The organism is Arenibacter latericius DSM 15913 (assembly GCF_000424985.1).
GTDB classification, from domain to species: Bacteria; Bacteroidota; Bacteroidia; order Flavobacteriales; family Flavobacteriaceae; genus Arenibacter; species Arenibacter latericius.
The window spans coordinates 13,089-70,759 of record NZ_KE384289.1; the positions used below are offsets into that span (position 1 = coordinate 13,089).

Here is a 57,671-nt window from a genome sequence, read left to right on the forward strand (position 1 = left end):
ATTCAATTACAAAACTAACAACATAATGCATACCCAATATATGTTTAGTTAAATGATAGATTGAAATACTTTAATTACATAATACTCTAGACATAAAAAAAGTCCTGTTGGCACATGTCAGCAGGACTTTATGGTTATAGATCAGATTTATGGATATAAAATGGGGTCGCGCTTTTCTTAAAATAAAATTTTTGGGCGTTCCCCTATAGGGACGCTCTTTACGCTATACCTGCCTCACAACCGGCAGGTCTTTTTTGGCTATCGGCCTATATCGGTAATTTTGCTTTATTGAGGCATTATTCAAAATACCCCAAGGTTTACAAAACCTTGCAGGATTAGGAGCTACAAACCCATAATTCCAAAAAAGTATGCCGCTACAATAGCTAACACAAATTAATCTGACGATTTAGTAATGTGCTAATTTGAAAATGAAATAATAACCCCCAAAAAAACATGGAGCGGCTAAATGTGAAATCGGTTTAAATACTGAACTATTTTTCGTTTAGGTACCTGATATAATAGGTTGTCCACTTGAACTTTTAACTTTGCTTACAAAAATAGGCCTGTTGGAATTCCAACAGGCCTATTTGATTATATATAATTAATATTACCCCTTATTATATATGCAATGCACGATCTTCGGTCGCCGCCAAGGCAGCTTCCTTCACTGCTTCTGCATAGGTTGGGTGAGCATGACTCATTCTTGAGATATCTTCCGCAGATGCTCTAAATTCCATTGCTGTAACGGCTTCTGCAATCAAATCTGCCACACGAGCTCCAATCATATGGACGCCTAAAACTTCATCGGTCTCCTTATCAGCTAAAATCTTAACAAATCCGTCTAGATCCATACTAGCACGAGAACGTCCTAAAGCTCTCATTGGAAACTGACCAGTCTTATAATCTACTCCTTCTTCTTTTAACTGCTCTTCGGTTTTTCCTACTGCAGCAACTTCTGGCCATGTATAAACCACACCAGGAATAAGGTTGTAATCGATATGTGGCTTTTGTCCTGCCAAAATCTCAGCTACCAAGCTACCTTCTTCCTCGGCCTTATGAGCCAACATAGCACCCCTTACTACATCTCCAATAGCGTATATATTGGAAACATTAGTCTGTAAATGATCATTAACCGCAACAGTACCGTTTTTTTCCATCTTTACCCCAGCAGCTTCTAAATTTAAGCCATCAGTATATGGCCTTCTTCCTACAGCTACCAAACAGTAATCTCCTTTAAGCTCAACTTCGGCGCCTTTCTTATCATCAGCTTTAATAATTACTTCATTACCTTTGGTCTCAACAGATTTTACTTTATGAGACAGAAGGAACTTAACTTTCTGTTTCTTTAATACTTTGGTTAATTCTTTGGATAGACCAGCATCCATACCTGGGATAATACGATCCATGAATTCTACCACTGTTACCTCTGCCCCCAGACGCTTATAAACCTGACCCAATTCCAAACCGATAACACCACCTCCGATGATGATCATATGTTTTGGAATCTCTTTAAGCTTTAAAGCTTCGGTAGAGGTAATTACTCGCTTCTTATCTAGTTTAATAAATGGAAGTGTTGATGGTTTAGAACCTGTAGCGATAATTACATTCTTCGCTTCAATAGTTTCTGTTTCCCCATCTGCTTTAGCAATATTGATATGAGTGGCATCCTTAAAGCTCCCCACCCCTTCATAGACAGTAATCTTATTCTTGTCCATCAAGAATTTAACCCCAGCACAAGTTTGGTCTACTACAGCCTGTTTACGGAAAATCATTTTTTCCAAGTTTACCTTTATTTCTCCTGGAACTTCAATACCATGCGTTTCAAAATGCTTCACTGCGTCCTCATAATGGTGTGAAGAATCTAACAAGGCTTTAGAAGGTATACACCCAACATTAAGGCAGGTTCCCCCTAAGGTGGAATACTTTTCTATAATTGCGGTTTTCATTCCTAATTGGGCACATCTAATTGCAGCGATATATCCTCCAGGACCTGAGCCAATAATGGCTACATCGTATTGGGTCATATTAATATTGTATTGAAAAGATTAGATTTAACTTAATTAAAACAAAAATACAAATGTTTTTGGTTGTACAACAAGGCAACTTTATGAAAATAATAGTTCTTGTGTTTTTAGCGAACCCTAAAGAGAAATCTCCGTACTATTCTTCACTTCTTCAATAACAAAGGCGCTTTGGGTGCTTCCAATATGGTTAAGAGCGGTGAGCTTAGTCACCATAAAGTCGCGATATTCTTCCATATTCCCCACATAGATTTTTAGAATATAATCGTAATCACCACTTATATGCAGACATTCTACCACTTCCTTTAATTTTAAAACTTCCCGTTCAAACTGTGCTATATGCTCCTTGGTATGCTGTGTTAATTTCACATGACACAGCACTACAAAAGATTTATTAACCTTTTTCTTATCTACCAAAGCAACGTACCTGGTAATAACCCCCGTTTTTTCCAATCGCTTGATTCGTTCATAGGCGGCGGTTACCGATAATCCTAAAATAAGAGCATATTCTTTGGTAGTGCGCTTGCTATCTTCTTGAAGCAATCCTAATAATTTAAAATCGGTATCATCTAATTTCATTCTGATAAATTTTCGGTATTACGAGCCAGATGGATTATTTTGGGAAATAAAATCTATTAATTTTAAGATATGTAGTTTTATATTCCAAATATACTCTTAGTTATTGATTTTACATCTATTTATATATAGATTTATAGTAAAATAAATAAAATTATCATGAAATATAAAGGCGCTGATCAACTACAGGATTTACAATACTTTGGAGAATTTGGAGGAGTAAACCCCTCTATCTCAGATTCCTCTACCTATACTTTTTTATCTGCCAAGACCATGTTTGATACTTTTGAAGGGAACACCGAGGGCTGCTATTTGTACAGCAGACACTCTTCCCCCTCTAATTTGTATTTAGGAGAAGCTTTGGCAGCACTAGAAGGTACCGAAACTGCTAATGTAACTGGTAGTGGTATGGGCGCCATCACTTCCGTAATCTTACAATTATGTGATGCTGGCGACCATATTGTAAGCAGTAGAACCATCTATGGCGGCACCTATGCCTTTATGAAGAATTTTCTGAAAAAATTTGATATTAGAATCTCATTTGTAGACACTACCAATATAGAGTCCGTTACTGAGGCTATAACCTCTAAAACAAAATTGCTCTACTGCGAGTCGGTTAGCAATCCTCTTTTAGAGGTAACAGACATTGCACAAATGTCAGACATTGCTAAAATGAACGGCATCCCATTAGTGGTAGATAACACCTTTTCTCCTTTATCTATTAGTCCTGCTAAATTAGGCGCCGATATAGTAATCCATAGTCTTACCAAGTTTATTAATGGCACTAGTGATTGTGTAGCGGGAGCCATTTGTGGCACCACGGAATTCTGTCTCAGCCTAAAGGATGTTAATTCTGGTGCAGGGATGCTATTAGGGAGTACGCTAGATAGTTTACGAGCAGCATCTATATTAAAAAATATGCGGACACTGCACATTAGAATGCAGAAACACAGTGAAAACGCACTGTTTTTAGCACAAAACTTTGAGAAGGACGGATTAAAAGTTGTGTATCCAGGATTAAGCTCACACAAAGACCATAGCATAATGACAAAGCAATTTAATCCGGAGTATGGCTATGGTGGGTTGTTAACTATTGATGTAGGCTCTATTGATAAAGCAAATGCCCTTATGGAACTAATGCAAGAAAAAAATCTTGGATATTTGGCAGTGAGCTTGGGCTTCTACAAAACCTTATTTAGTGCACCTGGTTCTTCCACTTCTTCTGAAATTCCTATTGAAGAACAATTAGAAATGGGACTATCGAATGGGTTAATCCGTTTCTCAATAGGTTTAGACAGTAATATTGAACTCACCTATAACACTATGAAAAGCTGTCTCCAAGAATTAAGAATAATGTAAAGGCCTTTAAGACCAGCTATAAATAGAAGCTTTAAATCACTTAACAACTCAAGTAATATAACATCGGCATTCACCACATCCACTAATTAAAAAGGAAGCTTCCAAAAATTACAAGCTAAGCTAAAATCGTTACTATTTTATTTAGGTTTGCAGAACAAGGGGCAAAATCGTAATATTACGAGGTAACAAAGACTTTTTTAAATGCAAAACAATAGCACCAGCCCTAGCGGGCCTGATAATGAACATATTGTAGAAAATAAAGAGTTAAACCTTTGGGAAGCATTAATTCCCGTAATTGCATTGATAGGAATGTTGGCCTACAATGTTTTTGTTTTTGGAGACGATGCCCTTAGTGGCTCCAATCAGTTCATTCTCCTTATGGGTGGTGCTGTTGCTGCAGTGGTAGGCATTTTTAATAAGGTCTCTTATGAGAAAATGTTTTCTGAGGTAGCCGAAAACGTGAAGTCGACTACTGGCGCCCTATTGATTCTACTAATGGTAGGAGCGCTTTCTGGAACTTGGCTAATCAGTGGAATTATCCCTACCATGATATATTATGGTTTACTGATACTAAATCCCACTATTTTTCTAGCGGCTTGCGTTATCATCTGTGCAGTAATCTCCGTGGCTACAGGAAGCTCTTGGACCACATCTGCAACAGTAGGTATTGCCCTAATTGGAATAGGAACCACCCTAGGAATTCCCTTGGGAATGACAGGGGGAGCCATCTTATCTGGCGCCTATTTTGGAGATAAAATGTCTCCTTTAAGCGACACCACCAACTTAGCTCCTGCCATGGCCGGGACCGATCTCTTTAGTCACATTAGGTATATGACCCTAACCACCGTCCCTACCATTAGCGTAACTATATTGGTTTTTATAATTTTAGGCTTAACTATAGATACTAGTGGTATAGCAGATACTCAGGGAATAATGAATTCAATAGAAAAATCCTTCAACATTAATGGTTGGTTGTTTTTGGTACCTATTGTTGTAATAGCCCTTATCTTAAAAAAAGCGCCTCCTCTTTTGGCCCTACTAATTGGAACCTTGTTAGGCGCAGTCTTTGCATTAATTTTTCAACCTGAAATTGTAATGGGACTTAGCGGAGCATCTACCCTAACATTAGAATCTGGTTATAAGGGAGTAATGAATGCGATAACAGTACAGACCAATATTGCCTCTGAAAACGCTATCCTTAGTGATCTCTTCTCCTCCAAAGGAATGGCAGGAATGTTGGGAACTATTTGGTTAATACTATGTGCTATGGTGTTCGGGGGAATCATGGATGGAATTGGAGCCTTATCTAGAATCAGTAGTGCCTTGTTGAGTATTGCGAAATCTACCTTTAGTCTCTTTGCTAGTACTGTTGCCAGTTGCTTAGCATTAAATCTTACCGCTTCTGACCAGTACTTGGCAATAGTGGTACCTGGTAAAATGTTTTCTAAAGCATATAAAGACAAGGGACTAGCTCCAGAAAACTTGAGTAGAACTTTAGAAGACTCTGGAACCGTGACTTCGGTACTTATTCCTTGGAATACTTGTGGCGCTTATCACTCAGGGGTCTTAGGTGTAGGAGTGGCCGACTATTTTGTATACGCTATTTTCAATTGGCTTAGCCCGTTCATGACCTTGATCTTTGCCGCTTTTAATATCAAGATAAAGCAACTCGCTACAAACGTTGTTGGAGCAGGCAAAAACTAATTAAGTCTACAATCCATTAGGTAGACTACTTCTGTCTACCTACCTAAACGGAAGGCAAGCCTACCTAAACGGAAGGCAGGCCTACCTAAACGGAGGGCAGTTTCGCCTTATCAGAAGTTGTAAGCTTTTAATTTCGATTGGCAAGTAAACTTACCAATATGCACATTTTACACTTTTTAAGCATCCCGCAATAAAACTCAGCCTAAAAGAGCAATACTCCTTAAATTACAGAAACCTCAATTTTAAAGGGGAATTATAAGGATTCAATAAATTATTAGTATCAAAATCAACAAATATTCATCACCCCCTTCCTACTACAGTCTGTCATCTATTAAAGCTATAACCTTATAAATTTTTTAAATTACAATCCCTTCGTATCACCTGATATAAGCTGTAATTTTACATCAGAAATCAATAATAAAAATAATAAATATGACTTTTGTAGGTAAAAAATTTCCAAATCTTAGCGTAAACGCAATGAATGAAATGGGCGATACTTTTAAGATTAACGTTTTAGAGGAAGCGCAAAAAAACAATAAAAAAGTAATCTTGTTTTGGTACCCAAAGGATTTCACCTTTGTATGTCCAACTGAATTACTAGCTTTCCAATCAGCTTTAGGCGAGTTCGATAAAAGAAACACTATAGTAATTGGTGCTTCTTGTGACACTGCTGAAGTTCATTTTGCTTGGTTAAACACTTCTAAGGACAATGGTGGTATTGAAGGAGTTACTTACCCAATTCTTGCAGACAGCAACAGAAACCTTGCATCTACTTTAGGTATCTTAGATATTACTAATGAGCAGTACAACGACGAAACTGGAGTTGTAACTGTAGAAGGTGATAATGTTACTTACCGTGCCACTTACTTAATTGATGAAGAAGGTACTGTATTCCATGAAGGTATTAACCACATGCCACTAGGAAGAAACGTAAATGAGTACCTACGTTTAATTGACGCCTATACTCACGTTCAGGAAAAAGGAGAAGTTTGTCCTGCAAACTGGGAAGAAGGTAAAGATGCTATGACTGCCGATAGAAAAGGAGTAGCAAGCTACCTTGCTAACCACGCCAACTAAGAACAAGCAATAAATTTTGTGGAGTCCATTCTTAGTAATGGACTCCTATTCTTTAGTATGAATTTAAAAATTTAGAGTTATGATATTAGAATTGGAAAATGATAATCTTCAAGAGATTATAAAAGATAATAAAAAGGTTGTTGTACAGTACTCTGCCACGTGGTGTGGTAACTGTAGAATTATGAAACCTAAGTTTAAGAAAGAAGCTTCCGAGAACGAGGATATTACCTTTGTACTAGCGGATGCAGAAAAGTTTCCTGAGTCTAGAAAATTAGCAAAGGTAGATAACTTACCTACTTTCGCAATCTTTGAAAATGGAGAGATTAAAAATCAGGTGCAGACCAATAAGTATGACGTTTTAAAAGAATTGATCAGTGAAATTACCAGTAATTAAGCACCTTACACAGTTTATCGCCGATAACGACGAAGACTATGTATTGGAAACCATAGAAACTTTAGAATCTATTACGGAAGTCTCTTCCTTAAAAGAGGAGGAAATGGATGTTATTGGTGAAATACTATCAAATTTATATGGAGCGTTGGAAGTCAACAAGTCCATTAAAGAAGGGAAATCCCAAAAAGACGCCCTTAATGAATTTATGCAAAGGGTAATGGGATCTATAGATAATTAAAAGGTACTAAGGCAATTTTTGTCTGTAAACTTTATAAAAGCCGTCTGTAAAAGAAAAAATTCTTTTACAGACGGCTTTTTACTTAAAACAGAGGACATTTACTACCTAAGTCACTTACTGCAACTTTTTCTCTCTTATTACTTACATATCCGCTATATATTTTTTATTTTCACAGCAAATTAAAAATATAAACCATGGCTACTGTAACACTTAAGGGAAACCCTATAAATACAATTGGATCACTACCTTCCGTAGGGAGTGACGCACCTTCATTTTCATTAACTAAAGGAGATCTTTCCTCCGCCAATTTATCGGACTACAAAGGAAAAAAGGTAGTATTAAATATATTTCCTAGTATAGACACAGGTACTTGCGCACAATCTGTACGTCAATTTAATAAGGAAGCTGCTGAATTAGAGAATACTGTTGTTTTATGTATTTCCAAGGATCTTCCTTTTGCACAAGCTCGTTTTTGTGGTGCTGAAGGAATAGAAAATGTTGAGATGCTATCTGATTTTAAAGATGGAAATTTTGGCAAAGCGTACAAAGTTGCTTTTACCGATGGTCCACTTGCTCCCCTATTATCTAGATCTGTAGTAGTTTTAGACGAGGCAGGAAAGGTAGTCTATAATGAGCAAGTGAAAGAAACTGTAGATGAGCCTAATTACAAGGCAGCCCTAGAAGCCTTAATGAATGCCTAAAGAAAGTTTTATCATTAATCGCATCCGTAGCGTAGGTTTTGCTGCTAAGGGTGCAATCTTACTTATAAAGACCGAAGCCAGTATAAAGGTTCAGGTCTTTATAAGTTTGATAATGACCTTTGCCGGTTTTTATTTTGAAATCTCTAACACAGAATGGTGCCTGCAAATATTAGCTATTGCACTAGTTCTAGGAATGGAAGGGATGAATACAGCAATTGAAAAAGTAGCCGATTTTATACAACCCAATTTTGATCCTAAAATTGGTCTAATTAAAGATGTCTCTGCCGGGGCTGTTATGTTTGTATCCGTTGCCGCCTGTATAATAGGTGTTATAATCTACGGACCAAAAATATTTTAATTTCATTTTTTTTACGATTCCAATAATATATTCAAGCTAACGGAGTTGTTTGGTATACAGCATAAAACGTGTTTAACCAAAGAAAGATATCTTCCGGAAAAACTGGAATGTTAAAAAGTTGGAATGTGTATATCAGTAAATTTGTAATTTAGCCCCCAGAATAATAGATTTAATGGCAAAGAAGTCAAATAAAACAAGGTCTAAGACCCCTACAAAAAAACGTTTAACAATAAAGTTATCTAAACAGAATAAAGTAATTCTGGGCGGGTTATTAATGTTGTTGGGTATAGCCCTGTTTTTCTCTTTCCTCTCTTTCTACTTCACATGGCAAGATGACCAAAGCGTATTGAGCGAATTTGCCAATAGGAATGAACAAGCTAAAAATTTATTAAATAAGTTTGGCGCCAATGTAGGGCACCTTTTTATTTATAAAGGATTTGGAGTAGCCTCCGTCATTTTCACCTACTTAATTTTTCTTTCTGGATTACACTTATTTTTCAGTATCACCAAGAAAGACCTATTTAGAAAATGGATCTGGGGATTAGTCTTTATTATATGGTTTTCCATTGCATTTGGCTTTTTTGCAAATACCAAGCCACTTTTAGGCGGAATGGTAGGTTATGAGATGAACGACTTCCTTCAAGATTATGGAGGAAAGGTTGGAGTTTTCTTAATGCTACTTTTTGGGTTGATAGTTATTTTAGTGAGACTCTTTCAGTTTTCTCCAGAAACCGCCGTTAGTTACCTTAACAAGAAAGGAAAATCTTTAGCTTCCGAGTTAAAAACAGATCCTAACACCAAAAAACAAGCTTCTACCACCCCCGAAATCACAGAGGATGAGGAAGAAACTATTACTTCTATAGAAGAAGAGACCCCTGTTATAGTAGATGCATACACCCATAAAAAGGATATCCCACCATTACCAAAAGAAGATGAGGACGATTCTTTCCAGGTCAATGTGGGTACTGAAGAAGAGACCATATCCATGGAAGTGGAGGAAATAAATGAAGAAACCGAAGAGATAGATAATATTGCCAATAAATTGGTGGATGATTTTGGAGAGTTTGATCCAACTCTTGAACTAGGGAATTACAAATTTCCATCTCTAGACCTTTTAGATCCCCATGGTGTTTCAGGCGGAATTACCATCAACCAAGAGGAATTAGAGGAGAACAAGAATAAGATTGTAGAGACCTTAAAAAACTATAAGATAGGCATTGCCCAGATTAAAGCTACTATAGGACCTACAGTAACCCTTTACGAAATTGTACCAGACGCGGGAGTACGTATATCAAAAATTAAAAACTTAGAAGACGATATTGCGCTTTCTCTTGCAGCTTTGGGAATACGTATTATTGCCCCTATACCAGGGAAGGGAACCATTGGGATTGAGGTACCCAATAAAAATGCTACTATTGTTTCTATGCGCTCCGTTATTGCCTCTAGCAAGTTTCAGAAGGCAGAAATGCAGCTTCCTATTGCCTTTGGTAAAACCATTAGCAACGAAACTTTTGTAGTAGACCTAGCTAAAATGCCCCACCTTTTAATGGCAGGAGCAACAGGACAGGGTAAATCGGTTGGACTTAACGCAGTACTTACCTCACTACTTTATAAGAAGCACCCTGCCGAAGTAAAGTTTGTACTTATAGATCCTAAAAAGGTAGAACTTACTTTATTTAATAAAATAGAACGTCATTATCTAGCCAAGCTACCAGATTCTGATGAAGCTATTATAACAGACAATGCCAAGGTAATTAACACCTTAAATTCGCTTTGTATAGAAATGGACAATAGGTATGAGCTATTAAAAGTAGCTATGGTCCGAAATATTAAGGAGTACAATGTGAAATTTAAAGCCCGTAAACTGAACCCCAACGACGGGCATATGTTTTTACCTTATATAGTTTTGGTTATAGATGAGTTTGCAGATTTAATCATGACAGCCGGCAAGGAAGTAGAAACTCCAATTGCCAGATTGGCACAATTGGCAAGGGCAGTCGGGATTCACCTTATTATTGCTACTCAAAGGCCATCTGTTAACGTTATTACCGGGATAATAAAAGCAAACTTCCCCGCTAGGATAGCTTTTAGAGTTACCTCTAAAATAGATTCTAGAACCATCTTGGATGCCCAAGGTGCAGATCAATTAATTGGTCGTGGAGATATGTTATTCACCCAAGGAAATGAGGTGACTAGAATTCAGTGTGCTTTTGTTGATACTCCTGAGGTAGCTAAGATTACCGACTTCATTGGGGCTCAAAGAGCATATCCTGATGCACATTTGTTACCAGAATATGTAGGAAACGATGAGTCTGGCACAAGTATTGATTATAACGTATCCGAAAGAGATTCTAAGTTTAGAGAAGCAGCAGAAGTTATTGTAATTGCACAACAAGGTTCCGCTTCTTTAATACAGCGAAAGCTAAAATTGGGATATAACCGTGCAGGTAGAATAATAGATCAATTAGAAGCAGCTGGAATCGTTGGACAATTTGAAGGTAGTAAAGCCAGACAAGTACTTGTACCAGATATAGCTGCCTTAGATCAACTTTTGGCTAATGAAGCTCAATAAAGAGCATTAACAGATAATAAAATAAAATATAGAAGAAAATGAAAAGAATACTTTTCTTAGCACTAGTAACATTAACCACTACCATGGCTATGGGCCAAGACTCTAATAAGGCCAAAAACTTGTTAGACGAAGTCTATAATAAGGTTAAGAGTTATGATAATATTTTTGTAGATTTTAAATATTCATTAAAGAACGAAGAAGCTAATATAAATACGGATACTCGTGGCGATGTAACTATGCAAGGTGACAAATACGTATTCAACTATATGGGAGCTAAGCAATTATACGACGGAAAAAAGGTATACACCGTAGTTCCAGAGAATGAAGAAGTTACCATAGAGGAAAAGATAGACGATGATAATACCATCACCCCTTCTAAAATGCTTACCTTTTATAAGCAAGGACACACCTATGATTGGGATATATTACAGAATATTCAGGGAAGAAAAATTCAGTATGTTAAATTAACCCCCATAAATAGTGACTCCGAAACTAAATCGATCCTTCTAGGTATTGATGTAGAGACAAAACACATATACAAGTTGATTGAAACCGGGAAAAATGGTACAAAAACTACTATAACTGTTAATTCTTTTAAAATAGACCAACCGCTTTCCAAAACCTTATTTACTTTTGATGAAAAGAAGTACAAGGAAGATGGGTACTACATTATAAGAAATTAAGCCCTTGAGAATACTAGACCGATATATATTATCGAGATTCCTCTTTAATTTTTTTAGTTCGTTTGTAATATTGATGTTCATCTTTATTTTTCAAACGATATGGTTATTTATTGACGATTTTGCCGGTAAAGGATTAGACATCTTTATTATCGGCAAATTTTTGTTTTACCTAATGCCCAACCTTATGGAACGGGTAATCCCATTAACGGTATTACTATCGTCTATTCTAACCTTTGGGACTTTTGCTGAGAACTATGAGTTTGCCGCAATGAAAGCCTCAGGGATTTCCCTACAGCGATCTATGCGAAGTTTAATAATATTTGTTATTTTCTTAGGTGGCGTAACCTTCTACTTTGCCAACAACATCATCCCTATTTCGGAACAAAAGATTTATAACCTAAGAAGAAATATTGCTAAGGTTAAACCAGCAGCGATAATTACTGAAGGAATTTTTAGTGACCTTGAAGGCACGGATATGAACATGAAGGTAGATCGGAAATATGGAGAAAAAGACCGATTTTTAGATAATGTTGTCATTCATGAAAAATCTAAGTCGGGCGTAAACACTACGGTTATTAAAGCAGAGTCTGGGGAACTTATAAGCAGTGAGGAATCAGACATTCTACAGTTAGTTCTTAAAGACGGACATTATTACCAGGAAATGGCTACTAGAAACAGTAATCAGAAGTTGAAAAGTCCGTTCGCAAAGGCCGATTTTAAAAAATATACAATCAATAAAGATCTATCCGAATTAGATGATGTAGACCTTAATGAAGAAAGAGATGTTAGTACGGATAAAATGAAGAACATCTCCCGTTTATCAAAGGATATAGATTCTTTAAGAGAAGACAACCTAATGGTGGTTACAGCTTTCTCCAAGAACATTGTTAACAGAATGGGCGCCTTTATAACGCTTAACAAACCAGACTCACTAAGCGCCTTAAGTATCGCTAACAAAAGAAGAGAACGAGACTCCCTTGGCACCGTAGTCTCTACAGACACCATACTCTCTCTTTATCCGGAGTATCAAAAAATGCAAGTGTTATCCACTGCAAAGACTGCTACCGCTAATATTATAACCACTATACAGGGAAAGAAAAAAGAATTACAGATTAAATACAAGATCTACCGCCTTCATATCTTGTCTTTACATAAAAAGTATGCTTTGGCACTTTCTTGTATTATTCTCTTTTTTGTGGGTGCACCCCTAGGCGCTATTATTCGAAAAGGCGGACTAGGTCTCCCCATGGTAATCGCCATTATATTATTCCTTACCTATTACTTTATTGGTGTATTTGCAGGAAATTACGCCAAAGAAGGAAACATCCACCCTATTATTGGGGCATGGTTATCTACCTTTATAATGTTACCTTTAGGTGTTTTTTTAACCAGAAGGGCAACTGCCGATAAAGGCTTAGTTTCCATAGGAAGTATAAAAGATTATTTTAAGGAATTAATTAAAAAAAATAGTAAAACTGCTACACATGACAACTAAAATGGAAGATACCATTACGTTAAATACCATAGAGGAGGCCATTGAGGATATTAGGCAAGGGAAGGTAATTATTGTTGTGGACGATGAGAACAGGGAGAATGAGGGCGATTTTATAGCAGCTGCTGAACTAGCCACTCCAGAGATGATTAATTTTATGGCTACTCATGGGAAAGGGCTTATTTGCGCACCCTTAACAGAGAAACGATGTAAGGAGTTAGGATTACATATGATGGTCTCTAACAATACAGACCCAATGGAAACTGCATTTACTGTTTCGGTAGATTTGCGGGGTAGCGGAGTTACCACAGGTATTTCGGCCTCAGACCGCGCCAAAACGGTACTTGCTATGACCAACGAGAATTTAAAGCCTCACGATTTGGCTAGACCAGGTCATATTTTCCCATTGGTCGCCAAAGATGGCGGGGTTTTAAGAAGAACAGGACATACAGAAGCAGCAATAGATTTCGCACGCTTAGCCGGATTACAGCCAGCGGGAGTGATTGTGGAGATTATGAACGATGATGGCACCATGGCTCGCTTACCACAGTTGTGCAAAGTAGCTAAGAAGTTTGATCTAAAGATAGTTTCTATTGAAGATCTTATAGCTTACCGCATGGAACACGATAGTTTGATCCAAAAAAAGGAGGATTTTGACATTGTGACTAGATTTGGAAAATTTAGGTTAAGAGCCTATCAACAAACAACTAATAACCAAATACATATAGCATTAACAAAGGGCACCTGGAAAAAGGATGAAAAAGTACTTACCCGCATCAACTCTACCTTAATAAACAATGATATTCTTGGAACTTTAACCAATAATCCGGACAAGAAGTTAGAGGATATGTTCAATGCCATCAATAACGAAGGCCGAGGAGCTATTGTTTTTATAAATCAAGAGTCCGAATCCCTAAATTTATTGGGCAGGTTAGGGGAATTAAAAGAACTACAGAAAAAAGGCGTTTTTAAAGCCCCTAAGGTAGATATGGATGCCAAGGACTTTGGCGTAGGAGCACAAATCCTTCATGATATTGATATTGCTAAGATTAGACTTTTAACCAATTCTACGCAAATAAAGCGTGTAGGTATCGTTGGCTATGGTCTTGAGATTGTAGATTATGTAACCTATTAAAAATGCTCACTTTTATAATAGGAACACCAATTAGCCAATAGGTTTAAGAGTGACACTTTAAAGGGAATTTTGAATAGCGTTCTACTTCTACCACTGTAAACCATATACTATTCAACTTATTAAATAAAAAAACCACTATTAGATCAAAAGCATTTAATAGTGGTTTTTACTTTTTATAAGAAAGAACTATACTTTTTACTTAGGCACTAGGTACTAAAAGCTTTTAACTTTTTTCTAGGCTAGAGCACTTTTTATGGCCGTTATCATTTTTTCTGCACGTTCATTTACCTCTTCCTCTGTCCAACTTAATTTTATCAGGCAAGAAATGGTTCGCCCCACCCATTGGTCCGACTTAGAGAAGTCCGAGTTCCTATAATCAGGCATTCCATTTCTAATTTGGTCAGATAACGGGCTAAGGCTCTTTAAATCCTTTAAATGATCCCATTTTCTATAGTAATGCCAATTATTATCATACCAATAAAAACTAGCATCCACACCATTTTTAGATAGTGCTGCAATAGCTTTTCGCGCTAATTTTTCTGTAGGCAAAAAGAAATTAAGAAAGGAATAGTTTTCCACCCCTCCCTCGGGAACTCTTCTAAAAGTTACCTCTGGTAGCGTTTCTAGGGCAGAGCGCAAGATGGTATAATTCTTTTTCTGAGTTTCCAGAAAGCTATCTAACCGGTTTATCTGTGCCAGTCCCACTGCGGCGTGCAATTCTGAAATTCTATAATTATAACCTAGAAATGGATGACTTTCCGCTCCCCTATCGTTCCCTATATGATCATGACCATGATCTGAAAACTGATGCGCCGTTTCATAAAACGTCTTATTATTTGTAATGAGTGCTCCTCCTTCGCCACAGGTAATGGTTTTTACATAATCAAAGGAAAAACATCCTAAGTCTCCGTAACTCCCCAAGGGCTTACCCTCATAGCTGCCCCCTATTGCCTGGCAAGCATCCTCTAGCATAATAAGCTCATGTTGATCACAAATCGCCTTTAAAGCGCCTAAATCTGCCATAGAACCGCACATATGAACAGGCATCACCACTTTAGTTCTTTTAGTAATTGCTTTTTTTACTGCTTTAGGGTCTAAGGTAAGGGTATCGTCTACATCTACTAAAATTGGAGTAGCGCCCACGGACAAAACCGCTTCAAAACTGGCCACAAAAGTAAATGTAGGTAGAATTACTTCATCCCCTGCTCCTACCTTAGCACAAGCCAGCGCGACGGTTAGAGCTGCGGTACCGCTACTTACCAGATGAGCATGATTCACCTGCATTCTATCCTCCAGTGCTTTTTCGAGTTCTTTAGCCTTCCAATGTCCGTTCCTCATCCCATCAAAACCGTATCGCATCAGTACTCCTGAATCTAACACCTCATTAACTTGTGCTCTTTCCTTTTCACCAAAAAGTTCAAAACCTGGCATAGCTATATTTTTTAAAAAATTACATTAAAGTTTAATAAATAAAAGTAATTAGGATATATGGATAATACTATCCTTTAGATTTTTACGAACCTTTTTAAAGGTAGCGAACATATCATCCTTAGCCCTATACCCTACGGGAAGAATTAAAACTGAAGTCAATTTATCTTTTTCAAGACCCAATAACTTGTCATAAGCCGAGGGATCAAAACCCTCCATAGGACAAGAATCAATACCTTCCATGGCACAGACGGTTAGCAAAGTCCCTAAGGCAAGATAAGCCTGATTCGTCGCCCAAACTCGAACTTCCTCTCTCTCTTTTTTAGAAAATTCATCTACCAGGGCTCCCTGAAAGGGTTCTAGGATTTCATCTGCAGTATTGCGTATTTGTTTTACCCTATTAAAATAATTGTGAATAAATTCTTTATCGATCTTTTTCTCGATACAAATGATGAAAAGATGCGAAGCCTGCCCTACCTGTTGTTGACCATAGCTGTGATCTACCAATTTATTTTGTAATTCCTTATTCTGAATAATTACAAGCTTAATAGGCTGAAGTCCAAAAGAAGTTGCCGTAAGGTTAAAAGCATTCTCTAGGATTTCCACTTTTTCTGCGCTCAACAACTGATTGGAATCAAACTTTTTTACCGCATATCGCCATTCTAATTTCTTAATAGTATCCAAATCGCTTTTCTTTAAATTCTAACAATACATTTTATAGATATAAGATATTGCCAAAAGTATATCCTGCCTATAATATTTTGTTCATTCTTAAACTGCCACTTAATAAGTTGTTTTCCTAGATTTAGTAGGAATGTCAAAGTTAAGTTTATTTCCCAATTCAACTAAGCAATAGGCTTGAAATGTAATGGTAGTATACGACATCTCATTTCACTTAACCCCTCTATTTCAACTAAATAGAAAATAATTGAAAAATATTTTAAATAAAATTGCAAAAAACTTTCCATAAATTGAAAAAGGTTTTTATATTTGCACCCGCTAAGGAGAAATGGCAGAGTGGTCGAATGCGGCGGTCTTGAAAACCGTTGAGGGTCACACCTCCGGGGGTTCGAATCCCTCTTTCTCCGCTGACAAGCCCCGTAAACCCAATGTTTACGGGGCTTTGTTTTTATGGGTGTTGAATTAGGTGTTGTTTATAGCTTATTTAAAATCGAGAATCCATAGGATCATGACCAATTGTTGTGTTTATGCAAACAATGGATCAAGTCCTAAATCTGGGTTTTTACCATTTTAGGAATATAATTTAATCAAGCGATATAAGAAGTATTCCGTATTCCTGACTCCCCTAAATTGTGATCTAAAAGCCTTTACTTTGGCATTAAAGGATTCTGCTGAAGCATTTGTACTTCTGTTTAAAAAATAGTTGAGTACAGAGCGGTAATTTAAAGTAATGCTATTGGCTACCGTTTGGAAGCTCTTTCATAAAAAAAGTTATTAAGGTTATCCAACGGGAATGCAACGATGGGGATATAACCATATGGAGATTTTAAAAATTGTGGTGCGTAGGGATATCCCATTTTTTAAAATACTACAAAGGCCGCTTGATCAAATTGCGGCATAAGCATAAAAAATGATTTTTTTTTGGTTAGCACTGCTTGCCCTACATTGGAATTTGATGTTCTAAGACCCAGTTTTACATTGTGGTTCTTACAAAAATAGTCCCTGAAAGAGAACATCTTCCAGGGACTAAAATTAAGATAAGCCCATTTTGTTGATTATACCCGGTCCTTCTTAATACACATTGACTTCTTCGGTATATACGGAAGCTCCATCCCCTACCGTTATAATATAACTACCGCTAAAGGCTTTTTCGAAATTAAAGGATTTTGAGACATCTAGGGTATTGTCCATCGTTTCTGAGAATAGCAAACGATCCATTGCGTCGTGCACCTCAATACTAACAGGATTTAGGTCCAAATTCAAGAGATTTAAATAGATCCTACCATCCTTCTTCCGGAATGCCGGTTTAAATTTAGTATAGTTGGAAACCAAGGAAAGCTTGGTTTTTTCAATGGCAATCACAAACTCTTCAACCCGCAGGTGGTTTTCAACCGTCAAGACATATATACCGAAGGCCAATTTATTGAGATCCAGTCTTTTGTCACGTATCTCATTTTTTTTGACCCATTTGGAGTATATGACATGGTTATCCATATCAATCAACCGTACCTGATAATCCGTCTTTGGGTTATCTAGTTCAATGGCTATCTTTTTCCTTGCCTCTTCCATTGTAATCTTTGGCTCCGCGCCCATAGCACCATTAGTGGAGAACAAGAGGGCGAGGATTGCTGAAAATTTGAATGCTCTTTTCATAATTTTTCATTTTAAGATTAGTAAATAATTATGATACAAACATAGACCCGAAGAGAAGGGTACACTACTACACATTTTTCCTATTTATGTTTCTAATTAACCTTAAAGGAAATCAAATAGGCTTATTATTGTTAATTTAGCATAGATATGGGGTAAATTGGTAGTGATTTACCAGAGTAGGTCTTTTTAATTTTATAACAACAATAAATGTGGTCATGATTATACATAAGCCTAAATTGGAATCAATATCCCCTAATTTTGGGAATTCGTTTACCTATCAAAAATTCGTCGAGAAACATAGGACCAGAAATGTCGTTTGGCACTACCACCCTGAAATAGAACTGGTATACGTAAACGGGGGGACCGGCAAACGCCAAGTAGGCAGCAACTTGTCATGTTATACCTGGGGAACCTTGATCCTAGTAGGCAGTAACCTGCCCCATTGCTCTTTTACGGATCAACTAACCGGCAACAAGTGCGAGACGGTTATACATATGAAAGCCGATTTTTTGGGAAGTGAATTTTTTGATATTCCAGAAACGGCCAAAATAAAAAAGCTACTTCAGGTTGCCCAACTCGGCATCGTGTTTTCAGGGGATACCAAGACCTCGGTAGGTGCCCTAATGGAAGAAATGGAACATCAGACCGATTTTGAGCGGTTAGTATCTATACTAATTGTTTTAAATGAATTGGGGAATACTGATGAATTCAGGATTCTTAATGCCGATGGATTTGCCCTTTTATCCGATGTAAAGGACAACGATAGGATCAATCTGGTCTTCAATCACGTAAAGACCAATTTTAAGGAGGAAATTCCTTTGAAGGAGGTCGCCCATCTGGCTAGCATGACAATCCCATCATTTTGCCGCTATTTTAAAAAGATTACCAACAAAACCTTCACTCAATTCGTCAATGAGTATCGGTTGGTGCATGCCTCAAAATTGCTTGCCGAACAACCCATCAGTATCACGGAGGTTTGTTTTGAAAGTGGATTCAACAATTTTTCCCATTTCAATAAACAGTTCAAAGCATTCACGGGGAAGAATCCGTCAGATTATCGAAAACAACTCAAAACTGTTCTGGAGTAATATTGTTTGAGACCTAAATAAATATAGGTTTTAAAAATAAACTTGCAAAACAATGACCAGGTACCATAAAACGGCCTATGAATGAAACATTAAAACAAAACATAGTTCCAATAATTAATTTTTAGAGAAACAATGTAACAATTCTCCAAAGTATCTAGATCCAAGTTCCATTTAGAATTTAAAAAAAAGCTCCACGTCGGTTATTTCCTGGGGCGTTTAAAAATATATTTAAGTTACGAGAGCTGGCTTTATTACTGAACAAAATCTATCATGACAAATAGTTCACTTAAGAATCTGTTTAATTACCTGCGGTGATATTTTAAGTGCCGTTAAAAACCATACACATTTACGATTACAAATACTTTTTAAATTTATTATTTAGTGTTGGTAAACTTTTAAATATTAATCGTAATATTGCAATTAAACAATTATGTAAAATAATCAATAGATATAAAATATGTACACAGACCGGCAAAAAGAGATCGCTTTATTCGCAAAAGTCTTTGGGCATCCAGCACGAGTGGCCATTCTACAACAGCTCTTTGAAATAGACGCTTGTTATTGCGGGGACCTATCGGAAGAAATTGGTCTTGCCCAACCTACCATTTCCCAACACTTAAAGGAATTAAAAACATTGGGACTAATTAAAGGAACTGTAGAAGGAACAAAAGTCTGCTATTGTATAGACAGTGAAAACTGGGCAAAAATGAAAAAAGTGATGCACCAATTTTTAAATCAAGACATTCCTAAAGCGGATTGTTGCTAATTTTTTTCACTCAATACATCGTTAAATCGCAATAAACAAATATATAAAATGACGTTATTAGAAATTAAAAACAAATTGAACCAATTGGATAAAATAGCGTTCCAATTGCCAAATGGAAAATTAGTGCCCAACTACTTTCACGTAACAGAAGTTGGAAAAATTAATAAGCATTTCATTGATTGTGGCGGCACAGTAAGAAATGAAGAAGTGGTCAATTTCCAACTTTGGAATGCAAACGACTACGACCACAGGTTACATCCAGAAAAATTATTGAATATCATAGAGCTTTCCGAACGGGTTTTAGAGATTGATGATCTGAAAATCGAAGTGGAATATCAAGGTGATACTATTAGGAAATTCGGACTTGATTTTGACGGTAATCACTTCTTGTTGACCAATAAACAGACCGATTGTTTAGCGAAAGATAATTGCGGCATTCCCGTAGAGAAACCAAAAACAACATTATCGGAAATAAATAGTGGTTCTTCTTGCACACCAGGAGGTGGCTGCTGCTAATATTATAAATTAAGAAAATGAAAACAACAGAACCAACTCTATTTTTGGAAATAGAACAAGCTATTAAGAAATTAAATCCTCAGACCATTTCCGAGGAACGCAAAGCAGTATTACAACCCCTTATCAATTTTATTCAGTCAAAAGTTTCAAACCAACAAGAAATCAGAATCAACTTTATCTGTACGCACAATTCCCGAAGAAGTCATTTATCACAGGTTTGGGCACAAACTTTAGCCTATCATTTCAATATCAAAAATGTATTCTGTTATTCAGGTGGTACAGAAAGTACCGCACTTTTTCCAATGGTTGTAGAAACTTTGCAAAATTCAGGTTTTCAGGTAGCAACTATTTCAAACAACGAGAACCCAATTTACAGCATTAAATTTTCAGGCAACGAACATCCAATAATAGGATTTTCAAAAAAGTTGGATGACGACTTCAATCCAACATCTGGATTTGCAGCCATTATGACTTGCGATTCAGCAAATGAAGCATGTCCATTTGTTCCTGGTGCAGAGAAACGCATTCCTATAACTTTTGAAGACCCAAAAGCATTTGACAACACACCGCATCAAGCAGAAAAATACAAGGAGCGAAGTCTGCAAATTGCAACCGAAATATTCTATGTTTTCTCTCAAATAAATTCATGAAAATGGCAACAAAAAAATTAAGTTTTCTCAATAGTTATTTAACCCTTTGGATATTTATTGCTATGCTCTTGGGCGTAGGTATTGGCTATTTATCCCCATCTTTTCCCAATCTTATCAACTCGTTTAGTAGCGGAACTACGAACATACCTATAGCGATAGGATTGATATTAATGATGTATCCACCTTTGGCCAAAGTGGATTATTCCTTGCTGCCTAAGGTTTTTAGCAACACAAGGATCCTTAGCATCTCACTTATCTTAAATTGGATTATAGGTCCCGTTTTAATGTTTGCATTGGCAATTACATTTTTACGTGATTATCCAGAATATATGGTAGGCGTTATTTTAATCGGTTTGGCCAGATGTATCGCAATGGTTCTGGTCTGGAACGACCTAGCGGAGGGAGATAGCGAATATGGTGCTGGTTTGGTAGCCTTAAACAGTGTCTTTCAAGTTTTTGCATATAGTTTCTATGCTTGGATCTTTATTACCGTGCTACCGCCTTATTTTGGATTTGAGGGGGCAATTGTGGACATCTCTATTGGAACGGTCGCAGAAAGCGTAGCAATCTATCTAGGGTTGCCCTTTTTAATGGGAATCTTAAGTCGGGTAATTTTGGTAAGGATAAAAGGAGAGGAATGGTACAAACAAATATTTATTCCTGCCATTTCCCCAATGACCTTAATTGCACTTTTATTTACGATTGTGATTATGTTTTCCTTAAAAGGGGAATTAATTGTTGAAATTCCAATGGATGTATTTATCGTTGCCGTTCCCCTTATTATTTATTTTAGTCTAATGTTCATCATTAGTTTTTTCGTTACCAAGGCTTTGGGGGCTTCATATGAAGAAAACGCAGCTGTTTCATTTACAGCGGCAGGTAATAACTTTGAATTGGCAATTGCAGTTGCCATAGCGGTTTTCGGACTTAATTCGGGGCAGGCCTTTGCAGGGGTTATTGGACCATTGGTTGAAGTACCCGTTTTAATCTTTTTAGTTAGGGTTTCTTTTTGGTTGAAGAAAAAATATTACCGAAAGGCCATCGTTTAGCCCATACACACCTATTTAGTGTGACATTTTTGAATTCTATTCATTCCATAGTCGATGCAAGGGCAATATTGGCTACCGATATTTCACGCGCAACCAAAACTAGGCACAATACAGTCAAAAGGCTCTAAAACAAGGCTCTATGAAACTGGCATTAAATTTTTATTACTCACTGATTGAAAGTCACTAATAACAAGTTGAAATTAAGAATCGAAAACAAAAATAATGTAGCATAAAAAACAGCACCAAATTTATTTGGAAATACAAGTTTTCAGTTAAGTCGATGTCTATTAGTTTGTAATTAAAACAAAATGGAAGTCCAGTTTAAATTCTGTAATATTGTAACTGAATTAATTATTGATTAAACCTTTTTAGGATAGTAAGGTCAAACCAGTAAGTCGGCAATTCTAGAGTTACCATCCATATGAAAATGCTTATAAATTATATTTCTTTTTTTAAAAAGGAACATTCATTGTCGAAAAAAGAGCGTTTAAAAAACCTTAAGATCCTTATTAATTCTGCAGAAAATCAACATTTAGCATTCCTTTCAGCTACACCTTTGAATTTGAAACAACCTATAGCCGCTGCAGCCACTGAAAAGGAATTTCTTAAATCTGTTGCTAGTTTTATGAATTCAGAAGGAGGAAATCTGCTATTAGGCGTTAATAAAGACAGTACTATTTTAGGGTTGGAAAATGATGGGGTGCCTTTTAAAAAAAAGGATAGGAAAAGATTTTCTGAATATATTAGTCAACTAATCTCTGACAAACTCGGCCCTCAATTCTGTACTTTAACCAGATATCATTTTTATAAAATAGACAAGAAATTCATTTGTCAAATAGAAATAGGTAAGAGTTATATTCCCGTCTATGTTCCTATCAACAACACCTACCATATGTACATATGGGAGAAAGATAAAATCCGTAACCTAAACCTTCATGAAATGTTGGAATATGTTGAGTCCAGATATTAATATAATGGTCTAACTGAAAATTAATCAATGCCATTAAAGGCTAGATAGTTATCCCTAATCAATTCTTAACTGATATGTAAAAAAAGGTCAGAATTTAATTAACAGTCCAACCCCTTTTGTTATTAACTTACACAATTTGAGGGTATTATTCACTTAAGAGCTATCTAATTTATTCACATAATATCGTATAAATTATAACTATAAACGAGAAGATACATTTTACGATGCAGGATAATAGGTTTTTCCTGAAAATATGGTTTTCTCAAAATAAAGGTTATAGAATTTATGTAATTATCTTATTATCTAGCCCCAGGTTTTAACTCACTGGGTAAATACCCCATAGTTTTTTTAAATGCTTTTGTAAAGTGCTGTGGATTAGAGTACCCCACTTCATATGACGCTTGGGCAATAGAAAAATGTTTCTTCAGTATTAAAGTTTTTGCAGTTTCCATTCTCAACTTAGTGATATATTTAAAAATAGTTGTTTTATGGACTGTTCTAAAATTACTTTTTAGCTTAGTGGTATTATACCCCACCACTTCAGAAAGCTCCTTTATGGTTAATCGTTTATTTAAATTTTGCTCAATATATTCAACTACTTTCTGAATACTCCTATAATCAGATTTAGGTATTTCTAAACTATTACTCTCTGAGTTTTTATGTTTGGTACTCATTAGCATATCTATCAACAACCATCTTGTCTTACACTCTAAATAACTGATTTTCACGCTATCTTCATAGGGACAATTGATAATTCCCGCAAGAGATTTTTTTAATTTATCAGAAATAAATCTATTAGCTTCATTAGGGTTATTTATCCTATTATCAGAGATGTGCGCAAAAAAGTCACTTCTCGGAATGTAACCTTTACCTAGTAAACTTTCCAGAAAGTCCTTAGTAAAAAGTACTTCTAAAGCACAGAAACTTGATCCACATATTTTTTGTTTACCAGTATTAGAAACCCATTCGAAGGGAAGATAGGTCCCCGAAGTTAACCTAAACACTGTATTGTCATTAGGATCCTGATACTCAAGAGCACCTTCTAAAAGAAAATATAAACCGAAACAATGTTTACAATTTTCTACTTCCAGAATAAGGTCATTGGATAAAGTAAGTCTTCTAATAATAACTGTTAGTCCCTCTAGCTCAATCCCCTCTTGTATCACTTCTGCATTCCCGATGGTACCAGAAGATTCAAAATATGTCACATTACCATGAACAGCTTCTAATTCACTCTTATTACTAATAGGATAACATATTGATTTTGAAAAACCTACACTCATGACTTCCTTTTACGTTGTTTAAACTTCCCTTTTCGGTACTACTTTCTATAAAGCTAACTTAGATTTGCAAATCTATCTATTTAGAATTAATCTCAATAAGAATAATAAGTTTATAATGAAAAAATTACTCTCAGCCTCTTTATTGAGCATTGTCTTCTCTACGCAAGGTCAAGAAACACAAGGAACAATATGGGGCGTAGTAAGTGATGAAGTCGGGAGCCCCTTACCTTATGCTAATGTTTTAGTACACGACGAAAAGTTAGGTGTACTTACAGACGATAATGGTGAATATCTAATTAGTAATCTACCAGAAGGAAAGCACGTTATTGAGGTTTCATATATAGGATATACTAAAAGCTCACAGTCCATTGAAGTTAAGGGAAATCAAAACAATATTAACGTCAATTTCAATTTAAAGCCACAAGTAGAGCAACTGAATGAAGTAACAGTTAGTGGTATGACTAAGGAGACCGAAATTGAAACTAAAGGCTTTGCCGTTAATGCTATAAAAACAAAGGAAGCTGGTCTAAGGAACATCCAAACAAACGAATTGTTAAATACGACTGTAGGCGTTAAAATTCGACAAAATGGAGGTTTAGGTTCGGAGGTAAAATATAGTTTAAATGGATTATCTGGAAATTCTGTGCGAATATTTATAGACGGTATTCCTATCTCTACTTATGGAAATTCTTTTAATCTAAATAGCATTCCACCTTCAATGATTAAGAATATTGAAGTTTATAAAGGAGTAGTACCTGGTCATTTAGCAGACGATGCTTTAGGTGGCGCTATTAATATTACACTTCTTGATAATGCTAAGTCGAATATCAATGGTTCGGTTTCTTATGGGTCCTTTAATACTTTTCAGACTAGTGTTAATGGTCTGTATCGTTTTGATAAATCTGGTTTTACCGTAAAGGCATCTTTATTCCATAATTATTCTGATAATGATTATAAAATATCAGGAAGAAGTGTTGTAGTTACCGGCTTAGGAGGAGTGCAAACACCAATAACGGCAAGAAGATTCAACGATGCTTACAGGTCTACTGGAGGAATGGCTCAAATTGGCTATACCGATGTAAAATGGGCAGATCGATTTTTTGTTGGGGTTACTGGTTCAAATGATTATAAAGAAGTTCAACATGGCGCATTTGTAACGATAACACCATACAAGGATAGGTTCTTAGAATCAGACGCGCTGTTAGCAAGCTTAAACTATAAAAAGAAAGATCTTTTTATAAAAGGGCTAGATGTTAATGTAAATGGTTTGCTTGGCAAAAGAAACCGCTCCGTCAATGATACCGTTCCTTGGGCATATAATTGGAACGGAGAACGGGCAATAGATTTTAGAGGAAATATATATCAATATACCTGGCGTTCACAACAAGAAGGAGGCCCAACTCTAGCTAAAATTAAAAGAAAAGTTGCTTCCATTAGAACTGGGGTTTCGTATGATTTTAATGGCAATCATAAGGTATTATTAAACCATGTATATAGTGGCATAGATAGAGAAGATAGTGATTCTTTAAGGTCGGTTCTAGAAAATAAATTCTTAGGAACTAGAGATCTGCACAAGAACATATTTTCTTTGACCTATGAATTAACAGGTTTTGGAGATAAATTAAAAGCCAGTTTGTTTGGAAAACATTACCAACAAAAAACGATTAGTATAGACCCTGCTATTGCCACAGACAACAATGGAAACAAGCAGGTCATTGATGAAGTTGTAAGCAGTAATAAAAATTATGATGGCTTTGGATTGGCTGCATCCTATTCTCTCAGTTCAAATTTCACCTTGCTTACTTCAGCAGAAAAAGCAATTAGATTACCAAACGAAACAGAAGTGTTTGGTAATGACGGAGACAATGTTGTTGCCAATGCAAGTATTAACCCAGAAAGCAGTAACAATTATAATTTTGGGTTCAGATTAGGTGCAATTAGAATTAAAAAGCATGACTTTACCATTTCTTCTAATGTTTTCACCAGAAACATCAAAGATAGAATTGGATTGCCTATTGAAACCTCATTAAATATTGACGATGAATTAATCGTTTATGTTAATCAAGGAAGTGGTACATCCAAGGGAATTGACGCACAATTAAATTATTCGTACAACAACAACTTTAGCCTCAATTTTAATGTATCACGGTTCGATTTAAAAATCGTGAATAAAGGTATCGAAGTAGATGTTCCGAATACCCCATTTTTCACCATGAACGGAGGTTTACGGTATTCCTTTAAAGATTTATTTCAAAAGAAATCTCACCTAAATCTCTTTTACAATATCTATTTCACAGATGAATTTTCATTCTTAACATCACAGGGAACAAATACTGTTGGCAACGATTTTTTTGAAGTTCCTCAACAATTGGCACAAGATATTGGGCTTAGTTACACCTTTCCTAATAACAATTTGGTGGTGAGCTTTGATATAAAAAATGTGTTTGATGAATCCGTATATGATAATCTTTCTGTTCAAAAACCAGGAAGGGCTTTTTACTTAAAACTTAATTACGCAATAAATAAATTTTAATCTTTTAAACTAAATATTACTGAAAATGAAACGAACATTTCTAAACATTAAAACCTTTAGTGCAGTATTGCTTACCGCTAGTCTAATGACTGCATGTAGCAGCGATGATACGGATATTACTCCAAATCCGGATACAGAGAAACCGGATACAGAAGAAGCAAGATGGATCACAATTGCTGGAGCTAAGATGGGAGATAATCCAGGAGACGGTAACGGAGGTACTTTAATTTATGCTGTACGTAGTGATGAAGCTAAAGACCCAACAGTTTCTATAGCACCATTTCAGAATGGTTTTATAGTTCCATCTAATAGAACAGCAAGATTACAGTCGTCTGAAGATGGAAACACTATTTTTAATATAAGTTACGCAGGAGATACTGGCGGCAACTATACAAAGTATACCGTAGAAGGCGGACAAACCTTTACTCCAACAGGATCTGAGGTAAGTATTGCGCCTTATGTAGGTACTGCTCCAAGATGGATAAAATTGTTTGATGGTGACCAAACGGGGGCCGCTGTTTATGTAAATACAGAAAATCAATTTGATGAAAATGATAATTATACCCGCACTGAAGCTACAATTGGTATAGTAACTTTAGACTTAGTGAATTCTTCTATTAAAGAGTTCCAAGAACACAGTGTTGCATTAAGCCCTGAGGAAGAAGCTAACGGTTACTATATATCTAGAATAGATATGCCCACTTTAAATGCTGCTGGAGATAAATTATACATTGGTGCACGTTTAAGTAAGGTAGATCCTGCAACCGCTGAAAGTGATAGTGACTATGAAATTTTAGGTTCTAAAACTATCGTATTGGATTACCCATCATTATTAAATCCAACTGTAATCACTTCTACTGTAGGCCACGGAAATACAAACGGATATAGAAGTATAAATGCTTTCCTGTATGAAGGAAGTGTTTATCAAGCCAACCAAAATGACCCTGAAGGATCCCACATTTTAAAGATTGATGCTGATAATGAATATGATGATTCTTACGTGTTCAATCTAGATGACGCTTTAGGAGTAGAGGGAGCATATATTTTAGCTTGGAGACCTGCAGCAAACGGTAAAGCGGTATTAGCTTATCGTCATGATGGATCTGAACAAGGTATAGCAGGGGCTCAAGGATTTTTTGCATTAGTAGATTTAAACGCAAAAACAGCTACAAAGATTAACAACATTCCTTATGACCCAGATTTTTATTTGTTTCAGTACCAAGGATTTGTAGTAGACGGAACCGAGATATACCTTACTCAAGGACCTGTAGGCAAAAACGGGAATATATATGTTGTAGAAACTGAAACTGGTGAAGTAACTAAAGGCGCCCAATTAGTTAACGTAGACGGAAGTCACTTTATAGGCGCATTTTAGTCTAATTAAATATCTAAAAAATATAATTCTTCTATAGCGGGAACCTATCATTTTCAATCTAAAAATAGATTTATCAAAATGGAGGTTCCACTATAGAAGTTAAACTGTCAAAATGAATACACGAACAATACAATCCATCATAATTGGTATTTTTGTCTTACTAGCAACTTCGACTACCAAAGCACAAAGAAATTCGGAACAATCCAAAAACCCTTTCTTAAATCGGGATTATTGGGAAACAAAACCAAGTATTTCTGAAATTGAATCAACCATAAAAAAAGGTCACTCCATTACTGAAGCAAATAGTGGTGGTTTTGATGCTACTACTTTTGCCATTTTTGCAAATAATCCTGTGAGTACAATAGCGTATTTAGTTGCAAATGGCAACGATGTAAATAAACGTACACACGATTCAAGAACCTATGTTTTTTGGGCAGCATCTAGTGGCAATTTAGATATAATTAAATTTTTAATCAATATAGGTGCAAGACTAGATATAGTAGATTCCCATGGTTATGGTCCAATTTCATTCACTGCAGCAACAGGGCAACAAAATACTGATATCTATGACTACTTTATAGCTAATGGTGCAGATTTAAAGAACGAAAAAGACCATCAAGGTAAGAATGTTCTATTAGTTGCCATTGGAAGAGCTAAAGATTTTAAAATAGTTGATTACCTTATTAAAAAAGGTTTATCTATCAATAGTGTAGATAATTTTGGGAATGGAATTTTCCACTATGCTGCTCAAGGTGGCAACATTAACATTCTTAAACAACTTAAAGAGCGGGGAGTTTCAATTGAAAAAAACAATATCACTGATGAAAATGCTATCTTCTTTGCCAGCAAAGGCCGCGAAGCGTCAATAAATCTTTTCAAGTATTTAGAAAGTTTAGGGATTAATGCCAATGTAACTACCACAAAGGGAGAAAACCCACTTCATAATTTAGCCAAGACTACAGCCGATTTAAATGTTTATGAATATTTTGTAGAAAAGGGCGTAAACCCGAACGCAATTGACGAGGAAGGAAAAACACCTCTTTTAAATTCAGCGGAGCGAAACAAGCTTGAAGCTGTCCGGTATTTTGCTGAAAAATCAAACGATATTGATCATAAAGATAAAGAAGGACAAACGGCATTGGCAGTTGCCATCCAAAACAACAGTGCTGATGTGGTGGATTACCTCATTTCTAAAGGAGCAGACATCAATACAACAAGTGAAAACGGGAATAATTTAGCGTATTACCTCTTTAGTAACCGTGGAAAACCTCGTGATTTTGAAGCTAAATTAAGTGCCCTAGTCAAGAACGGCTTTGATTTTAAAACAGTTCAAGGCGATGGTAGTACAATTTGGCATTTGGCTGTTGCTAAAAACAATCTTGATCTTTTAAAAAAAATAAGTGTTTTTGGTGCTGACATTAACACAAAGGATAACAGTGGAAATACACCCTTGCACTATGCTGCTATGAAAACTGAAGATGCATCTATCTTAAAATTTTTACTGGCTAAGGGAGCTGATAGCAATTCTACTACAGAATTCGGTGAAACTGCTTATGATCTTGCCAGTGAAAACGAACTTTTGGTCAAAAACAAAATAAATATCGAATTTTTAAACTAGGGTAAAATGTATAAAAATAGTTTTAGAACAATAAGTATGTTGTTAATAGCATTCATATTTATAGGTATGTCCTCTTTTGATAAAGAATCAGAGTTAATTTATAAATGCATGATTCAAATGACAAACTATACTGGTGAAAAGGCTTATGTAGCGGTATCACTAATAAATCCAGAAGGCAATTATGAAAAAACCATGTATATACAGGGGGATGATAAAGAATGGTTTCCTGACTTAAAAAATTGGTGGAGATTTACCAACAGTAGCAATGAAAATTTAGATGCAATTTCCGGGGCTACTATTGGGAATGGGGAGAGAAACATTATTTCCTTAAGTTTTAAGCCCTCACAAATTGATACCGGTTATAAAGTGCGCTTTGAGTCTGCTGTAGAAAATCAAGAATATTATTCAATAGATGCTGAGGTAGATTTAAATACCGCTACGTTAAGGAACAAGGTAGAGGGAAAAGGGTATATACGGTATATAAGAATGGTGCCTAACAAATAATTATTATGATCATATCGGTTTGGAGGTATAGCCATTTGCTTTTTGCCATTGTATCCTCAGTATTTCTTTTGGTAGCATCGGTTACTGGAATTGTTTTAGCAGTAGAGCCAATTTCAAAAAAAATGCATTCCTATCATGTTTCCGAGGCCGATACGCTTTCATTGGCCAAAACCTTACAGAATCTGAATGCAAAACACAAAGAAATACTAGGTATTAGTCGAGACCGCAACGGTTTTGTAAGTGTTAGCGTAATTGATGAAGGGATAAAAAATGAGTTTTATATTGACCCAACAACTGGTGATAAATTAGGAAATATAATTGAAAAACATCCTGTTTTTCAATTTGCTACAAATTTACACCGTTCTCTTTTTCTTAAATCAACTGGCCGATTTCTAATCGGACTCGCCTCGTTTTTACTTATCCTTATTTCAATTTCTGGCATAGTACTTATTGCCAAGAGACAAGGCGGATACAAACAATTTTTCGCACCAGTGGTACGTGAGAATTTTTCGCAGTTTCATCATGTTGTCTATGCCAGATTCACACTAATCCCACTGTTAGTTTTATCCATTACAGGGGTTTATCTTTCACTACTCCGTTTTGATATATTACCTGAGCCCCAAACTTCATTGGTGGTAGATTTTGATGCTATTCAAGAAGATCCCATTAAAGAATACACCGCGTTTGCATTCTTTCAAAACACACCCTTAAAAGATCTTCGCGAATTGGAATATCCATTTTCTGAATTTGTGGAAGATTATTATATCATTCGCCTTAAAAACAAAGAGTTGTACCTGAATCAAGTAACAGGAGAAGTACTTGCGGAAGAGAATATCCACCCTATCCAAATTATTTCATCTTGGGCAACTGTCATGCACACTGGAGAAGGAAGTATCTTATGGTCAATAGTGCTTGGCCTAGGTAGCTTGGCAATTCCCTTTCTAACTATCACAGGGTTTATTGTATACTTTAAACGACCCAAAACGAAAATTAGAAATAAACTTTCGAAAAATGAAAGTAATTATGTAATTCTTGTTGGGACTGAAGGAGGTACAACCCTGCAATATGCGAAAGAACTGCATGATAAATTATTAGCTAATGGATTGAAAAGCCATTTAGCGCTAATGAATGAATATTCTTATTATAAAAAGATGGAGCATCTAATTATAATAACAGCAACTTATGGGCAAGGTGAAGCGCCAGCAACAGCAAATAAGTTTATAGAACTGCTTCAAAAAAAACAACAAAAACAAGCTTTTAACTTTAGTGTGGTTGGTTTCGGGTCTACCGCTTATCCAAACTATTGTCATTTTGCTTACGAGTCGCATAAAGCTTTACTTGCAATGAATAATAGTACCACAAGGCAAGACGTGTTTACCGTTAATGACCAATCTTTTGAAGCTTTCAATGATTGGTGTCATAAATGGTCGGAATCCATTGGGATTAGAATTAAAGTTGAAAAACCAAAGTTGAATACGAATACTATTCCTCCCTCAACTTTTAAGGTTATTGACAAGCAAGAAAATAAAAAGGATAACACCTTTTTATTAAGCTTTAAAAATTTGAACGGTACAAAGTCTCAATCAGGAGATTTGTTGTCTGTAATCCCCACTAAAGGGAATCAAGAACGCCTGTATTCAATTGGTAAATTAGATAAAGAGACCTTGGTTGTCAGTATACGTAGACATGAAAAAGGGCTATGTTCAAATTTCTTGTATCAACTTGAACAAGGAGATAAACTCTCTGCGAGTGTAATAAACAACAAAAGTTTTCATTTTCCTGAAAAGGCTAAAAAATGCATTTTGATTGCTACAGGAACAGGTATTGGTCCATTTTTAGGAATGATAAATGAAAATATTAAGAAGAGGGAGATTCACTTGTATTGGGGAGCGAGAACTTCTGACTCATATAGTTTGTATAAAAACTATATTGAAAACGCAATAAAAGAAGATAGATTGACCTGCTTTAAACCAGCTTTTTCACGTAATCAGACGGAGAAATTATATGTTCAACATTTGATAAAATACGACCAAGAACTGTTCGTTGAAGTTTTAAAAAATAAAGGCTGTATCATGATCTGTGGATCTATTGCCATGCAAAAAGCAATACTAAAAGAACTAAAAAGCCTCTGTGAAGAATATCTAGGAAAAGACCTTAGCCATTATCAAAATAGAAATCAGATAAAGATGGATTGCTATTAACACCAAACAAATATGTGCAAATCATTGAAGGAAGCCAATCTCTAGGAAACGAACATGTTAATGAGGATTTAAATACCTATTAAAGATTTTTTCGCATAAGGTGGATTAATAATCTTAACTTATATCATTGTTATTAAAATACTTCTATTTATTAAAAACTATGCGGTAGTTTTAAAAACAATGGGATTTTGATGTTAATAAAATCTATGTGATTTATCCCTTGTTAAGTTTCATCATACTTATAATATGTGTATTTCCTTTTCTGAATAGAGTAGCCATTTCCTTTTGTTAAATATACTCATGTCTTTAGTTAGGTATTAGGTTTTGAATATAGATTCATTTTGCTAAGAGCGCCTCATATAATTAAAACAATTACAAAATAAATAATGGAAAGAAATACCATTTGGATTATCGATGATGATTTGGTATCACAATCTCCCATGCAATATAAGATCGAACAATCAAAACAAAATTACGATGTCGTAATTTTTGATACTGTAGAAAGGGCCTTAGCTACGATAAAAGAAGGTGTCAAAACCCAAAAAAACATTCCAAGCATAATACTATTAGATCTTGTTTCTCCTGGCTTAGATGGGTGGTATTTTCTAACAGAATTAGAACGCCTTAAAAGGCATATTAATGATGTAGATATTTATATAGTTTCCGAATTTTCTAATACAATGGACCGTAAGCTTGCTAGGGAATATTCTCTGGTTATGGATTGTTTTGTAAAACCGTTAAACATAGGTAACGTGGACAAGATTTTTAAAAGGCACCAAAAAAAGTAAGATGAATTAATTAACTTAAAGTGCCCGAAATATTATATGTCGAATAGTATTAAATTAATAGTAATTTCTTATTAACAGGAACTATTTAGCTTGTAAAAAACCATTGAATTTTTATAAAACCGTTGTACTTTTATCTTCCATTAAAATAAACCACCATACCATGGTAATAATAAACAGATTAATAACATTAATAGTAATTGCAGTTGTAATATTATTATCGGGTTGTTCATCTAATGAAGACCCAACCAATAAGTTACTAGCAAATGGTAAAACAAGTTTATTTGAAAAGGTAACTGAACCTGAATCAACTAAAACAAATACTAGTTCGGATGAAACTCTTAATTTATCTTCGGATTCATATGGATTTTCTGGAGGAGGTGCAACTGCTGGAACTAGTGCATGGGGAGGTGGAGATCCAAATGGACAATTTGAACCAGGAATATTGACTGCAGGAGAATGGAACGACCTTAACAATTGGGATTTTTGGAACAACTTATTAAGCAATCAGGATTATTATGATGATGTAAATAAATGGAACCTCAAAAAAATAAAAAGGTATAGTTTTGTAGTAGCAGATAAAAATGAATCTTTAGTTGCCAATGCCCAAATCACCCTCTTATCTGATGATGTTGAAATATGGAAAACCAGAACAGATAATAAGGGAAAGGCCACTTTATGGTCAGATTTAGAGCTTAATGGACTTACCGCTCGTATTAAGTTTGATAATACCCAAGTTGTTGTTACAGATGTATTAGATTATGATAAGGGTATTAACATGGTACACCTTGATAAAACTATAGAAAACAAAAAAAGTATTGATATCTATTTTGCAGTTGATGCAACTGGCTCTATGGGGGATGAAATCCATTATTTAAAAGCTGAATTAAATAATGTAATTGAGCGGATAAAGCAAAACAATTCCATTTTAGAAATGCGTTTTGGATCGGTGTTTTATAGGGATGAGGGGGATGAATATGTAACTAATGATATAAGCTTCACAACTGATCAAGCAAAGCTGACTAATTTTATCTCAAACCAATCAGCTGCAGGTGGAGGAGATTATCCAGAAGCTGTACATTCTGCTTTAGAAGTTGCGATTATACAAAACACCTGGAACGATAATGCATCCACCCGCATCTTATTTCTATTACTAGATGCACCTCCACATTACACCCAAGAGGTTATTTCAAGTTTGGAAATAAGTTTAACAATTGCTGCAGAAAAAGGTATTAAAATAGTACCAATTACTGCGTCAGGAATTAATAAGTCTACCGAATATTTAATGCGTTCATTTGCTATGTTAACTAATGGGACTTATGTTTTTATAACCGATGATAGCGGTGTTGGTAATGATCATTTAGAACCTACTATTGGAGAATTTGAAGTTGAAAAATTGAATGACTTACTGGTAAGGCTGGTAGGTGAATATGTTCCCTAAAATTGAGACAGTAAGAACATTCTATAAAATGGCTAAATAAATAAGTCTAAATTTCTTTAATTTATTTGGCATGATACAACTCAGAGTATAATATTTAACTGAGTATACTGTATTACATTTCAGATTAAGAGTCGTATACTACGTTTAAGAATTATTATATCATGGAATATCAAATCCACCTACCCCCTCCCCTTTCTCTCTCAATATTAAACAAGACACTTATAATCAACCTAATAATGTCTTTATTATTATAATCCAATATTGCTTTCGAACCCTTGGGAGTTTTTCTTTCGAACCTAAGGAGTAAATCACATTCACCTTATTTAATATTTGTCAATCATGTTTTTTTGATTATGATCTAATCAATTTTATACAAACATTTAAAATTTAGAAAATATAGAACTTGACCAGAAACAAAAACTACCTACACTACTCATAATAAACTCTTTAAGTGTACTTTCCGCAAACAAGAGCGTAATTCGGTGAGCAAAAAACAATATTTCGAGCGCAACAACCTGTTTATCAGTGCATTACAAACAAGATTGCACTTCCTCTTTCTTGGGATAAGTCCAATTTCCGAGTATTTGGATATTCATGCATATAGTTGAGTTAGTATAAAGTGGATGAATTCTATATTCCTTACACACCAGAACTGTGCCCTAAAAGCTTTTATTTTTGCGTTGAATGATTCTGTAGATGCGTTTGTGATTCAATTTATAAAATAGTTCAGTATCGACCTATAATTCAGCGATATCGTATTTGCAATAGTATTGAAAGCTCTGAAGCCTGTGTTTTCTACCTCTTTGTACCAATGTGCCAACTTTGTATATGCTATTTGCATAGAAGTAGCTGTATTGAATATGTTCCTGAGTCCTTGCTCAAGATCGAAGGCGACTTTTATATCTGGATATTCGGCGAATAATATTTTGCTTCTGTTGGATTGGTGTTGCGTCCAATTATTTGGAGATTTATAAAGCAGATACCTGCTTCAGGCCAAGAGCTGCTTTCTTGTATCTCCATTGCTAAATTCTGTTGGAATGAATGTCCCGTTCTTTGCCCTTGGCTGCTTTATGTGTTGATTTTCTTGATCTATGGCGTCCCACCTATGTTTGATCCGGATATCCTGAAGAGCTTCTAGTGCGAGCTTTTGGACATGAAATCGGTCGGTCACCTGTCTTGCCTTAGGAAAGCAGGCCTTAACGATCTGTTTTATGGAGTGTGCCATATCCAAGGTAATTTCTTGGACCTTGTTCCTGATAGAAACAGGAAGTCTAAGCAATCGATCAATAATAGGTTCAGCCTTGGTGCCTTTAAATATTCCCACCAAAGCCCCCTTTTTGCCCTTTGCCTGTTTATTGGTGATAATTGTGTAAAGTTCACCACGGGACAAGGCTGTTTCGTCTATTGAAAGATAAGGACCAATATTCTGAGGGTACACTAGCCAATCATTGGCGTGGTCCTTATGTTTCCATTGATTGAATTGGCTAAGGCAATCCTTATTCTAGCGCTGAAGTCTCTTCCCAGGCACTCCAAAAAGAGAACCGAGTTGTTGACTACTCAGAGCTGTTCTATCCGTTGATCTCTTTTAAAAAAGCAGCGAACTCTTTTGACATGCGGGTTCCCTGTGCGATAAAATCATTCCAATCTCGACTTGTTTTGATCCATTTTCTATCTATTAGAACATCCCAGCGCCTACGTTTGAGGCTCAAGCTAACCAAGTTATCACGGATTGGATAATCATCGATCACCCTAGGTTCCATAAACCACTGGCCTTGTAGGTATGATCTCTATAAAGTGCTGGTATCTGCTTTTTTTCCTCTAAAAACACAGTCAACCGATTGAAATACAAAGGGTTCTTAATAGGCTTTTGTTCAAATCCAACAATATCAAAAAAGTCAAGTATTCCCTCAGGTAAAAATAAGCTCAATAGTGTTAAATCGGTTCCTTTGTCCATCTCGTAAATTTAGGGTGCAAAGAAATAAATTATTCACTTTAGACCCAACTTTTGATCTTGGTCCCAAACGGACCAAGATCAAAAGTTGGGTGTGACTTAAACTAACGGAAAGGACCAATAATTAAAACCTTTCCTTTTTGACATGTCAATACTTTTTTCCATTGATGAAATGCTCAGCATTCATGAATTCCTTTAAAAAGTAATAGATAAGGAGATGAATAAAAAAGTATTCAAAAAAATCTAGGCTTATTTCTCCTTTCTTGAAATCTACGGACTTTCTACTGCCACAGCGTCCAGGCCGCCTTCCTAACGGCAGGGAAACTTTCCAACGACTAAGGTGAACATGGGCTGCCGGACGCCTACCTCCGGTAGGTAAACCTTCCTTCGGCCAACGTAGAAACTCCTTGATTTGCTACTAAAAGAGAAAGTAGGCCGAAAACCTTTGCAAGAAGCTTCTTGTATTGTATTCCTTATCCACAGAATAAGTTGAAAAAGCTCCGAGATTCAGCTTTTTTATTTCCGAAAAAGCGCGGAGTTTTGAAACTGGTTTTTAGATTCGATCTAAAAAATTCATTAGGACCGATCGGAAAATGCAACGATTTGCATTTGTAGTGAGGGGCCAGTTGGCGCGTGGGCCATCGCTACAGCTGGCTCCTCAAATCAAAGGTACACAGTACCTTCGCTTTAATGCCCTGTTCGTTTTCTTTGGACAAGCAAAGAAAATGAAAGAATATATTTGAGTAAAACTCAGTTAATCGTATATATAAAACTTTATTAATTTGAATTAATATTTAAGGTTCATTGTTTGCATAAACACAACAATTGGTCATGCCCCCCGCAAACGCCATGATACACTTAACAAATGCAGCGCGATTCCCTAAATAAAATAACGATTAAAAAGGTAGGGATAATGAATTTAGCTCCTTAGTGATAAAAAATAACGAATGACTTTTTCTATCTCCTAGGAATGTAAGGGTTTATTATATACTAGTTAAAAACAGAGTATTATTCCAACAGTCGAGAAATTAGTCTGTTCATTTGAAAACTTCTTAATCGAGTGGAAACAAAAGAAAGCTTTTGGATAGCGAAAGTTATAAGGTTCTTTTGCAATGCTACACTAGCATTGTCCACCAAGCGCGAAGGAGATACATCCATCTTAGCCCTATTTAAATGAAGCCTTATATTTTCTGAGTCAATTTCCCTTTTTAGCTTTAAAATTCGAAGCTGTTCATCAATATCTGAGAAGGAACTATATTGCTTTTTCATTGTATTTTTTAAATAGTGTTTAAATCATCTACATAATAACCACTTATAATATTATATAGAAATACAAGGCAATTCTTCGCTAGCATAACTCGCTAGCATAACATAGAATGCCTTTTAATAATAAGTTCAATATACAGATTGTTTAAGGTTTTTCCAAGATAATAAAAGACACTAGGCGCAGAAAAAATAAAATAGATACAATAATGACACACCCTCCAAATTTATTAACTCTAAACACTTTTAAATCTAACTCCAGTAAAACCCTTAATTACAGGCGATTACACATAAAAAAGGATCTAACATTGGTATTTACCTCTGTTAGATCCTTTTCTATTTGTTATAAAATCATAAAAACCCCTAGGCTTTTAAGCCTTCTGCTTTTTAAGTTCTTCCAATTTGGTCTCTAAAGTTGCTATAATATCATCTGCTTTATAGCTCATATTTGAAATAGCTTTATCCAAATTACGCTCAAACCTATCTCTTTTCTTAGTTGCCGTTTTGGTCAATTCTTTCTGCGCTTTTGAAAGTCGGTCCGTGATATCATGACTTGTTTTTTCAACATTACGCTTAATTTTCTTACGTGTTTTTTTACCCTCTTCAGGGGCATATAAAACGCCGACTCCAAAACCTATAGCCGCACCTGTTAACAATGCTAGTAATACGTTTCCACTATTTTTATCCATAATTTTAGTTTTAAATTTATTATTCAACTAAGTTAACTTTATTAGGCCTTTAAAAATAACTGAAAAGATCCTTTTTTTACCTATATCAACCTAAAGTTCAATCCTCTACCATACAAGGTCATTAAAAATGGGGAATATTAAAAAAGCTACTTAGTATCGATATAATGCATTTACCCTTGAATTAGGATTAGGCATTTCCTCCTTTTCCATTAAATAAACCGTTCCTCCATTCAAAAAGGTTTTTACTGCAGCTTTGTTTAATAGTGATATACTCTGTTCTGTGGGTTCTTCATGGACTTCCACATGTTTTTTCTCAGAATTATAAGTACCCCAAATATCTTCTCTATTTTCTACAAAAAGTGTCTCTACTTTCCCGTCTATTGCTTTTTGCAGTACTTCTACCATTCCCGAGGAGGTCCTACCTGTACCTTGATGCTCTTTATACAACGCTAGCTTCTCCTTACGCTCACGATCGAAAATAGGTGCTACTTTTTCCCATGCCATTTCTTGCAAGTGGAACTTGTCTACTTTAGATGCCTTCTGATCAATAAAATCATCTAAAAGGTGTTTATAGGTGTTCTCTTGTTTATAAATGGGGAACATAACTTCTTGGGCAACTACTATCATAGGTGCTGTTTCTTCCCGTAATAGCGGTGAAATACCTTTGTCAATAGCTCTGAAAAATCGCGCTATATCGTCCTTACGCCCATGATCGGATTCTGCATGCCCGTGATAAAACGCTCTCCCCTGTGAATCTGCCCCACTTCTGAACTGAAGACTATTAGGTTCTCGCTCATGCCCTACTTTATCTTCCACTGTAGATGGAACCAAGTCATCAATAACCACATCAGTAATAGTATGTTGAGTCATTTCGTAAAGCTTAACATATTGTTGCTCTAATCCCAAAACATAGAAAGTGCCATCCCCAGTAAACATGGGCATTAATGGTTTTAAGTAAAAATCATTCTGTACATAATTAAACTCTTCAAAATATACCGGAAGGGTATATTTTCTAAAGAAGTCCTTGCTTCGGAAAATAGCGAGTCCATCCGATTGGTGTCTCCAGAAATCACCATCCTCCAAAAGGGCTTCTATGGGCGCAAGTAGCGTATCTATATCTCTTGGACCTAGTTTATTCTTTTCTAACTTTTTCCTAACATCTTTTACCTGGTTCTTTAACCTAAGTACGTCCGTTCCCTCCAAGACCTTTTCTCCTCCGCGATGTGTAGGGATAAAAATAGAGATACAGGTTTCTTTATGAATTTCATCCAATTCTTTAATTTCATTTCTTGTGATTAAAGGCATATTTTACAGTTTTAAAAATTATTTTTTCTTTTATTTTCTCAAACCAAGAAGATAATGGGAATATTCTTGTATTGAAATGATATATATCAGTGTCATGGCATTTGACTACCAAACTTGACTCCTATAAAAATTTAGTGTGTTATATTTGTTAGAAATATTTGAGTTTGCAGTAGTATAAAATTATAAACTGTAGGTACCGTTTATTAACTAATTATCTTGTGTTGGCCGACTGCCTTTTAAATCGTAAAAAAATCTATTGCACCATAAAAGGTTATAGACTTTTAAGGCTCGAAAAAGACTGGACAGAAATAGCCATGATTAAAGTGTGTAAAGCCTAGTAATGTATTTATCAATAGAGCATTACAATGTTACGAGAAGGAAAGAATTCCTGTAATGTAAACAATAATATATAAAAACTAATTCTTAGAACACTTCACAATATGAAAACAGAATATATCGACATCCCATTAGTTAAAAATGAAGCAAAAAAACGTTTCGAAATTGAAGTTGACGGACACTATGCTTTTATCAATTATGGTGATTTTGGCAATCAAATTGCTTTAGTGCATACAGAAACCGACCCAGAATTAGCAGGGAAGGGTGCTGCAAGCGCAGTAGTAGAGAAAACATTACATTATTTAAAGGAGAATAATATCGAATTACTTCCTTTCTGCCCTTATGTATTTGCATATATAAAGAGACACCCAGAATGGAAGCAAATAGTTAGTCCCAAATTTAATGGATATGACAAGTTATAGGGCTTACGCATAGCGATAGGTGATCATCTCCTTTAACAGCTTAATTTACCAAATAGCTCGAATTATCCCGTCTTTTAAATGGAGTTAACGGGCATAATCACTACTCAGTCTTTTACTTTATAAGCTGAGAATTATTTATTAATAAACCGATAAACTCTTGGTTCCAACTCTGTAAGATCGTCTATGATATGCGTATTTGGAAGTAAGTTTGATTCGTGAACCGACTTACGGGTAATGCTATTTGTTACTGCGAACACGTTCATCTCAGCATTTAAGGCTGCCTTAATTCCATTGACCGAATCTTCAATCACTAGGCATTCATCGGATGCAACCTGCATCATTTTTTTTGCCTTGTTGTAAATCTCTGGATCAGGTTTGCCTTTCTCCACATCGTCACGCGTAAAGATAGCATCTAACTTCTCCTCAATCCCCATTATGTTAAGTATCTTGCTAGCTTCAGTGAGATGTGACATGGTTGCCAGAACCAATTTATACTTATCCTGATGTAGTTTGTGGAGTAGCCCCAGATTAAATGGACAAAAATGCTCCTTCAATAGACTTTCATTTTCAAGAATGCTACGATATTGAGATAACCTTTTGTCGAGCACCCATTGCTGCATAGCTTTTAGATCTCCATCCCCAAAATTTTTCTTTAGTTCAGCGTTATATTCTTTAACAATACCAGCTACTACTTCCATTCTAGAGAGGCCTACATAGTCTTTAAAACTCTCCATCACTTGTTGTATGGACACTTCTTCGTTGGTAAGCAAATGTATTGCCTCTGCATAAGACCTCGCCTTAAGTACTTCGGTTTGGATAAGGGTTCCGTCTAAATCGAAAATAATTACTTTAATCATAATGAATTAATAATTTTATCTGTTAAGTATATAGATATGTTTAAACTTCTATATCAAAAGGCTTCATTCGCTAGCTGTGTTTCTAGAGGTAGTCATAAAGATCTACGGGACTCTCCTTTAGGGAGAGATAAATATAATCGAAATCCAATGAAATTTAATGAGATCTTGTCCTATATTAATAATTTCTACGATTACTAGCATCATCTTATAAAAGGAATAATAAGCCAATTTTTAAACTGGCACCTCCGTGGGTTTTAAATAGAAGCCCTTTTCCACCAAGAATTTTAAACCTTTTCTTATGCTAACAGCTGAAGCTCCTAAAACCCTGCACAAACCTAAAACTTCTACATGTTTTTCTGGGATTAACCTATCGAGTATAGTCTGATGTCTTTTCTTAAAATAAAACAAAGAAATCAAACGAAACTAAGCTCGAAAAAAATGAGGTATTAAGATCATAAATGGATTTACAATTTAACTAAAATCCTGATTTAAACATTCAATTAATGTAATTTTAAATTTCGATTAGTTTCGTTTTTCGTGGATTTTAATATATTTGCTTAGTTAACGAAATAAAAGAAAGCACATGGATAGTGTAATGTTTAAAAGAAGTACAATTACGAAACAATTAGAAACAAGTAATGATTGGGACGTAATTGTAATTGGAGGAGGAGCAACAGGATTGGGCATCGCTCTCGATAGTGTTACCAGAGGATATAGAACTCTATTGTTAGAACAAGTAGATTTTGCAAAAGGAACATCTAGTAGAAGTACGAAGCTTGTTCATGGAGGGGTACGTTATTTGGGACAGGGTCATATAGATTTGGTAAAGGAAGCCTTATACGAAAGGGGACTACTTTTGAAGAATGCTCCTCATTTAGCTAAAAACCAAACCTTTATCATTCCAAATTATAGCTGGTGGAATGCATTTTTTTATACTACCGGTCTTAAAGTTTATGATTTTTTGTCTGGAAAACTTAGTCTAGGAAAATCTACATTTATTTCTAAATCCAAAGTTTTAAAAAGAATACAAACCGTCAATTCGATAAAATTAAAAGGAGGCGTTAGTTACCAAGACGGTCAGTTTGATGATGCTCGTTTAGCCATAAACGTTGCCCAGACTTGTATAGAGAGAGGAGCTACTATACTGAATCATTTTAAAGTTAATGAATTACTGAAAAATGACAATGGAACAATAAATGGTGTCGTTGCTACAGATACCGAAACTAACAGAACTTACAACTTAAAAGGAAAAGCGATAATAAATGCTACTGGTGTTTTTGCTGACGATATCCTAAAAATGGATAAATCCACAGGTAAAGATATGATACGCCCTAGCCAAGGAGTCCATTTGGTATTAAACAATAACTTTCTACCTGGCACCGATGCTATTATGATTCCAAAGACCGATGATGGTAGAGTTTTGTTTCTTGTGCCATGGCATGATAAGGTTATTGTAGGAACAACCGACACCTTATTGGATGAGCACAGCCTTGAACCAAAAGCTTTGGAGGAAGAGGTTGACTTTATTCTTTCTAATGTTAATGCCTATCTATCTAAAAAAGTGAATCGAAAAGATGTGCTTAGCATATTTGCAGGGCTAAGGCCTTTGGCTGCACCACAGGATGAATCAGAAAAAACAAAGGAGATATCAAGAAGCCATAAAATTGTGACTTCGGACTCCGGATTAATATCAGTTATAGGTGGTAAGTGGACCACTTTTAGAAAGATGGCCCAAGATACATTGGATAAGGCAATAAAAGCGAAAATGTTACCTGAAAGGAAATGCATTACTCAAGACTTAAAAATACATGGAGCAAAAGAAACCCATGACTGGAGCAACCATTTATATGTATATGGTAGTGATCAAGAAGGTATTCAAAAATTAATACAGGAAGACCCAAAACTGGGTAATAAAATTCACACTAATGCTTCATACGTGCAAGCAGAAGTTATATGGGCTGCAAGATATGAAATGGCAAGAACCGTAGAAGACGTCTTGGCAAGGAGAGTAAGAATGCTATTCTTAGACGCACGTGCTGCAATTGAATCCGCACCTATTGTTGCCGAACTATTAGCGCAAGAACTTAATAAAAATAAAAATTGGGAGCAAGAGCAAATACAACAATTCACAAGGATTGCTAGTCATTACGTACTAGGTAAGACAGATATTCCGCAAAGAATGACAGCAATACAATAAAAATCAATCGACTCTTTTATTTAACATTAATCAGAAAAGGGTAAACTCTTTTCACTAACTCACCATATAAAATGGACAAATATATTCTTGCTCTTGATCAGGGTACAACAAGTTCACGCGCGATACTTTTTGATAAAAAAGGTAACATCATCTCTGTTGCTCAAAAAGAATTTACCCAATACTTTCCTAAACCAGGGTGGGTAGAACATGATCCTATGGAGATTTGGTCAACACAAGCAGGGATCGCAGCAGAAGCGACTGTGAAAAAAGGATTAAATGGTACTAATATCGCTGCCATAGGAATTACCAATCAAAGAGAGACTGTTATAGTATGGGATCGTAAAACAGGAATTCCGGTTTACAATGCCATCGTTTGGCAAGATAAAAGAACTTCGGCTTACTGTGACGAACTAACAGCCAACGGAAAAACAGATCTAATTCGTTCAAAAACTGGTCTTGTTATAGATTCTTATTTCTCTGCCACTAAAGTAAAGTGGATTTTAGATAATGTAGAAGGAGCAAGAGAAAAAGCAGAAGCTGGTGATCTTATACTAGGAACCACAGACACTTGGTTAATTTGGAACTTTACCAAAGGAGAAAAACACGTCACCGATGTTACTAATGCCTCTAGGACATTAATGTATAACATCAATACGATGGCATGGGACGATGAACTTTTAGAACTATTTACTATTCCAAAAAGTATGTTACCAGAAGTAAAGCAGTCTAGTGAAGTATATGGTCATACTAAAACTACTGTTTTTGCAACACCTATACCAATTGCCGGAATTGCAGGAGATCAGCAAGCGGCCTTATTTGGTAGTATGTGTATAAGAAAAGGGATGGTAAAAAACACCTATGGGACTGGATGTTTTATGCTTATGAATATTGGAGATAAACCCAAATTGTCTCAAAACAATCTTTTAACTACAGTGGCGTGGCAAATAGACGGAAAAACTCAGTACGCACTAGAAGGAAGCATATTTGTAGGAGGCGCTGTAGTGCAATGGTTGCGAGACAGTCTTAAACTTATAAAAACTTCAGCAGAAGTAGAAAAACTGGCCAATGAGGTACCGAGCTCCGAAGGTGTAGTTTTTGTACCAGCTTTTGCCGGTCTTGGCGCACCACACTGGAATCAATATGCACAAGGAACTATTTTTGGATTAACAAGAGGTTCTACAGATGCTCATATTGCACGAGCGGCATTAGAATCAATTGCATATCAAACAATGGATATTCTTAAGGCCATGGAAGCAGACACCGGAATCGCTATCAAAGAGTTACGTGTTGACGGTGGCGCTACAGTAAACGATATGTTAATGCAGTTTCAAGCCGATGTCCTGAACACCATAACTGTTAGGCCAAAAGTTGTTGAAACTACTGCCATGGGAGCAGCTTATCTAGCCGGCCTTGCTGTTGGATATTGGAAAAACATAGAAGAGATTCAAGAAATTTGGCAAGCGGATGTGCACTTTAAACCTACTCAGGATAGAACCGAAACGGATGAGGGGATTAAACGCTGGTATAAAGCAATTGACGCGTTAGAACATTGGACTAAATAACTACAACCTACTTAAAACTTTAAATCATGACACCATTTATAGCAGAAATTATAGGAACAATGTTCCTAATTACACTCGGGGGCGGAGTTGTCGCCAATGTAGTATTAAATCAAACAAAGGGGAGCAATAGCGGTTGGATTGTAATTACCACCGGTTGGGCATTAGCAGTTTACGCAGGTGTAGTAATAGCAGGACCTTACAGTGGAGCACATCTTAATCCCGCAGTTACCATTGGGTTAGCTGTTGCGGGTAAATTTCCTTGGGAATCAGTACCCATATACCTACTAGGAGAATTTTTAGGAGCTATGCTAGGAGCCTTTATCGTTTGGCTAGTCTACAGCAACCACTTTGAAAAAACCGAAGATGAAAGTCTAAAAAGAGCGGTTTTCTGTACCGATCCTGCAATCAGAAGCCCTCTAAACAATTTGGTTAGTGAAATTGTCGGCACATTTTTTCTTGTGTTCGCTATCTTTTTCTTCACTGATGTTAGTTTTCAGCAGAACGAGACAGAAACAATCATAGGTATGGGGTCCATAGGAGCAATTCCTGTAACGTTCATAGTTTGGGCCATTGGTCTTTCTTTAGGCGGAACAACGGGTTATGCTATTAATCCAGAAAGGGATTTAGGGCCAAGAATAATGCATGCGATTTTACCCATAAAAGGTAGTAGCGACTGGGGGTACGCTTGGATCCCTGTTGTAGGACCTATTATTGGAGGTGTGATCGCAGCAGTTTTATATGGAATAGTCCTATAACCAACATACTATTAAACCCAATTAAATTTAATAAATGAAAAAGACCATACACCTACTTTTGGCAGCATTCATATCAATACAAATGGTTTAAGCACAGAAATCAGAAATTAAGGATAGCCCTACAGATTTTACCGTAGATTTAAAATAAAATCATTTATGGAGAGGTTTAATAATCTCAGACAACCCTATGTTGCGTGTGCCAACTATAGTAACTTTAAATAAATCTGGTAGTTTAACAACAGGTTTTTGGAGAGGAATTTCTTTTTTCAAATGAAAGTGACGGATCTCATTATAAAGAAATAAACTATTATGTTCAATATGCTAATAAAGGATTCTCTATTGGGCTTTGGGATTTATTCAACACTAGAGGAGTTGACAGGCCTGATGTTTGGGATTACAACAAAGAAACTTCAGTACACTTAATCAACCTAAGAACATCTTATCACTTTGGAAAAAGCTTTCCGTTAACTTTAGAGCTAGATTTGATTTTATTTGGAAGTGGGGATTCTCAATATTCCGATGACTTGGATTTTGAGCAGCGGTATTCTACGTATCTTCAAGTATCTTATCCTTTGGTAAAAGACTCAAAAGTCAATTTAAATGGATTTGTAGGTACTGGATTTTCATTGAATGGAGATACGCATTTATATGGAGATGAAAATTTTGCTCTGGTTAATATTGGGCTTACACCCTCGAAAACCTTTAAATTAGGGGGTTATAACTTACCCGTTTCAGCAACAACATTATCGAATCCGTTCTTAAAGTTTGCCAGGGTACAATTAGCAGCTAGGCTGTTTTAATGATTTTCAACAAAACAAACTGACTGATAAGGCATTCTTTCTTAGTCTGTTTTGTTGTTGGCAATTGACAATAAGTAGCCTCTATTGGGGAATTCAAAAGTCATATAGGAAATATTTCATAAAAAGCACCTTGTGATTACAGTGGATGCTCATAAATAATATATGGTATATTATCTGCAAAAAGAAATTGACAGATATTCCCGGTAATCTAGCTCTTAGACATTATTGAAAGAAATGTGCAAGTTTGGAATGGATAGGTTTTGAGATAAAATAACTTAAAAAAGAAAGGGCTTCCAATCTCTTGAAAGCCCCGTGTTTATTGGTCGGGATGACAGCATCCATACAACCTATTCAAATAATTGATTACCAGCACTTTACACGTTTTTATTTAATGTAAAATCCCGCTATTGACATGTTAATCAAATGTGTAACTAAATGAAAGTAAATATCACTCGTTTTTACTTCTTCCAAGATACAAAAATATTTAATTCACAGAGAATAATCTTTAATCTATTAAAGCTTTACATTCCCAAAAATCTCATGACAAAACGTATTAAAATTAGTAGAAGACTAAGATTTAGAGGGGTATTTAATCGATTCTCTTAGTATTTTTCACATCGCACGGTTTGCTACTATAAAACTGATATAATCACTCCGAGATAGCCCCGTATTCAATATATGTCCACGGTTTTATCTCTTAAATTCATTATAAATTCTGAAGGAGATAATTGAGTTACATTTTTAAAACTGGCTGAAAATTTACTATGTGAAGAAAAACCACATTCTTCTGCTAAATAACTGATTTTATAATTTAAGTAATCGGGGTTAGTTTTTAATCTATTAACAATATAATTAATTCGTAACTCGTTTATATAATGATTATAGTCCGTATTTTTATGTCTTTTTAATATCTGCCGTAAATATTTTGAATTACTATTTAAAAAACCAACGAGTGTAGAAAACGACATATTTTTATCTAAAAATTGGTTGGAATTCTCAAATTCTTTTAATTTTTGTAAAATATTACTCTCGGTTTCTTGGGACATATAATTTTTCTCCTCATCTCTTTTAGTTTTAGATGCAGAATTGTGAGATGTATTATTATCCGGCAACCTTTGAAGATGACTTAAGTCCCTCTTTCTTTTATAGATATATGTACCAAAAATGATAATAAGTATCAAAAAACTAATGCCAAAAAAAAGCACATGTTTATTTGTCCATTTTATAGGTTTATCTTTTTCTTGAAGTCTCCGTATTAGCTTATTAGCAATATCTATTTGACTTTGTCTTGCAATGTTTATTAGTTTCTCTCTTTTTTCAGTAAACAATATAAAATTGTCATTATCACTTATAATCTTGTAATAGTCCCTTAAAGCCTTATAGACCTCGACTTTTAGATTATAAAAGTTCGAAGCTTCTGCAACATCTAATGCTTTTAGATAATAAGTATGAGCATTTTCAAATTCATCCTGATACTGATAAGTTGCTCCTAAACCATTATAAATAAACCCTTTTAATGGACTGTTTGGATTTTGAGAGATATGAAGATGTTGCAATGCCTGGTCAAAATTAATAAATGCGGAATCTGATTTCTTCAGTAATAAATAGTTTTTCCCAAGTAACTCGTGAGTTGTTGCTAAATGAAAGTTAGGATCATATTTCTTGTTTAGGTTATTGAAAAGTTCAATTCCTTGTTTTAAATAAATTATTGCATTTGTATGATCTCCTACTTCCATGGCATAGTATGCCAATTCTTGCTGCAGATTTCCCTGAAATCTCAAAGCGTCATTTTTGTTTTTTATTTTTTCACTTGCCTCTATTGCTTTATTTAATGCTTTTTTTCCAGAGGAGGTTATCCCATTCTCCCTAAACAAAGTAGAAAGCAATCCATTAAATCGTGCTATATATATGTAATTCTCACTTGAACTAAATAATCCATCTGCTTGTTCAATAAGCTTTATAGCTTCACTTGTTAAGCCATTTTGTCGTAAAATTGATGCTTTTAACATTAGAGCCTTAGCCTGCTCAGTTTGATTGGCTGAAATTTCAAATAAATAATCAGTCTCTACTAAAGCTTTAACTGGTCTGGTTGATACTAAATTGCGTGATATATTATTATAGATACTATCAAATTCAGGGTTCTGTGAAAAAGATGTAAACCAGGTTAATATTAAAAATAAAGAAGTCCATTTCATTGTAAATAAAATCCCGAGCTTATATATTAAATAATAATTTATAGAAATACATCTAAAAAATCAGTAAATATAAGGTTTAATAGACGTTTCAAGCTTTGATTTTCCTTAATACTTTAGGGATTGAAATGATAATATTAATCAAATAAACTTTTAAAGTTATCTTTAATCAAATACGCAATAACCTTAGCCTAAGAAAGCAGGTAAATAAAAGGGATTCAAATTTTGAGGTTGGGGCGGTATACTATTACATTTTAACAAAATTATCCTGAATAGAGCTAGAAAACTAGGTAAAACTAGCAATGACGCATTAAAAATCTGTTTGTCAATGATTTACATGTTTATTAAGCTAAACTTTGCAACCATTTAAGTCCTCATATTTTAAAAATTGATTCTAGTAACAATTATGATATTTAATACATATCCAATCTTGACAGTATATAGAACTTATATACTAACATGGCTCCCGTTACAATCCATCTAGTAATTTCTATTTACTAATAAAAGTAAGATTTTAGGATAATACAGTAGTTTAAAGAAATTTAGAATTATTAGTTTAAAACTTTTAAGTAGATAAAAAAATAAAAACGTTCCTTAAGTCCAATATAAATACCCCTCTCGTAACTTCTACAGCCTTGTGAATATTTACAAAACCTATGCATACATTAAAACAACGATTAATGGACAACACTCGGAGAGTAAGATTATAATACTATATATCCATAATAATCTCTTGGATATAACTACTGATTTGGTATTTGAACTAATTTATTTACAACTAAAAGTCCGTCAAAACCACCATTAAATTAACTCCAAATACAAGTAATATATTTCTTTTAAAAATCATTGAACTCACAAAAATGTTGAGAAAATAGAAGATACTAATTGTAACCATGTTCACCTATATCCTTATCTAAATAATATGTCCTATTATTTTCCCTGCTCTCTACCATATGCTCCAATCTTTTATCTCTTTCTAACTGGAACAACTCTTCATAATCCTTACTGTAGTGTGAGTCAGGAACTACATTTAAATCAAATACTAATTCTATTTTATCGGTATGGGCTAAGTTTCCATAAATGGCAATATGATGCTGAACATAACCTATATTTTTATTACTATTGTAGGTCAATAATAAGCGTCCTTCCCCGCCTGGAGGTATTGTTTTAATGGATGATTTTTTAGCAGCAATACATCCACAAGAAGTTATTATATCGGAAAGAATAAATGGAGAATTCCCAGTGTTCTTTACAACATAGACCACATTTAATTCCTGACCTTGCAAGATTGGATAATAATGTCTGTTGTTATCTATTATTTTTAGCGTAGTTTCTTTGTCTTTCACTTCACAACCTAAAATAGTGAATAGTGTAATCAATAATGCAACTAAATTTTTCATAGTATTTAATTTATCTGAATTTCGTCTAAACCGATATTATATCTACCAAAGGGTTTTTCAATTCTTACCGTTAGTGTTTCAGTTCCGAAAAGATTTATATCTATCTCCAATTCTGCTATTCCATTAAGGATATCAATATCTTTTTCTGTAAAAGTTTTAATTAATTTACCATCAGAGTAAAATTCAAGTATTTTTGGGAGATGAAACCTATGTTTTTTTAAGACAAGAAAGCGTAGTTTAATAGTTTTCGCATTTTGAATATTTTGAGTTTTAATGCTAAATTGTGTAGAATCCTTGCTACTAATATACCAACCTTGATGGTAATCCATTTTAAATCCAGGAAGGCCGTCATTTAATAGATAGGTTTCATTATAATCACTTTCTAGTTTAAAATTTGATTCAATCGTTGTTCCCTTCAATAAATTTTTATACCCTTTCCCAGACAGTAAACTTTGCCAAGTGTCCAAATAGCATTTTAAATCACCATCAACCTCCCTATAGCTATTCAAGTCCGTATACTTATCATAATCTTTAAGCATTAAGATCCATTCTTTATATCCTTGCCTTGTTGATGTTTCTATACTGTTTTTTAGATTGTACTCTAATTTACTTTCTTGTTTGGTATAGGCTATTTGAAGCCTAGTAAATGACAATGCAGTTATTAGCTTTTTAAGCTTAACCTTTTCAATTCCTTGTGTTTTTAAGATGGATTCCTTCAGTTTGTTATAAAAATCAATAAAATGATCAGAATCAATGTATGTGTTTAAAATATCTCTCATTCCTCCATACATAGGGTAAGCTTTGTTGGAAGACTGAAAATTATCTTCAATTTCCAAATAATACTTAGCCAATAATTGATGATTTTTAGGATAATTCCTTTGGAGGTACCTTCTAATTAACTTTTCAATATTAACCTCAACATCCATTAACAAGGCAGCTGAAATATAGGTTTTTAAGTCGTCAAATGAAGAATAGTCATAACCACTTGCATTGAGAAAAATTCCTTTTACTTTATATTTTTTAAAAAAGCGTAATTGCTTTTGCAATCCAAAAAGTACAGGAACAGGCGTTAGATAATCATCAAAATTTGACGCATAGTCCCATAAATAAATAGCTGGTGATTTTTCTTTCCATACTTTCAACTGACTTATAAACGTTTTAATAGAAGGCTGATCCTCTTTAAGATTAATGCCTCTTGGTAAGTCTGCAGTACTAATAAAAACTCCAATATTAGAGCCTAGGTTGTATGTTGGAGGCTCAATTGTCGTCCGATATGCAGATGTAAAAAAATAATGTAGAGGTAATAATTTCCCTAGTTTATTAATAAAATTTGTAACCGCTGGTGTTGCATTAGTCGTGGTATTACCCAATTTAATACAGTTATTGCAAGTACAAACTAAATCGTTGTCTTGTGGCATTATCATAAAGCGGTAGCTAACAGATGTACCATCGCCAAATTGATTGATAATATAATCATATGTAGAGTTAACCAATAATTCAGAGGAAAAGCAAAATTGTTCTCTCGAAACTCGGTCTCCATCAACTCGAGAATAAATATCATTCCCGACCTCTTTATTTACAACTTTTCCAAGATTGTGTCCCCACAGACCCCAATCTGTATCAACATTGTTCGTACCAATTATAGATGAATAGCCCTTTTCAAGGTTAGGTAAGAAGTGTGGTTCACGATAAGAAAAATCAAAATCCTTACAATGTGTTTCAAAATTAATTATACTAGGTGGAAGATCACTTGCTTGAAATCGATTATCCACCTCAGCAATGGCATCTATTAATTGATAGATTATCCAAACAGCTGTCTTATCATTTTTAAATCGTAAAACTGTTCTATTCGGGTAGTCCTCAATACAATAATCATGCTCTAAATCGGCTACAAGATGAAATTGAATAATTCTAGTTCCTTCAGGGATTTTATTCAAAGGTTGGTTTTTTAAAAATTGTACTGTAGATTTATCTTGGCTACGTTTCAAAAGATGACTATAAGCATAAGCAGCCCAATTATCACTTCTATTATTTTCTATTGCATTTAGGACGTAAGCCTTAGCCTTTATATTTGAATTGGCCCAGGCAAAACTCCCTACCCACATAAATAAGAAAGCAACGCCTCTATAAATACTAAAATGCCACATTGATATTGAAATAAAGATTATAAAGGTTTTTGTATTGATTTTCTGAATTCCCTTCTCCTCCTTTGTAATTGTACCAAGTTCCTAAAATACCACCATAAAGGTTTTTATATAGGTTCCACTGATATCCGGCTCCTAGCATCGTGTTCAATACCGAAAAACCACTATGCATCTGATAGTCAACCAATTCAATTTCAGGTGATGAACCTAAACTCCCAACAACGGTAAAATAGTTTTTGGGAGAATAAAAAAAGTAGCGGGCATCTAATGAAAAGTTATATAGCCAACTCTTGTCTAGAATTAAGCCGTTCAATCGCATATTCAAGCGAATTTCATCCCATTCTTTACTAATTCCTCCAACTATGTTATACAAGTCCTTGTTGGAAACAATCCCCTCAGGTATATCTTCGGAAAGTTTTCGATATCCCACTCCTATTTCGTACTGAACTCCATTTAAAAATTTAAGATATTTGTATAAGGATGCATTTATTGTGATCTCTGGAAAAAATTGGTTGGATAAAGCAACATTCAATAATGTAGATGATTCCTCATTCCAATCATGTAGCCATTCGCTTTGTACCTGAACACCCTTACCAGAAAGTTTACCTGCATAATTCACTCTTCCAATGTAAGTGTCTCTTTTGTCCAAACGACTATACTCTATTGTAGATAGGGTGTTCATAGAAAATTGATCTCCATGGTTACTACCTAATAAGTTTAGACTTAATTGATTCTTGTAAGTTTTATATTTTAAATAGTTTTGTCGCCTTATAAAGGCCTCGGACTCCATGATAGAAGGTTCGTAATAGGACTGGTAATAATATGCCGAATCATATTTTTTTACTTTCTCATACGCTAGCCCTTTTATATGTTTTAGTGATTTATTGCTTGGGGAATAACTTAATGCTGTATCGATTTTACCTATTGATATCTCACTCAAATTATTTTTAATTAATTCTAGGGTGTACTTTTCGGTCAACTGAGTAAAAGCATTTATAAGGTCTTGGTTATAGCGATTAGCTTTGAGCTCTAATAATAAGTTTTTATAAATTTCTCCATACTTTTCAACATCAGCATATACAGCATCTATTTCTGCTAATTTTATCTTGAAAAATACATCTTTTGGAAAACGATTGTCTCCTCTTTTTGCGTATTTGTACAAAGCATCATCATCTCCTGTCAAATGAGCAAATCTAATGGCGTAATGGTAAGCAGATTGAGAATCAGGATCTACCTCCAACCATTTCTTTACAAAACGAAAAGCTTCATTATAACGAAAATCATGGTTAAGGCTATTTATAATTTGTATCACCATATCTGCATAACCAATTAGATTTTTACTCTTATTATCTCCCTCTGAAAAGTTAATAGCTTGTTCGTAAGCAGAGGTTGCATCTTGATATTTCTTTTGCTGAAAATAAAGCTCAGCTCTTTTAATTAATAAATCTTTATTGCCCGGTTCTATAACGTCCAATTCATTTAATGCCTTTAAAGCTTCTTTATAATTTCCTTGAGCTAGCGAGGCATTAAAAATTGATGTCTTTGCTATTCGTTTAAGCTCTAAGTCGCTATGCATGCTAACTTGTTCCCATGCTTTTATAGCTTCAGTATAGCGTTCATTTAACATTTTATCTTTTCCCTCTTGAAGCATATTATTCACATATGCTTCTTTGATATCGGAATCCATTGGGTATAGAAAAAAAAGCTCTTTTGTCAGTGAAGCTACTTTAGAATCATTACCCATTAGGTTATAAATAGCTAGTTCTTTAACAGAAAGCTCTTTGGAAGCTCCTACTGCTTGCCGATGTTTATTCAATAAATTCAAGGCCTCTTGATACTGTTGCTTTCCTAATGCATCATTAAATATATAAGAGAAAGCTTCCTTATCCCCTAAGTTTTTCAAAAATACTTTACCATACAATACGGCAGGTTCGCTTTCCTTGGCATTTCTAGCAGCTTCCTTTAGGTAATAATTATACTGATCATAGATTGCATTTTGTTGTAGAAAGTTTAGCAATTCACTATATCGATTCTGATCCGCTAAGATTCCTGCTTTTTTATATATTAACATTGTACTTTTCGGAAATTGATTTAAACCACGTTCTACATAAGTCAATGCAATGTATGGATCCCCCGCCTTAAGATGGTCATTGACCACATTTATATAGTAATCCTCTCTTTGAGTGTCTTCCTTTAAAAGCTTTTTACTCAACGCAATTGCTTCGTCTAATTCCCCTTCTATCCGACTATGATGTGCCTCTAATTCCAAACCGTACAAGTAGTCCTTTTTTAACTCCTTATCATTGGGGTATATCTGATTTAAACGTTTTCTAAGTCTTTTAGCCTCAATATGGTTGTTTTGCAACTCGTAAAGCTCTATTTTTTTACTCCAAAGATCACGCCAGTAGGGCCTAATTTCTAAAATCTCATTTACATAACAGATAGCACTGGAATACCGTTTAGAATCGACCTCGACATTAACTAAAATCTGTTTAGCATCAATATTATTTGGATTAACTACCAAGGCTCGATTTAATTGATAACGAGCTTCATCGAGCTGACCTTTATGATAGTTATATTTTCCCAAAAGCATTATTAGATCACTATCGGTAGGATGTATTTTCAAGCCCTCCTGAATCGTATTCTTCCCAGCTTCCCAATTACCACTTTCAAAATATCTCTTTACCTTACCTACATAGTCTAAATTATAATCTAAGGCTGATTTTTCTTGAGCTAAAAGGGCACTATTAATGCATAGTGTGATAAGGATAAGTAACCCACTAATAATTTTACTTTTCATTTTTAATAAGTTGTTCTATGGAAAATAGATAGTTATGCTTTTGGAGAGGTTGTGCCAATAATTTCGTTTGCACTTGTTTTTGAATAACCTTGACGAGTCATTTTTCCCCAGGTAAATTCCTTTAAGAAAAGAAATTCCAAATACCCTTTTAAGCTAAATACAACTATTAATGGATGGTAAAATAGTGCTTCGAGGGAGGAAAATAATATTAGCCAAAGATAGTCCGTGTAACTTCTATATACCTTTTTTACAGATAAGTCATAAGAAATAGTAATAAGTGAAATAGTAACCCCTATGAGGTATACAAATAGAAGCATTAACCAAAATGTAGAAAAATTAACCTGATTGGTTAACATCAAATAAACAAGGAATAAAAACCCAGTAAATTCAATAATAGGAGCCAAAAGTTCAAAAATGAGTGCATAAGGCATTACTATCCATCCAGTTCTTCCATATTTTAGATTAAATAAAAACTTTCTATGTACCACAAATATTTGCAACAATCCTCTTCCCCATCTTTTTCGCTGTCGCGCTAATATTTTAAGGTTAGGTGGTCCTTCAGTCCAGCATAAAGAGTCGGGTATTTGAACAATGCGATATTTCCTTTCATTCTCCCTTTCATTAGCTATCATCCTTAAGGTCATGTCCATATCTTCCGCGTGCGATTGAGGATCAAAGCCTCCCGCCTTTATTACCGTAGAAGTCCGAAAAAGGCCAAACCCTCCAGAAACATTGGGGATACAATTTATTATAGACCAACCTAGCTTTGCAACGAGATAAGATCGTAGATATTCAGTTTCTTGAAACAACGGGAAATATGACCGAGGTGGAGTTACACTGGAAAACTCACCTTCGTTTACTTCGCATCCATTTACCATACGCATAGTAGCACCTACTGCTATCACAGGTATTTTTGAATCTAATACTGGAAGAATTATCTTAGTTAGTGTGTCTCTTGCTAATATACAATCTACATCTGTATTAATAAAATAATCGTATTTGGCAACATTTAATCCAGCATTCATAGCATCAGCTTTAGTACCACCGTTTACTTTATCAACTATAATTAACCGTTTATATTTATTAAGGTTAGATTTAAAAACTCTTCTCACCGGTTTAGATCTAAGTTTCTCGATATAAGGAAACTGAATTTCTCGTAATTGAAAATTATTAATAAGAAGTTCGAGTGTTCTATCCGTACTTCCATCATTCACTATTATAACTTCAAAATTCGGGTAATCTAAGCTGAGTAGAGAGTTAACATTATCTATAATAATTACCTCCTCATTGAAGGCAGGAGCTACAACTGAAATCCCTGGAGCTATTTCGGGATTATTCTTCAATTTATCTTCTTCCCTTGTAGTATATTTTATTTTGCTTCTAGAAATATTTATATAACCAAGAATAGCAAGTATCACATACACAACCGATATTAATGTTGCATAAAAATATATGAGATATTGATAGTAATATGTAATGTATTCCATATTTAAATTGTGAACTTTTATTTATAGTTCAAAAATTTCAGAAGTGTTCTTCTCGATATAAGAAATTGCGATTTTTTCAAAATCCGTGGAAACACTATTCTCTATTTTGGAATAGACACTTCCATCATGATCTATTAAGCGGATATTAAGTAATATTTTAATTAATGTTTCCTTATTATAAGTTTGATAATAAATACTTTCTAAAAAACTTAATGCTTGTTCACCTCCTAACTTACCTAGTGCATCGATAATTTTATCTTTAACCTCTTGAGGGTTATAATTGAAGCTTTCTATGAACACTGGGACAGCAATATCATAATCCAATAATCCTAAAGTGTCTGCAATTTGTGCTTTAATGGAATAATCTACATTTTGTAAGTACAAATCCAATAATTGTGGAGCACAATCTATTTGTTGAAAAAAGCCAATTTCTTTAATCAAAAAAATCTTAAATTCAATTTTCTGCGCCATGTTAACCCATTGCATTAGAGGCGGTAAGGGCTTTTCCTGATTCTTTTTCTTTAAGGCTGAATGAATTCTTAACTCGTCTAAAGCATTAAAGTCTCTATCAAAATCATCTTCCAGATATTTAAAGGCATCAGTTGAATCAACTTCTAAATATATACTTTTAGCAAACTTTCGAATATCTTTGTTTTCTGT

48 protein-coding genes, 1 tRNA gene and 2 pseudogenes (1 of these 51 only partly in view) are annotated in these 57,671 nt (G+C 35.0%); 30 read left to right on the forward strand and 21 right to left on the reverse strand.

Annotation, left to right across the window (positions count from 1 at the left end; translation table 11 throughout):
* Positions 1-617: 617 nt before the first annotated feature.
* Both lpdA and H344_RS0118570 read right to left on the reverse strand, forming a co-directional pair.
* Positions 618-2,024 (reverse strand): dihydrolipoyl dehydrogenase, encoded by a 1,407-nt coding sequence (gene lpdA, locus H344_RS0118565; RefSeq protein ID WP_026811641.1) that lies wholly within the window; start codon positions 2,022-2,024, stop codon positions 618-620.
* Between the two features lie 117 nt (positions 2,025-2,141).
* Positions 2,142-2,600 carry an Lrp/AsnC family transcriptional regulator gene (locus H344_RS0118570; protein ID WP_026811642.1) on the reverse strand — a complete coding sequence of 153 codons (459 nt, stop codon included), beginning with the start codon at positions 2,598-2,600 and terminating at the stop codon, positions 2,142-2,144.
* A 156-nt stretch (positions 2,601-2,756) separates the two neighbouring features.
* Between H344_RS0118570 and H344_RS0118575 the strand changes: the two genes are divergently transcribed.
* The 11 genes from H344_RS0118575 (at position 2,757) to ribB (ending at position 14,310) form a co-directional block, all read left to right on the forward strand.
* Entirely contained in the window at positions 2,757-3,956 is a 1,200-nt protein-coding gene (locus tag H344_RS0118575; protein WP_026811643.1) for an aminotransferase class I/II-fold pyridoxal phosphate-dependent enzyme, read from the forward strand.
* A 201-nt stretch (positions 3,957-4,157) separates the two neighbouring features.
* Positions 4,158-5,660 carry a Na+/H+ antiporter NhaC gene (nhaC, locus tag H344_RS0118580; protein WP_026811644.1) on the forward strand — a complete coding sequence of 501 codons (1,503 nt, stop codon included), beginning with the start codon at positions 4,158-4,160 and terminating at the stop codon, positions 5,658-5,660.
* Positions 5,661-6,092: 432 nt separating this feature from the next.
* Positions 6,093-6,737, forward strand: coding sequence for a peroxiredoxin (locus H344_RS0118585; RefSeq protein WP_026811645.1), 645 nt, complete (start codon positions 6,093-6,095; stop codon positions 6,735-6,737).
* 79 nt (positions 6,738-6,816) lie between these two features.
* Complete coding sequence (locus tag H344_RS0118590) at positions 6,817-7,131, forward strand: thioredoxin family protein (RefSeq protein WP_026811646.1); 315 nt, start codon at positions 6,817-6,819, stop codon at positions 7,129-7,131.
* A complete protein-coding gene (locus H344_RS0118595; RefSeq protein WP_026811647.1) occupies positions 7,112-7,369 on the forward strand; it encodes a DUF6952 family protein in 258 nt (85 codons plus the stop codon). The genes H344_RS0118590 and H344_RS0118595 overlap by 20 nt, the downstream gene beginning before the upstream one ends.
* A 194-nt stretch (positions 7,370-7,563) precedes the next feature.
* A complete protein-coding gene (gene tpx / locus H344_RS0118600) occupies positions 7,564-8,070 on the forward strand; it encodes a thiol peroxidase (RefSeq protein WP_026811648.1) in 507 nt (168 codons plus the stop codon).
* Positions 8,063-8,428: a diacylglycerol kinase gene (locus tag H344_RS0118605; RefSeq protein ID WP_026811649.1), complete on the forward strand. Its 366-nt coding sequence runs from the start codon at positions 8,063-8,065 to the stop codon at positions 8,426-8,428. Before tpx ends, H344_RS0118605 begins: the two co-directional genes overlap by 8 nt.
* A 172-nt stretch (positions 8,429-8,600) precedes the next feature.
* Positions 8,601-11,000, forward strand: coding sequence for an FtsK/SpoIIIE family DNA translocase (locus H344_RS0118610; RefSeq protein WP_026811650.1), 2,400 nt, complete (start codon positions 8,601-8,603; stop codon positions 10,998-11,000).
* 38 nt (positions 11,001-11,038) lie between these two features.
* Positions 11,039-11,683, forward strand: a complete 645-nt coding sequence (locus tag H344_RS0118615) for a LolA family protein (RefSeq protein ID WP_026811651.1) — start codon at positions 11,039-11,041, stop codon at positions 11,681-11,683.
* A gap of 73 nt (positions 11,684-11,756) precedes the next feature.
* Positions 11,757-13,178: an LptF/LptG family permease gene (locus tag H344_RS0118620; RefSeq protein ID WP_034257004.1), complete on the forward strand. Its 1,422-nt coding sequence runs from the start codon at positions 11,757-11,759 to the stop codon at positions 13,176-13,178.
* Entirely contained in the window at positions 13,168-14,310 is a 1,143-nt protein-coding gene (ribB, locus tag H344_RS0118625; protein ID WP_026811653.1) for a 3,4-dihydroxy-2-butanone-4-phosphate synthase, read from the forward strand. Before H344_RS0118620 ends, ribB begins: the two co-directional genes overlap by 11 nt.
* Before the next feature lie 234 nt (positions 14,311-14,544).
* On the opposite strand, the gene H344_RS0118630 is transcribed toward ribB, so the two are convergent.
* The gene (locus tag H344_RS0118630; RefSeq protein ID WP_026811654.1) at positions 14,545-15,741 is read right to left on the reverse strand and encodes a DegT/DnrJ/EryC1/StrS family aminotransferase; all 1,197 of its coding nucleotides are present in this window, start codon (positions 15,739-15,741) and stop codon (positions 14,545-14,547) included.
* Between the two features lie 48 nt (positions 15,742-15,789).
* Entirely contained in the window at positions 15,790-16,422 is a 633-nt protein-coding gene (locus H344_RS0118635) for an NAD(P)H-dependent oxidoreductase (RefSeq protein ID WP_026811655.1), read from the reverse strand.
* 319 nt (positions 16,423-16,741) lie between these two features.
* Between H344_RS0118635 and H344_RS0118640 the strand changes: the two genes are divergently transcribed.
* Positions 16,742-16,826: transfer RNA gene (locus tag H344_RS0118640), tRNA-Ser, on the forward strand.
* 163 nt (positions 16,827-16,989) lie between these two features.
* On the opposite strand, the pseudogene H344_RS21610 reads toward H344_RS0118640, so the two are convergent.
* Together H344_RS21610 and H344_RS21295 are read right to left on the reverse strand one after the other, a co-directional pair.
* A pseudogene (locus tag H344_RS21610) lies at positions 16,990-17,163 on the reverse strand (transposase); the annotation flags it as partial.
* Positions 17,164-17,490: 327 nt separating this feature from the next.
* Positions 17,491-18,072 carry a hypothetical protein gene (locus H344_RS21295; protein ID WP_051254399.1) on the reverse strand — a complete coding sequence of 194 codons (582 nt, stop codon included), beginning with the start codon at positions 18,070-18,072 and terminating at the stop codon, positions 17,491-17,493.
* Between the two features lie 215 nt (positions 18,073-18,287).
* Between H344_RS21295 and H344_RS0118650 the strand changes: the two genes are divergently transcribed.
* The 6 genes from H344_RS0118650 (at position 18,288) to H344_RS0118680 (ending at position 23,111) form a co-directional block, all read left to right on the forward strand.
* Complete coding sequence (locus tag H344_RS0118650; RefSeq protein WP_026811656.1) at positions 18,288-19,160, forward strand: AraC family transcriptional regulator; 873 nt, start codon at positions 18,288-18,290, stop codon at positions 19,158-19,160.
* Positions 19,161-19,617: 457 nt separating this feature from the next.
* On the forward strand, positions 19,618-19,926 hold the full coding sequence (locus H344_RS0118655; RefSeq protein WP_026811657.1) for an ArsR/SmtB family transcription factor: 309 nt from the start codon (positions 19,618-19,620) through the stop codon (positions 19,924-19,926).
* Between the two features lie 48 nt (positions 19,927-19,974).
* Positions 19,975-20,442, forward strand: coding sequence for a DUF6428 family protein (locus H344_RS0118660; protein ID WP_026811658.1), 468 nt, complete (start codon positions 19,975-19,977; stop codon positions 20,440-20,442).
* Between the two features lie 17 nt (positions 20,443-20,459).
* Positions 20,460-21,092, forward strand: coding sequence for a low molecular weight phosphatase family protein (locus H344_RS0118665; protein ID WP_026811659.1), 633 nt, complete (start codon positions 20,460-20,462; stop codon positions 21,090-21,092).
* Positions 21,093-21,094: 2 nt separating this feature from the next.
* A complete protein-coding gene (gene arsB / locus H344_RS0118670) occupies positions 21,095-22,141 on the forward strand; it encodes an ACR3 family arsenite efflux transporter (RefSeq protein ID WP_026811660.1) in 1,047 nt (348 codons plus the stop codon).
* 469 nt (positions 22,142-22,610) lie between these two features.
* Positions 22,611-23,111: an AlbA family DNA-binding domain-containing protein gene (locus tag H344_RS0118680; RefSeq protein WP_169514993.1), complete on the forward strand. Its 501-nt coding sequence runs from the start codon at positions 22,611-22,613 to the stop codon at positions 23,109-23,111.
* 299 nt (positions 23,112-23,410) lie between these two features.
* Here the strand turns inward: H344_RS0118680 and H344_RS21300 are convergent, their stop codons facing one another.
* On the reverse strand, positions 23,411-24,394 hold the full coding sequence (locus tag H344_RS21300; RefSeq protein ID WP_051254400.1) for a helix-turn-helix domain-containing protein: 984 nt from the start codon (positions 24,392-24,394) through the stop codon (positions 23,411-23,413).
* 115 nt (positions 24,395-24,509) lie between these two features.
* Here H344_RS21300 and H344_RS0118690 point away from each other — a divergent pair, with 115 nt between their 5' ends.
* The 7 genes from H344_RS0118690 (at position 24,510) to H344_RS0118720 (ending at position 34,851) form a co-directional block, all read left to right on the forward strand.
* Entirely contained in the window at positions 24,510-26,927 is a 2,418-nt protein-coding gene (locus tag H344_RS0118690) for a TonB-dependent receptor (protein ID WP_026811662.1), read from the forward strand.
* 25 nt (positions 26,928-26,952) lie between these two features.
* Positions 26,953-28,302, forward strand: a complete 1,350-nt coding sequence (locus H344_RS0118695; RefSeq protein ID WP_026811663.1) for a hypothetical protein — start codon at positions 26,953-26,955, stop codon at positions 28,300-28,302.
* Between the two features lie 112 nt (positions 28,303-28,414).
* Positions 28,415-29,920 (forward strand): ankyrin repeat domain-containing protein, encoded by a 1,506-nt coding sequence (locus H344_RS0118700; RefSeq protein WP_051254401.1) that lies wholly within the window; start codon positions 28,415-28,417, stop codon positions 29,918-29,920.
* Positions 29,921-30,028: 108 nt separating this feature from the next.
* Entirely contained in the window at positions 30,029-30,424 is a 396-nt protein-coding gene (locus H344_RS0118705; RefSeq protein ID WP_316929572.1) for a DUF2271 domain-containing protein, read from the forward strand.
* 5 nt (positions 30,425-30,429) lie between these two features.
* Entirely contained in the window at positions 30,430-32,625 is a 2,196-nt protein-coding gene (locus H344_RS0118710) for a PepSY domain-containing protein (RefSeq protein ID WP_026811666.1), read from the forward strand.
* Between the two features lie 386 nt (positions 32,626-33,011).
* Entirely contained in the window at positions 33,012-33,413 is a 402-nt protein-coding gene (locus H344_RS0118715; RefSeq protein WP_026811667.1) for a response regulator, read from the forward strand.
* 160 nt (positions 33,414-33,573) lie between these two features.
* Entirely contained in the window at positions 33,574-34,851 is a 1,278-nt protein-coding gene (locus tag H344_RS0118720; protein ID WP_026811668.1) for a vWA domain-containing protein, read from the forward strand.
* Between the two features lie 709 nt (positions 34,852-35,560).
* Here the strand turns inward: H344_RS0118720 and H344_RS22310 are convergent.
* From H344_RS22310 to H344_RS0118750, 6 genes and pseudogenes are all read right to left on the reverse strand, one after another.
* Positions 35,561-36,337: pseudogene (locus tag H344_RS22310) on the reverse strand (ISAon1 family transposase); the annotation flags it as partial.
* Positions 36,338-36,419: 82 nt separating this feature from the next.
* Positions 36,420-36,611, reverse strand: a complete 192-nt coding sequence (locus H344_RS22485) for an ISAon1 family transposase N-terminal region protein (protein ID WP_456236338.1) — start codon at positions 36,609-36,611, stop codon at positions 36,420-36,422.
* Positions 36,596-36,805, reverse strand: coding sequence for a hypothetical protein (locus H344_RS22040; protein ID WP_205667211.1), 210 nt, complete (start codon positions 36,803-36,805; stop codon positions 36,596-36,598). The genes H344_RS22485 and H344_RS22040 overlap by 16 nt, the downstream gene beginning before the upstream one ends.
* 1,005 nt (positions 36,806-37,810) lie before the next feature.
* Positions 37,811-38,071, reverse strand: a complete 261-nt coding sequence (locus H344_RS20825; RefSeq protein ID WP_051254402.1) for a DUF6327 family protein — start codon at positions 38,069-38,071, stop codon at positions 37,811-37,813.
* Between the two features lie 365 nt (positions 38,072-38,436).
* Positions 38,437-38,754: a YtxH domain-containing protein gene (locus H344_RS0118745; RefSeq protein WP_026811669.1), complete on the reverse strand. Its 318-nt coding sequence runs from the start codon at positions 38,752-38,754 to the stop codon at positions 38,437-38,439.
* 150 nt (positions 38,755-38,904) lie between these two features.
* Positions 38,905-40,059, reverse strand: a complete 1,155-nt coding sequence (locus tag H344_RS0118750; RefSeq protein WP_026811670.1) for a baeRF3 domain-containing protein — start codon at positions 40,057-40,059, stop codon at positions 38,905-38,907.
* Positions 40,060-40,499: 440 nt separating this feature from the next.
* On the opposite strand from H344_RS0118750, the gene H344_RS0118755 reads away from it, so the two are divergent.
* Positions 40,500-40,817 (forward strand): GNAT family N-acetyltransferase, encoded by a 318-nt coding sequence (locus H344_RS0118755; protein ID WP_026811671.1) that lies wholly within the window; start codon positions 40,500-40,502, stop codon positions 40,815-40,817.
* Between the two features lie 131 nt (positions 40,818-40,948).
* Here H344_RS0118755 and H344_RS21305 read toward each other — a convergent pair whose 3' ends face one another.
* Positions 40,949-41,674, reverse strand: coding sequence for an HAD family hydrolase (locus H344_RS21305; RefSeq protein ID WP_026811672.1), 726 nt, complete (start codon positions 41,672-41,674; stop codon positions 40,949-40,951).
* A gap of 231 nt (positions 41,675-41,905) precedes the next feature.
* Positions 41,906-42,091 carry a DeoR family transcriptional regulator gene (locus H344_RS22385; RefSeq protein WP_026811673.1) on the reverse strand — a complete coding sequence of 62 codons (186 nt, stop codon included), beginning with the start codon at positions 42,089-42,091 and terminating at the stop codon, positions 41,906-41,908.
* A gap of 166 nt (positions 42,092-42,257) precedes the next feature.
* On the opposite strand from H344_RS22385, the gene H344_RS20835 reads away from it, so the two are divergent.
* The 4 genes from H344_RS20835 (at position 42,258) to H344_RS22245 (ending at position 46,988) form a co-directional block, all read left to right on the forward strand.
* Complete coding sequence (locus tag H344_RS20835) at positions 42,258-43,871, forward strand: glycerol-3-phosphate dehydrogenase/oxidase (RefSeq protein WP_051254403.1); 1,614 nt, start codon at positions 42,258-42,260, stop codon at positions 43,869-43,871.
* A gap of 71 nt (positions 43,872-43,942) precedes the next feature.
* Positions 43,943-45,433 carry a glycerol kinase GlpK gene (gene glpK, locus H344_RS0118775; protein ID WP_026811674.1) on the forward strand — a complete coding sequence of 497 codons (1,491 nt, stop codon included), beginning with the start codon at positions 43,943-43,945 and terminating at the stop codon, positions 45,431-45,433.
* 26 nt (positions 45,434-45,459) lie between these two features.
* Positions 45,460-46,188 (forward strand): MIP/aquaporin family protein, encoded by a 729-nt coding sequence (locus H344_RS0118780; RefSeq protein ID WP_026811675.1) that lies wholly within the window; start codon positions 45,460-45,462, stop codon positions 46,186-46,188.
* 482 nt (positions 46,189-46,670) lie between these two features.
* The gene (locus tag H344_RS22245) at positions 46,671-46,988 is read left to right on the forward strand and encodes a hypothetical protein (RefSeq protein ID WP_240485027.1); all 318 of its coding nucleotides are present in this window, start codon (positions 46,671-46,673) and stop codon (positions 46,986-46,988) included.
* A 671-nt stretch (positions 46,989-47,659) separates the two neighbouring features.
* Here H344_RS22245 and H344_RS0118790 read toward each other — a convergent pair.
* From H344_RS0118790 to H344_RS0118815, 6 genes are all read right to left on the reverse strand, one after another.
* Positions 47,660-49,183, reverse strand: coding sequence for a tetratricopeptide repeat protein (locus H344_RS0118790; RefSeq protein WP_026811676.1), 1,524 nt, complete (start codon positions 49,181-49,183; stop codon positions 47,660-47,662).
* Between the two features lie 878 nt (positions 49,184-50,061).
* On the reverse strand, positions 50,062-50,580 hold the full coding sequence (locus tag H344_RS0118795; RefSeq protein WP_026811677.1) for a DUF1573 domain-containing protein: 519 nt from the start codon (positions 50,578-50,580) through the stop codon (positions 50,062-50,064).
* Between the two features lie 5 nt (positions 50,581-50,585).
* Positions 50,586-52,727, reverse strand: coding sequence for a DUF4838 domain-containing protein (locus H344_RS0118800; protein ID WP_026811678.1), 2,142 nt, complete (start codon positions 52,725-52,727; stop codon positions 50,586-50,588).
* Positions 52,714-55,524, reverse strand: coding sequence for a tetratricopeptide repeat protein (locus tag H344_RS0118805; protein WP_026811679.1), 2,811 nt, complete (start codon positions 55,522-55,524; stop codon positions 52,714-52,716). Before H344_RS0118805 ends, H344_RS0118800 begins: the two co-directional genes overlap by 14 nt.
* 32 nt (positions 55,525-55,556) lie before the next feature.
* Positions 55,557-57,011 (reverse strand): glycosyltransferase family 2 protein, encoded by a 1,455-nt coding sequence (locus H344_RS0118810; protein WP_026811680.1) that lies wholly within the window; start codon positions 57,009-57,011, stop codon positions 55,557-55,559.
* Positions 57,012-57,032: 21 nt separating this feature from the next.
* On the reverse strand, positions 57,033-57,671 hold the 3' portion of the coding sequence (locus H344_RS0118815) for a HEAT repeat domain-containing protein (RefSeq protein ID WP_026811681.1). 171 nt of this gene lie beyond the right edge of the window; 639 of the gene's 810 nt are visible here — the last part of the coding sequence; its start codon lies beyond the right edge, outside the window; it ends in the stop codon at positions 57,033-57,035.

What these genes read in the sequence shown, in the direction of transcription:
- H344_RS0118795 (WP_026811677.1), bottom strand. Translation starts at nt 50,580, where the DNA reads ATGAAAAATTTAGTTGCATTATTGATTACACTATTCACTATTTTAGGT.
- H344_RS0118695 (WP_026811663.1), top strand. Translation starts at nt 26,953, where the DNA reads ATGAAACGAACATTTCTAAACATTAAAACCTTTAGTGCAGTATTGCTT.
- H344_RS0118660 (WP_026811658.1), top strand. Translation starts at nt 19,975, where the DNA reads ATGACGTTATTAGAAATTAAAAACAAATTGAACCAATTGGATAAAATA.
- H344_RS0118745 (WP_026811669.1), bottom strand. Translation starts at nt 38,754, where the DNA reads ATGGATAAAAATAGTGGAAACGTATTACTAGCATTGTTAACAGGTGCG.
- H344_RS0118720 (WP_026811668.1), top strand. Translation starts at nt 33,574, where the DNA reads ATGGTAATAATAAACAGATTAATAACATTAATAGTAATTGCAGTTGTA.
- H344_RS0118570 (WP_026811642.1), bottom strand. Translation starts at nt 2,600, where the DNA reads ATGAAATTAGATGATACCGATTTTAAATTATTAGGATTGCTTCAAGAA.
- H344_RS0118700 (WP_051254401.1), top strand. Translation starts at nt 28,415, where the DNA reads ATGAATACACGAACAATACAATCCATCATAATTGGTATTTTTGTCTTA.
- H344_RS0118755 (WP_026811671.1), top strand. Translation starts at nt 40,500, where the DNA reads ATGAAAACAGAATATATCGACATCCCATTAGTTAAAAATGAAGCAAAA.
- H344_RS0118590 (WP_026811646.1), top strand. Translation starts at nt 6,817, where the DNA reads ATGATATTAGAATTGGAAAATGATAATCTTCAAGAGATTATAAAAGAT.
- H344_RS0118620 (WP_034257004.1), top strand. Translation starts at nt 11,757, where the DNA reads ATGTTCATCTTTATTTTTCAAACGATATGGTTATTTATTGACGATTTT.
- H344_RS21300 (WP_051254400.1), bottom strand. Translation starts at nt 24,394, where the DNA reads ATGAGTGTAGGTTTTTCAAAATCAATATGTTATCCTATTAGTAATAAG.
- H344_RS0118800 (WP_026811678.1), bottom strand. Translation starts at nt 52,727, where the DNA reads ATGTGGCATTTTAGTATTTATAGAGGCGTTGCTTTCTTATTTATGTGG.
- H344_RS0118780 (WP_026811675.1), top strand. Translation starts at nt 45,460, where the DNA reads ATGACACCATTTATAGCAGAAATTATAGGAACAATGTTCCTAATTACA.
- H344_RS0118715 (WP_026811667.1), top strand. Translation starts at nt 33,012, where the DNA reads ATGGAAAGAAATACCATTTGGATTATCGATGATGATTTGGTATCACAA.
- H344_RS0118750 (WP_026811670.1), bottom strand. Translation starts at nt 40,059, where the DNA reads ATGCCTTTAATCACAAGAAATGAAATTAAAGAATTGGATGAAATTCAT.
- H344_RS20825 (WP_051254402.1), bottom strand. Translation starts at nt 38,071, where the DNA reads ATGAAAAAGCAATATAGTTCCTTCTCAGATATTGATGAACAGCTTCGA.
- tpx (WP_026811648.1), top strand. Translation starts at nt 7,564, where the DNA reads ATGGCTACTGTAACACTTAAGGGAAACCCTATAAATACAATTGGATCA.
- H344_RS0118655 (WP_026811657.1), top strand. Translation starts at nt 19,618, where the DNA reads ATGTACACAGACCGGCAAAAAGAGATCGCTTTATTCGCAAAAGTCTTT.
- H344_RS0118665 (WP_026811659.1), top strand. Translation starts at nt 20,460, where the DNA reads ATGAAAACAACAGAACCAACTCTATTTTTGGAAATAGAACAAGCTATT.
- H344_RS0118615 (WP_026811651.1), top strand. Translation starts at nt 11,039, where the DNA reads ATGAAAAGAATACTTTTCTTAGCACTAGTAACATTAACCACTACCATG.
- ribB (WP_026811653.1), top strand. Translation starts at nt 13,168, where the DNA reads ATGACAACTAAAATGGAAGATACCATTACGTTAAATACCATAGAGGAG.
- H344_RS0118805 (WP_026811679.1), bottom strand. Translation starts at nt 55,524, where the DNA reads ATGAAAAGTAAAATTATTAGTGGGTTACTTATCCTTATCACACTATGC.
- H344_RS0118610 (WP_026811650.1), top strand. Translation starts at nt 8,601, where the DNA reads ATGGCAAAGAAGTCAAATAAAACAAGGTCTAAGACCCCTACAAAAAAA.
- H344_RS22040 (WP_205667211.1), bottom strand. Translation starts at nt 36,805, where the DNA reads ATGGACAAAGGAACCGATTTAACACTATTGAGCTTATTTTTACCTGAG.
- glpK (WP_026811674.1), top strand. Translation starts at nt 43,943, where the DNA reads ATGGACAAATATATTCTTGCTCTTGATCAGGGTACAACAAGTTCACGC.
- arsB (WP_026811660.1), top strand. Translation starts at nt 21,095, where the DNA reads ATGGCAACAAAAAAATTAAGTTTTCTCAATAGTTATTTAACCCTTTGG.
- H344_RS0118790 (WP_026811676.1), bottom strand. Translation starts at nt 49,183, where the DNA reads ATGAAATGGACTTCTTTATTTTTAATATTAACCTGGTTTACATCTTTT.
- H344_RS0118650 (WP_026811656.1), top strand. Translation starts at nt 18,288, where the DNA reads ATGATTATACATAAGCCTAAATTGGAATCAATATCCCCTAATTTTGGG.
- H344_RS0118585 (WP_026811645.1), top strand. Translation starts at nt 6,093, where the DNA reads ATGACTTTTGTAGGTAAAAAATTTCCAAATCTTAGCGTAAACGCAATG.
- nhaC (WP_026811644.1), top strand. Translation starts at nt 4,158, where the DNA reads ATGCAAAACAATAGCACCAGCCCTAGCGGGCCTGATAATGAACATATT.
- H344_RS22485 (WP_456236338.1), bottom strand. Translation starts at nt 36,611, where the DNA reads ATGGAACCTAGGGTGATCGATGATTATCCAATCCGTGATAACTTGGTT.
- H344_RS0118705 (WP_316929572.1), top strand. Translation starts at nt 30,029, where the DNA reads ATGATTCAAATGACAAACTATACTGGTGAAAAGGCTTATGTAGCGGTA.
- H344_RS0118575 (WP_026811643.1), top strand. Translation starts at nt 2,757, where the DNA reads ATGAAATATAAAGGCGCTGATCAACTACAGGATTTACAATACTTTGGA.
- H344_RS0118810 (WP_026811680.1), bottom strand. Translation starts at nt 57,011, where the DNA reads ATGGAATACATTACATATTACTATCAATATCTCATATATTTTTATGCA.
- lpdA (WP_026811641.1), bottom strand. Translation starts at nt 2,024, where the DNA reads ATGACCCAATACGATGTAGCCATTATTGGCTCAGGTCCTGGAGGATAT.
- H344_RS0118630 (WP_026811654.1), bottom strand. Translation starts at nt 15,741, where the DNA reads ATGCCAGGTTTTGAACTTTTTGGTGAAAAGGAAAGAGCACAAGTTAAT.
- H344_RS21295 (WP_051254399.1), bottom strand. Translation starts at nt 18,072, where the DNA reads ATGAAAAGAGCATTCAAATTTTCAGCAATCCTCGCCCTCTTGTTCTCC.
- H344_RS0118690 (WP_026811662.1), top strand. Translation starts at nt 24,510, where the DNA reads ATGAAAAAATTACTCTCAGCCTCTTTATTGAGCATTGTCTTCTCTACG.
- H344_RS0118605 (WP_026811649.1), top strand. Translation starts at nt 8,063, where the DNA reads ATGCCTAAAGAAAGTTTTATCATTAATCGCATCCGTAGCGTAGGTTTT.
- H344_RS21305 (WP_026811672.1), bottom strand. Translation starts at nt 41,674, where the DNA reads ATGATTAAAGTAATTATTTTCGATTTAGACGGAACCCTTATCCAAACC.
- H344_RS20835 (WP_051254403.1), top strand. Translation starts at nt 42,258, where the DNA reads ATGGATAGTGTAATGTTTAAAAGAAGTACAATTACGAAACAATTAGAA.
- H344_RS0118710 (WP_026811666.1), top strand. Translation starts at nt 30,430, where the DNA reads ATGATCATATCGGTTTGGAGGTATAGCCATTTGCTTTTTGCCATTGTA.